Annotated in this window: 55 protein-coding genes and 1 pseudogene (2 of these 56 only partly in view); 30 read left to right on the forward strand and 26 right to left on the reverse strand. The window is 72.2% G+C overall.

The annotated features are described in order from the left end of the window. The 5 genes and pseudogenes from ACIRG9_RS27220 to ACIRG9_RS27240 form a co-directional block, all read right to left on the reverse strand. Positions 1-371, reverse strand: the start of a protein-coding gene (locus ACIRG9_RS27220; RefSeq protein ID WP_402862105.1) for a transketolase. Its footprint begins 1,492 nt before the window's first position; the window shows 371 of its 1,863 coding nt (coding positions 1-371); the start codon lies at positions 369-371; its stop codon lies off the left edge, out of view. A 203-nt stretch (positions 372-574) separates the two neighbouring features. Then, complete coding sequence (locus ACIRG9_RS27225; RefSeq protein WP_402861747.1) at positions 575-1,846, reverse strand: MFS transporter; 1,272 nt, start codon at positions 1,844-1,846, stop codon at positions 575-577. A 186-nt stretch (positions 1,847-2,032) separates the two neighbouring features. Beyond that, positions 2,033-3,184, reverse strand: coding sequence for a DUF3103 family protein (locus ACIRG9_RS27230; RefSeq protein WP_402861749.1), 1,152 nt, complete (start codon positions 3,182-3,184; stop codon positions 2,033-2,035). 162 nt (positions 3,185-3,346) lie between these two features. Beyond that, the gene (locus tag ACIRG9_RS27235; RefSeq protein WP_402861752.1) at positions 3,347-3,853 is read right to left on the reverse strand and encodes a hypothetical protein; all 507 of its coding nucleotides are present in this window, start codon (positions 3,851-3,853) and stop codon (positions 3,347-3,349) included. A gap of 55 nt (positions 3,854-3,908) precedes the next feature. Beyond that, positions 3,909-4,190: pseudogene (locus ACIRG9_RS27240) on the reverse strand (ATP-binding cassette domain-containing protein); the annotation flags it as partial. A 176-nt stretch (positions 4,191-4,366) separates the two neighbouring features. On the opposite strand from ACIRG9_RS27240, the gene shbA reads away from it, so the two are divergent. Both shbA and ACIRG9_RS27250 read left to right on the forward strand, forming a co-directional pair. Continuing rightward, positions 4,367-4,945 carry an RNA polymerase sigma factor ShbA gene (gene shbA, locus ACIRG9_RS27245; RefSeq protein ID WP_402861755.1) on the forward strand — a complete coding sequence of 193 codons (579 nt, stop codon included), beginning with the start codon at positions 4,367-4,369 and terminating at the stop codon, positions 4,943-4,945. 76 nt (positions 4,946-5,021) lie between these two features. Then, positions 5,022-5,843: an anti-sigma-D factor RsdA gene (locus tag ACIRG9_RS27250; RefSeq protein ID WP_402861758.1), complete on the forward strand. Its 822-nt coding sequence runs from the start codon at positions 5,022-5,024 to the stop codon at positions 5,841-5,843. A gap of 48 nt (positions 5,844-5,891) precedes the next feature. On the opposite strand, the gene ACIRG9_RS27255 is transcribed toward ACIRG9_RS27250, so the two are convergent. The 4 genes from ACIRG9_RS27255 to ACIRG9_RS27270 form a co-directional block, all read right to left on the reverse strand. Further along, the gene (locus ACIRG9_RS27255) at positions 5,892-6,776 is read right to left on the reverse strand and encodes an SPFH domain-containing protein (protein ID WP_402861761.1); all 885 of its coding nucleotides are present in this window, start codon (positions 6,774-6,776) and stop codon (positions 5,892-5,894) included. 163 nt (positions 6,777-6,939) lie between these two features. After that, positions 6,940-7,596: an ABC transporter ATP-binding protein gene (locus ACIRG9_RS27260; RefSeq protein ID WP_402861764.1), complete on the reverse strand. Its 657-nt coding sequence runs from the start codon at positions 7,594-7,596 to the stop codon at positions 6,940-6,942. 19 nt (positions 7,597-7,615) lie between these two features. Further along, entirely contained in the window at positions 7,616-8,467 is an 852-nt protein-coding gene (locus ACIRG9_RS27265) for an ABC transporter ATP-binding protein (protein ID WP_402861767.1), read from the reverse strand. After that, positions 8,460-11,327 (reverse strand): hypothetical protein, encoded by a 2,868-nt coding sequence (locus ACIRG9_RS27270; RefSeq protein WP_402861770.1) that lies wholly within the window; start codon positions 11,325-11,327, stop codon positions 8,460-8,462. Before ACIRG9_RS27270 ends, ACIRG9_RS27265 begins: the two co-directional genes overlap by 8 nt. A gap of 206 nt (positions 11,328-11,533) precedes the next feature. Between ACIRG9_RS27270 and ACIRG9_RS27275 the strand changes: the two genes are divergently transcribed. From ACIRG9_RS27275 to ACIRG9_RS27305, 7 genes are all read left to right on the forward strand, one after another. Then, positions 11,534-12,106 carry an anthrone oxygenase family protein gene (locus tag ACIRG9_RS27275; protein WP_402861773.1) on the forward strand — a complete coding sequence of 191 codons (573 nt, stop codon included), beginning with the start codon at positions 11,534-11,536 and terminating at the stop codon, positions 12,104-12,106. 395 nt (positions 12,107-12,501) lie between these two features. Then, positions 12,502-13,632 carry a peptidoglycan-binding protein gene (locus ACIRG9_RS27280; RefSeq protein WP_402861776.1) on the forward strand — a complete coding sequence of 377 codons (1,131 nt, stop codon included), beginning with the start codon at positions 12,502-12,504 and terminating at the stop codon, positions 13,630-13,632. A gap of 139 nt (positions 13,633-13,771) precedes the next feature. After that, entirely contained in the window at positions 13,772-14,182 is a 411-nt protein-coding gene (locus ACIRG9_RS27285; RefSeq protein WP_402861779.1) for a VOC family protein, read from the forward strand. 85 nt (positions 14,183-14,267) lie between these two features. After that, complete coding sequence (locus ACIRG9_RS27290) at positions 14,268-14,846, forward strand: hypothetical protein (RefSeq protein ID WP_402861782.1); 579 nt, start codon at positions 14,268-14,270, stop codon at positions 14,844-14,846. A 110-nt stretch (positions 14,847-14,956) separates the two neighbouring features. Further along, a complete protein-coding gene (locus tag ACIRG9_RS27295) occupies positions 14,957-15,703 on the forward strand; it encodes an ABC transporter permease (RefSeq protein WP_402861785.1) in 747 nt (248 codons plus the stop codon). Positions 15,704-15,747: 44 nt separating this feature from the next. Beyond that, positions 15,748-17,895, forward strand: coding sequence for a glycogen debranching N-terminal domain-containing protein (locus tag ACIRG9_RS27300; protein WP_402861788.1), 2,148 nt, complete (start codon positions 15,748-15,750; stop codon positions 17,893-17,895). 71 nt (positions 17,896-17,966) lie between these two features. Next, a complete protein-coding gene (locus ACIRG9_RS27305) occupies positions 17,967-18,473 on the forward strand; it encodes a DUF2231 domain-containing protein (RefSeq protein ID WP_402861791.1) in 507 nt (168 codons plus the stop codon). Here the strand turns inward: ACIRG9_RS27305 and ACIRG9_RS27310 are convergent. Further along, on the reverse strand, positions 18,432-18,698 hold the full coding sequence (locus tag ACIRG9_RS27310; RefSeq protein ID WP_402861794.1) for a hypothetical protein: 267 nt from the start codon (positions 18,696-18,698) through the stop codon (positions 18,432-18,434). The two genes, ACIRG9_RS27305 and ACIRG9_RS27310, sit on opposite strands and share 42 nt — an antisense overlap. A gap of 295 nt (positions 18,699-18,993) precedes the next feature. Between ACIRG9_RS27310 and ACIRG9_RS27315 the strand changes: the two genes are divergently transcribed. Beyond that, positions 18,994-19,356: a MerR family transcriptional regulator gene (locus ACIRG9_RS27315; RefSeq protein WP_402861796.1), complete on the forward strand. Its 363-nt coding sequence runs from the start codon at positions 18,994-18,996 to the stop codon at positions 19,354-19,356. Positions 19,357-19,379: 23 nt separating this feature from the next. Here the strand turns inward: ACIRG9_RS27315 and ACIRG9_RS27320 are convergent, their stop codons facing one another. From ACIRG9_RS27320 to ACIRG9_RS27330, 3 genes are read right to left on the reverse strand one after another with little or no spacing between them, the layout of a single operon-like run. Next, on the reverse strand, positions 19,380-21,515 hold the full coding sequence (locus ACIRG9_RS27320; RefSeq protein ID WP_402861799.1) for a xanthine dehydrogenase family protein molybdopterin-binding subunit: 2,136 nt from the start codon (positions 21,513-21,515) through the stop codon (positions 19,380-19,382). Beyond that, on the reverse strand, positions 21,512-22,501 hold the full coding sequence (locus tag ACIRG9_RS27325; RefSeq protein ID WP_402861802.1) for an FAD binding domain-containing protein: 990 nt from the start codon (positions 22,499-22,501) through the stop codon (positions 21,512-21,514). The genes ACIRG9_RS27320 and ACIRG9_RS27325 overlap by 4 nt, the downstream gene beginning before the upstream one ends. Further along, a complete protein-coding gene (locus ACIRG9_RS27330; protein ID WP_402861805.1) occupies positions 22,498-23,025 on the reverse strand; it encodes a 2Fe-2S iron-sulfur cluster-binding protein in 528 nt (175 codons plus the stop codon). Before ACIRG9_RS27330 ends, ACIRG9_RS27325 begins: the two co-directional genes overlap by 4 nt. Before the next feature lie 173 nt (positions 23,026-23,198). On the opposite strand from ACIRG9_RS27330, the gene dinB reads away from it, so the two are divergent. Together dinB and ACIRG9_RS27340 are read left to right on the forward strand one after the other, a co-directional pair. Beyond that, positions 23,199-24,386, forward strand: coding sequence for a DNA polymerase IV (gene dinB, locus ACIRG9_RS27335; protein ID WP_402861808.1), 1,188 nt, complete (start codon positions 23,199-23,201; stop codon positions 24,384-24,386). A 21-nt stretch (positions 24,387-24,407) separates the two neighbouring features. Next, positions 24,408-24,803, forward strand: a complete 396-nt coding sequence (locus ACIRG9_RS27340) for a VOC family protein (RefSeq protein ID WP_402861811.1) — start codon at positions 24,408-24,410, stop codon at positions 24,801-24,803. Positions 24,804-24,918: 115 nt separating this feature from the next. Here ACIRG9_RS27340 and ACIRG9_RS27345 read toward each other — a convergent pair whose 3' ends face one another. Genes ACIRG9_RS27345 through ACIRG9_RS27355 form a run of 3 tightly spaced genes read right to left on the reverse strand, consistent with a single transcriptional unit; the run spans position 24,919 to position 27,222 of the window. Beyond that, positions 24,919-25,908, reverse strand: coding sequence for a transporter (locus tag ACIRG9_RS27345; protein ID WP_402861814.1), 990 nt, complete (start codon positions 25,906-25,908; stop codon positions 24,919-24,921). Then, positions 25,905-26,795: an ABC transporter ATP-binding protein gene (locus ACIRG9_RS27350; protein ID WP_402861817.1), complete on the reverse strand. Its 891-nt coding sequence runs from the start codon at positions 26,793-26,795 to the stop codon at positions 25,905-25,907. The genes ACIRG9_RS27345 and ACIRG9_RS27350 overlap by 4 nt, the downstream gene beginning before the upstream one ends. A gap of 19 nt (positions 26,796-26,814) precedes the next feature. Next, a complete protein-coding gene (locus ACIRG9_RS27355) occupies positions 26,815-27,222 on the reverse strand; it encodes a GntR family transcriptional regulator (RefSeq protein ID WP_402861819.1) in 408 nt (135 codons plus the stop codon). A 166-nt stretch (positions 27,223-27,388) separates the two neighbouring features. Between ACIRG9_RS27355 and ACIRG9_RS27360 the strand changes: the two genes are divergently transcribed. The 5 genes from ACIRG9_RS27360 to ACIRG9_RS27380 all read left to right on the forward strand — a co-directional run bounded on the left by ACIRG9_RS27360 (position 27,389) and on the right by ACIRG9_RS27380 (position 31,488). Next, complete coding sequence (locus tag ACIRG9_RS27360; RefSeq protein ID WP_402861822.1) at positions 27,389-28,489, forward strand: DNA glycosylase AlkZ-like family protein; 1,101 nt, start codon at positions 27,389-27,391, stop codon at positions 28,487-28,489. 169 nt (positions 28,490-28,658) lie between these two features. After that, positions 28,659-29,069: a hypothetical protein gene (locus ACIRG9_RS27365; protein WP_402861825.1), complete on the forward strand. Its 411-nt coding sequence runs from the start codon at positions 28,659-28,661 to the stop codon at positions 29,067-29,069. A 15-nt stretch (positions 29,070-29,084) separates the two neighbouring features. After that, the gene (locus ACIRG9_RS27370) at positions 29,085-29,681 is read left to right on the forward strand and encodes a cell wall protein (RefSeq protein WP_402861828.1); all 597 of its coding nucleotides are present in this window, start codon (positions 29,085-29,087) and stop codon (positions 29,679-29,681) included. Between the two features lie 72 nt (positions 29,682-29,753). Next, a complete protein-coding gene (locus ACIRG9_RS27375) occupies positions 29,754-30,617 on the forward strand; it encodes a MauE/DoxX family redox-associated membrane protein (RefSeq protein ID WP_402861831.1) in 864 nt (287 codons plus the stop codon). Between the two features lie 181 nt (positions 30,618-30,798). Beyond that, entirely contained in the window at positions 30,799-31,488 is a 690-nt protein-coding gene (locus ACIRG9_RS27380; RefSeq protein ID WP_402861834.1) for a hypothetical protein, read from the forward strand. Positions 31,489-31,630: 142 nt separating this feature from the next. Here the strand turns inward: ACIRG9_RS27380 and ACIRG9_RS27385 are convergent, their stop codons facing one another. After that, positions 31,631-32,383 (reverse strand): dienelactone hydrolase family protein, encoded by a 753-nt coding sequence (locus ACIRG9_RS27385; RefSeq protein ID WP_402861837.1) that lies wholly within the window; start codon positions 32,381-32,383, stop codon positions 31,631-31,633. Positions 32,384-32,594: 211 nt separating this feature from the next. Here ACIRG9_RS27385 and ACIRG9_RS27390 point away from each other — a divergent pair, with 211 nt between their 5' ends. The 3 genes from ACIRG9_RS27390 (at position 32,595) to ACIRG9_RS27400 (ending at position 34,209) form a co-directional block, all read left to right on the forward strand. Further along, entirely contained in the window at positions 32,595-33,344 is a 750-nt protein-coding gene (locus ACIRG9_RS27390) for a L,D-transpeptidase family protein (RefSeq protein ID WP_402861840.1), read from the forward strand. A 165-nt stretch (positions 33,345-33,509) separates the two neighbouring features. Next, complete coding sequence (locus ACIRG9_RS27395; protein ID WP_402861843.1) at positions 33,510-33,908, forward strand: DUF2267 domain-containing protein; 399 nt, start codon at positions 33,510-33,512, stop codon at positions 33,906-33,908. A gap of 22 nt (positions 33,909-33,930) precedes the next feature. Then, positions 33,931-34,209: a hypothetical protein gene (locus ACIRG9_RS27400; protein ID WP_402861846.1), complete on the forward strand. Its 279-nt coding sequence runs from the start codon at positions 33,931-33,933 to the stop codon at positions 34,207-34,209. A gap of 135 nt (positions 34,210-34,344) precedes the next feature. Here the strand turns inward: ACIRG9_RS27400 and ACIRG9_RS27405 are convergent, their stop codons facing one another. Further along, the gene (locus ACIRG9_RS27405) at positions 34,345-35,628 is read right to left on the reverse strand and encodes a multidrug effflux MFS transporter (protein WP_402861848.1); all 1,284 of its coding nucleotides are present in this window, start codon (positions 35,626-35,628) and stop codon (positions 34,345-34,347) included. A 179-nt stretch (positions 35,629-35,807) separates the two neighbouring features. Here ACIRG9_RS27405 and ACIRG9_RS27410 point away from each other — a divergent pair, with 179 nt between their 5' ends. From ACIRG9_RS27410 to ACIRG9_RS27420, 3 genes are all read left to right on the forward strand, one after another. Beyond that, entirely contained in the window at positions 35,808-36,572 is a 765-nt protein-coding gene (locus ACIRG9_RS27410; RefSeq protein ID WP_402861851.1) for a DUF427 domain-containing protein, read from the forward strand. Positions 36,573-36,711: 139 nt separating this feature from the next. Next, positions 36,712-37,245, forward strand: coding sequence for a SigE family RNA polymerase sigma factor (locus tag ACIRG9_RS27415; RefSeq protein WP_402862108.1), 534 nt, complete (start codon positions 36,712-36,714; stop codon positions 37,243-37,245). Then, complete coding sequence (locus ACIRG9_RS27420) at positions 37,238-38,119, forward strand: hypothetical protein (RefSeq protein WP_402861854.1); 882 nt, start codon at positions 37,238-37,240, stop codon at positions 38,117-38,119. Before ACIRG9_RS27415 ends, ACIRG9_RS27420 begins: the two co-directional genes overlap by 8 nt. Before the next feature lie 84 nt (positions 38,120-38,203). Here the strand turns inward: ACIRG9_RS27420 and ACIRG9_RS27425 are convergent, their stop codons facing one another. Continuing rightward, positions 38,204-38,950, reverse strand: a complete 747-nt coding sequence (locus tag ACIRG9_RS27425; protein ID WP_402861857.1) for a hypothetical protein — start codon at positions 38,948-38,950, stop codon at positions 38,204-38,206. Between the two features lie 386 nt (positions 38,951-39,336). On the opposite strand from ACIRG9_RS27425, the gene ACIRG9_RS27430 reads away from it, so the two are divergent. After that, positions 39,337-39,843, forward strand: coding sequence for a winged helix-turn-helix domain-containing protein (locus tag ACIRG9_RS27430; RefSeq protein ID WP_402861860.1), 507 nt, complete (start codon positions 39,337-39,339; stop codon positions 39,841-39,843). Positions 39,844-39,953: 110 nt separating this feature from the next. Here ACIRG9_RS27430 and ACIRG9_RS27435 read toward each other — a convergent pair whose 3' ends face one another. Continuing rightward, a complete protein-coding gene (locus ACIRG9_RS27435) occupies positions 39,954-44,315 on the reverse strand; it encodes a S8 family serine peptidase (RefSeq protein ID WP_402861862.1) in 4,362 nt (1,453 codons plus the stop codon). 329 nt (positions 44,316-44,644) lie between these two features. Here ACIRG9_RS27435 and ACIRG9_RS27440 point away from each other — a divergent pair, with 329 nt between their 5' ends. Next, positions 44,645-45,202 (forward strand): winged helix-turn-helix domain-containing protein, encoded by a 558-nt coding sequence (locus ACIRG9_RS27440; protein ID WP_402861865.1) that lies wholly within the window; start codon positions 44,645-44,647, stop codon positions 45,200-45,202. A gap of 20 nt (positions 45,203-45,222) precedes the next feature. Here the strand turns inward: ACIRG9_RS27440 and ACIRG9_RS27445 are convergent, their stop codons facing one another. Then, positions 45,223-45,735, reverse strand: coding sequence for a hypothetical protein (locus ACIRG9_RS27445; RefSeq protein WP_402861868.1), 513 nt, complete (start codon positions 45,733-45,735; stop codon positions 45,223-45,225). Next, positions 45,725-47,536 (reverse strand): RyR domain-containing protein, encoded by a 1,812-nt coding sequence (locus tag ACIRG9_RS27450; RefSeq protein WP_402861871.1) that lies wholly within the window; start codon positions 47,534-47,536, stop codon positions 45,725-45,727. The genes ACIRG9_RS27445 and ACIRG9_RS27450 overlap by 11 nt, the downstream gene beginning before the upstream one ends. Before the next feature lie 411 nt (positions 47,537-47,947). Between ACIRG9_RS27450 and ACIRG9_RS27455 the strand changes: the two genes are divergently transcribed. The 4 genes from ACIRG9_RS27455 to ACIRG9_RS27470 all read left to right on the forward strand — a co-directional run bounded on the left by ACIRG9_RS27455 (position 47,948) and on the right by ACIRG9_RS27470 (position 52,270). Further along, positions 47,948-48,664 carry a tryptophan 2,3-dioxygenase family protein gene (locus tag ACIRG9_RS27455; RefSeq protein WP_402861874.1) on the forward strand — a complete coding sequence of 239 codons (717 nt, stop codon included), beginning with the start codon at positions 47,948-47,950 and terminating at the stop codon, positions 48,662-48,664. Between the two features lie 74 nt (positions 48,665-48,738). Continuing rightward, positions 48,739-50,067, forward strand: a complete 1,329-nt coding sequence (locus ACIRG9_RS27460; RefSeq protein WP_402861876.1) for a tryptophan 2,3-dioxygenase family protein — start codon at positions 48,739-48,741, stop codon at positions 50,065-50,067. Beyond that, complete coding sequence (locus tag ACIRG9_RS27465; protein ID WP_402861879.1) at positions 50,064-51,242, forward strand: aminotransferase class V-fold PLP-dependent enzyme; 1,179 nt, start codon at positions 50,064-50,066, stop codon at positions 51,240-51,242. Before ACIRG9_RS27460 ends, ACIRG9_RS27465 begins: the two co-directional genes overlap by 4 nt. Beyond that, complete coding sequence (locus tag ACIRG9_RS27470) at positions 51,239-52,270, forward strand: methyltransferase (RefSeq protein ID WP_402861882.1); 1,032 nt, start codon at positions 51,239-51,241, stop codon at positions 52,268-52,270. The genes ACIRG9_RS27465 and ACIRG9_RS27470 overlap by 4 nt, the downstream gene beginning before the upstream one ends. Before the next feature lie 71 nt (positions 52,271-52,341). Here the strand turns inward: ACIRG9_RS27470 and ACIRG9_RS27475 are convergent, their stop codons facing one another. Beyond that, entirely contained in the window at positions 52,342-52,812 is a 471-nt protein-coding gene (locus tag ACIRG9_RS27475; RefSeq protein ID WP_402861885.1) for a UPF0158 family protein, read from the reverse strand. A gap of 284 nt (positions 52,813-53,096) precedes the next feature. On the opposite strand from ACIRG9_RS27475, the gene ACIRG9_RS27480 reads away from it, so the two are divergent. Then, positions 53,097-53,660, forward strand: a complete 564-nt coding sequence (locus ACIRG9_RS27480) for a hypothetical protein (protein ID WP_402861888.1) — start codon at positions 53,097-53,099, stop codon at positions 53,658-53,660. A gap of 31 nt (positions 53,661-53,691) precedes the next feature. Here the strand turns inward: ACIRG9_RS27480 and ACIRG9_RS27485 are convergent, their stop codons facing one another. The 3 genes from ACIRG9_RS27485 to ACIRG9_RS27495 form a co-directional block, all read right to left on the reverse strand. After that, a complete protein-coding gene (locus tag ACIRG9_RS27485; protein WP_402861890.1) occupies positions 53,692-54,396 on the reverse strand; it encodes a hypothetical protein in 705 nt (234 codons plus the stop codon). A 102-nt stretch (positions 54,397-54,498) separates the two neighbouring features. Next, positions 54,499-54,960 carry an NUDIX domain-containing protein gene (locus ACIRG9_RS27490; RefSeq protein ID WP_402861893.1) on the reverse strand — a complete coding sequence of 154 codons (462 nt, stop codon included), beginning with the start codon at positions 54,958-54,960 and terminating at the stop codon, positions 54,499-54,501. A gap of 31 nt (positions 54,961-54,991) precedes the next feature. Next, positions 54,992-55,145 carry the 3' end of a protein phosphatase 2C domain-containing protein gene (locus ACIRG9_RS27495; RefSeq protein WP_402861896.1) on the reverse strand. It continues 644 nt past the right edge of the window, so the window shows 154 of its 798 coding nt (coding positions 645-798); the start codon falls outside the window, past its right edge; its stop codon occupies positions 54,992-54,994.

Genomic DNA, 55,145 nt, shown 5'->3' on the forward strand with positions numbered 1-55,145 from the left:
CCGGTGGCGACGTCGACCCAGGGCAGGGCCGGGGTGGGGTGCCCCTGCAGGCGCGACCCGAGCTGGCGGTAGGTCTCCATCAGCTCCTGCTCGCTGATCGCGCCGACCGCCCGCAGGATCGCGTACAGCAGCGGCGAGGCGTGCCCCTTGGAGAAAATCAGATGGTCGTTGGCCCGGTTCGGCGGGTTCACCCAGTCGTAGTGCAGGTGCCGGGCGATCAGCACCGCCATCAGGTCGGCGGCCGACAGGCTCGAGGTCGGGTGCCCGGACCCGGCCTTGGTGCTGCAGCGGATCGCGTCCACCCGTAGCTGCGCGGCGAGTTCACCCAGCCGGGTGACCTCCTCGTCGCCGAGGGTGCGCTCTGCTTCCATCGTCACCGGTATCGCCTCCCGCGATCGGCCCGTTCCCGGCCGGGCCACCGCGCCCACGGCCGGTCCGGCCGCTTCGCCAGGCCCTCTCGCCCACACGGTAGCCAGGAGAGCCCCGAATTGTCCGATAACCGTCGGGTTGTCAGCACAGCAGGTGAGGCCGGCGGCACCCGCGGTCGACCTGTGGGTGCGGTCGACCGGCCCCGTCATGGCACGCCGACCCGACGACCGGCCGGCGGCACCGTTCGTGCCCGCCGGCCCCGGGAGCTGACCAGCCAGGCGGCCACCGCCAGGTAGGGCAGTGCGGACAGCGCGAAGGCGACGCGGTTGCCGGTCACGCCGGCAACGAGGCCATAGCCGGCGTAGAACACGACGATCGTCAGGTCGGTGGCCATCCCGGCCACCGACGTCACGGTCGCCCGGGCCGGCCCGGTGATCCGGGCCTGCAACCGCACGTCGGCGAGCACGGTGGCGAGTTGGAACGCGGCGAACGCCACCGCGAGCAGCACGAAGCCCGCCGGACGGCCGGCCAGCGCGCCCGCCGCCAGCGCCGACGCGGCGAGCACCAGCAGTCCCGCATACCCGCCGTTGGTCAGCCGCTCCCCAACCGGGGCAAGCAGCCCGCCCACGGTCAACCCGGCCCAGAGCAACAGGAGCAGCAGCGGCACCGTCGCCTCGGCGACGCCGGTGTCCCGGGCCAGCAGGCCGGTGTACTCGTCGAGGCCGCCCCAGATCGCGGTGACCGCCGGGACGAGCAGCAGGGCCGCGCGTACCGTGCGGTCGGCGCGGGCCTCGGTCAGGCCGGCGCGCAGGCTCGCCAGCCAGCCGGCCTCGTCGCTCCGGCCCGCGACGCCCGGCTCGCCCTCCGCCGGCGCGGCGGCCACCACGGGCGCGGCCGGCCGGTGTTCGGGGAACCGGGTCGCGACGGCAGCGGCGAGCAGCGCCGCGAGGACGCTGGCCGCGCCGACCGCCCGATAGCCGCCGGCGGCGAAGACCGGCCCGGCCAGCGCACCGGAACCCGCCGCGGCCAACACCTCTGCGGTGCGCGCCCGGCCCAGCAACCGGGCGTACCGGTCGGCGGCGCCGACCCGGTCGAGCTCGCTGAAGACCAACGCCTCCAGGGTGCCGGAGCGCAGTGCCCCGCCCGCGCCCCAGAGCACGAACCCGACGGCGAACACCGGGTACGACGGGACGAGCACCCAGAGGGCGAAGGCCACGGCGGGCAGCAGCGGGGCCAGGGTGAGCAGCAGCCGCCGGGACAGCGCGTCGGCCCAGGCGCCGGAGGGCACCTCCAGCACGACGCCGGACGCCGACCAGAGCACGAAGAGCGAGGAGATCTGCCCGACCGACAGCCCGGTGTCGGCGAAGAGCAGCACGTACAGCGGGTAGAGCAGGACGAAGTCGGTGAGGAACGCGTAGCCGTAGAGCGTGGCGGCCAGCCGGCCGGTCGCGGGCACGCGCGCAGGGGTGACGATCATGAGGCCTTCCCACGGGGACGCAACGGATACCGGACGTGCGGCATCCGCGGCGGCCCGCGGCCTCTAGGGAAGGATCAACATCGCCAGGTCATGCGCCCGATGCTATCGGGCCCCGGCCGCTCGCGTGTCCCCAGCGAGGGGTTGCCGCCTCCCCCGCAATCGAGCGCGAGGGAGGCGGCAACCTGCTCACAACTGCTGGACCCAGTACGGGGCGACATCCATCCAGCCGTTGGCAGCGGCACCGTTGAGGCGACCCGAGCTGCCGGTGCTCAGGGTGTACCAGGAGTCGACGTAGTCCGGGTCGTCGGTCCACCAGCTGGCCGGCATCGCGTCGATGATCGCGCTGACCAGCGGCGTGTAGGCGCCGTAGTCGACGACCGTCAGCAGGGCGGTGATCAGGGCCTTGGCGAGGTCGCGGTAGTTGGTGTCGCCGTCGTCCTCCCACATCACCACGTCGGCCAGGTTGTACTTGTAGTTGTTGAAGTGGACCAGCAGTTGGTTGGGGTAGTAAATAGTGCCGTCGTTGTCGAGGTACGGCATCTCCACGATGTTGACCGTGGCCTTGCCGTCGAGCCCGAATCCGCCGACGACGTTGAAGATCTCGGCAGCGCCCTTGATCCACGGCTCCTTGTCGTCGTTCAGCCGGATGGCGTTGACCTTGGTGGCCCAGTAGCCGGCCTGCGCCGTCACCGTGGACCCGCCGCCAGCCGGGCCTGCCGCGTCGCGCCTGACCGGCGCCAAGCCCCGCGCGGCCAACTCGTGCCGGACCTGTGCCAGGCCCCGCTCCATCGACTTCCGGACGTCGACCTCGACCACCAGCACCGGACGGGTGGGCACCCGGACCGGGTCGAGGAGGACGCGTCCGCCGGCGGGGTCGTAGGCGGCCACGCCGGTCATCGCGTCGTCGGTCGACGCCGCCGCCACGAGCGGGCGCTCGGACCGGGTCAGCAGGGCGGCCATGCTGTCGTGCCCGAGCCGCAGTCGCAGCACGGAGCCGGTGTTCTCCGGCAACCCCTTCGCCGCCAGCACCGCCTGGTTCACGGACCGCGCGGTGCGGTCGGCCCGCGCGTTGAGTCCGGCCGTCAGGAGATCCACCGGCCCGGCGGTGACGGCGGACACGACGCGGTCACGGGTGGCGGGGTCGGCGAGCGCGTCGGCCACCTCGCGGGCGACCCGGTCGGTGCCGGCGGAGACCGGCCCGACGCCGGTCGCAGCGGCGTCGGTGCCGCGCGGCGCGCGGGCCGGGTCGGCCTGTGCGGGTGTCGCCGCCGAGGCGATCAGGGTGGCTGCCGCCATGCCCAGGGCGAACACGGCAAGACGGCGGGAACGTGGATGCATGGGGACTCCTCTGCGGTCGCGGGCGCCGGCTGGCGGCCGGCACAGCCGGCTACGCCCATGATCGCATCAATGCATCGAGGTTCGTCAATGCCATCTCTCGACCGGGGCGCCTTCGGCGAACTGGACATCGGGCGCCCGGTCGGTGTCGCGCCGTTACTCCGGTCAGATCGCGGTGGCCTTGACCACCTTCCACTCCCCGTCGACCGGGACCATGGTGAGGACGACCCGGTTCTGGTCGACCTTCTCCCCCGCCGTGGTCACGTTGCGCCGGTACTGGTTGAGGTAGAGCAGCAGTTCGACCCGGTCGGGGTCGGCGCTGACCACGCCGGTGGCGGAGACCTCGGCGAGCACGACCGCCTGCTGCTTGGCGGCGGTTTGCTTGAGCGCGGCGGTGGTCTGCGCGTACTCGTCGGCGAACGCCCCACTGGCGAAGGTGCGGCCGTTGGCGACGCTGTCGTCGAAGGTGCGGTAGTCGTAGGAGAAGAGCGCCCTGGCGGCGGCGGGCGCGGTGGCCAGTGCCTGGCGTACGGCCTGGTCGCGCTGGTCGGCGCGGCGGTCGCCGTACCAGCCGGCGAGGGCCACGGCCGCCGCGAGGACGGTAGCCACGACGAGGGTGGGCACGAGTCGGATCCGCGCCGGGCGTCGACGCAGGACGGTCGGGATACGCATGGCTCTCCTCCTCCGGGTCAACCGGAAACGCCACGTTGTCATAGATGTTCATGGAGCCGAACAGTGCGCCGTCCTGGAACAGCACACGGAACAGCTTGCGCACCTCGTACAGCGCCCGTTCCGACAGGCTGGGCAGGTTCCGCCCCTCGATCAAGATGTCGCCGCGGTCCGGGCGCAGCAGGCCGACCAGGGTCTTGAGGAACACCGACTTGCCCGTGCCGGACGGTCCCAGCAGGACGGATATCTCGCCCGCCGGCAGGGTCAGGGTGACGTCCGACCAGACGGGCTGGCCACCGAAGGACTTCGTCAGTCCCCGCACGGCCACCTCGACGCCCATCGACCCCTCCCGTCACCTGTTCTGCCTTGGACATCGCCGGGATCGGTCGAATCGCAACAGTTCTGGATCCACTCCTTTTCGGCGTCGCCCCGCTACAGAACGTGAGAGGTGCGAAAACCAGCCTGCTTCAGTACGGTGCGGTTAATTCGTCGGTGTTGAAGGTGTCTCGCAGCCCCATGAACCGAGCAATCGACCCAGAGCTGGTCCGTCGGGCCGTCCACGGTGACCGGGCCGCGATGGCGGAGCTGCTCACCGGCGTACGCCCAGGCCTGGTCCGCTACTGCCGCGGCCGGCTCGGCCGGGTCGGCGGGGCATACACCACGGCCGACGATGTCGCCCAGGAGGTCTGCCTGGCGATGCTGCGGGCCCTGCCCAGATACCAGGAACAGGGCGTCCCCTTCGCCGCGTTCGTCTACGGCATCGCCGCACACAAGGTGGCCGACGCCCAGCGTGCCGCCATCCGCGACTCCGCCGTCACCCCCATGGACACGCCCCTGGAGAAGCCCGACGGCGCTCCCGGGCCGGAGGCGCAGGCGGTCGCGACCGACCTCGCGCGCCGGCTGTCGGCGCTGTTGGACCGGCTGCCCGACGTGCAGCGGGAGATCGTCCTGCTACGGGTCGCGGTGGGGCTGTCGGCCGAAGAGGTGGGGGCGATCGTCGGGATGTCCGCGGCGGCCGTGCGGATGGCCCAGTCCCGCGCTCTGGCCCGGCTTCGTAGCCTTGCCGGGGACGCGTTGGACGAGGTGGCGGCATGAGCGAGCGCAGGCGAGCGAATCATCAGCACGGCGCTGGTGAGCCTCATGACGGCGTCGAGCAAAGCGAGACGGCGGCATGAGCGAGCGTCAGCTGGGCAGTGGCGAGGAGGCGGTGGACCTGGAGGTCCTCGCCCGCGACGACATGCTGCTCGACGCCCTCGGCCGGGGCGAGCCAGCACCGGCCGGCGACGAGCTGGCCGGGCTGCTCGCCGCCTGGCGGGACGACCTCGCCGACGGCACCCCCGACCTGGCGAACCTCCGCCCGCCGACCCCGGACGGGGACGCACCGGCGGTTCCGCTGCACCCGGCCGGCCGGTACCGCCGGCCCCGGCCCTGGACGCTGCGCCTTGCCGCGGCCGGGATCGCGCTGCTCGCCCTGGTCTCCGGGCTGGGCATCGGCAGCCGCAGCGCGGAACCGGGCAGCCCGCTGTGGTCGTTGACGAAGCTGCTGTACCCGCAGCAGGCCGAGGTGCGGGTCGTCGAAGGGACCATCGCCGAGGCCCGGGCCGCGCTGGCCGCCCGACGGTTCGACCGCGCCCGGCAGCTGGTCGACCGAGCCCGCAACGAGTTGACCGCGGTCACCGACCCGTCGGCCGCAGACCGGCTGCGCGGCGAACTCGACGCCCTGTCAGCGCAGCTGACCGCCACCCCGACCACCGTTGCGCCGACGGCCGCCACGCCCTCCCCCGCACCGACCGTGCAGCCGACCGGCTCCACCCCTCGGCCGGGCACCGCCACGTCGGCCCCCGAGCCGGCACCGTCCCAACCGGATACGCCGAGCGGCTCGCCGAGCGGGACCCGGAGTCCACTGCTGCAGCTGCCCCTGCCACTGCCCTCTTCGCCGTTGCTCCCGTCGCTGCCGGGCCTGCCCCTGCCCACCGGCGACCTGCTCCGTTAGACAGCGGACGAGAACATACCGGGCACATCGGGTATATGTGTGGTCCCGTCACCGCTGTGGTCGGTGCCCGTCCCCCTCGGCGGCCGCGGCCACGCGCTCGCTGGTCGGGCCGAGCCCCGGGGCCTGCTCCGCCGCCCCCGGCCCGCCGGGTGCCGCCTGCTCGCGGGCCCGCCGCCCGTACTCCTGGAAGAACTGCAGCAGCTCCACCGGGAACGGCATGACCAGGGTGCTGTTCTTCTCCGCCGCCACGTCCACCACCGTCTGCAACAGCCGCAGCTGGTACGCCCCCGGTGTGTTCGCCATCGCCCGGGAGGCGTCGGCGAGCCGCCGGGACGCCTGGAACTCACCGTCGGCGGCGATCACCCGCGCCCGCCGCTCCCGCTCCGCCTCCGCCTGGCGGGACATCGACCGCTTCATCTCCTCGGGCAACGACACGTCCTTGACCTCGACCCGCTCGATGAGCAGCCCCCACGGCTTCTCGGTGGGCGCGTCGATCACCGCCTTCAACTCGGCGTTGATCCGGTCCCGGTCGCGCAGCAGGGTGTCCAGGTCGGCCTTGCCGATCACCGACCGCAGCGCGGTCTGCGCCACCTGGAGCACCGCGGCCGGATAGTCCCGCACGTTGACCAGGGCCTTCACCGGGTCGACCACCCGGTAGTAGACGACCGCGTCGACGGTGAGCGTGACGTTGTCGCGGGTGATGACGCCCTGCGCGGGTACTCCGATCACCGTGGTCTGCATGCTGACCCGCACCATCCGGTCGGCGACCGGGATGATCAGTTGGAGGCCGGGCTGCCGGATCCGCTCCAGCACCCGGCCGAAGCGGAACACCACGCCGCGCTGGTACTGCTGCACCAGCCGGACGCTCAGCGACAGCCCGAGCAGCACGATCGCGACGACGACGACCAACGCGACTACGGCGGCGACTGCCATGTCCCCCTCGATCCCGGAGGCATCCGCCTCCCGGCGCCGCGCCTACCCGTTCCGCCGCCGTCCATTCGTGCGCGGGCCGTACGCCAGCCAACCCTGCCGCGGTGGGTGGCGTTGGCGGTGAACTCCCGCGGAATCGGCGGGACGCGGGGCGACCGCCCCGGCGTCACTCGGGGGGCCGGCTGGCGCCCCGCGCCACGGCGTCCGGCACGATCCGCCCGGAGTGCAGGTTCAGCACGGTGTCGGCCACCTCGATCAGCCGGACGTCGTGCGTGGCCACCAGGACGGTCGTCCCCCGGCGGACCGACTCCCGCAGTGCCGCGACGACCTGCTCGACGTGCCCGTCGTCCTGGTGAGCGGTCGGCTCGTCCAGCACCGCCAGCTGTGGGGTGAGGACGAGCGCCCGGGCCAGGGCCGTCCGCTGTTGCTCGCCCAGCGACGTCTCCCCGGCCGGACGCCGCGCGATGTGCTCGAGGTCCATCCGGGCCAGCAGGTCCGGGTCGACCGGCGTTCCCCGCAGCAGGGCCGGCAGGTGGACGTTCTCGGCGACGGTCAGCTCGCCGACCAGCGCCAGCCGCTGGGGCGCCAGCGCGACACCGGCCCAGTCGCGCACCGCGGTCGCCGGTTCGCCCTTGATGCGTACCCGGCCGGCCGTCGGAGCCATCACACCGGCCACCAGATGGCAGAGGGTGGACTTGCCCGACCCGGAGCGCCCGGCGAGGGCCACCAGCACTCCAGGGCCGATCCGCACCGTGACCTCGTGCAGCACGGTGACGGCCGCCGCGCCGCGCCCGTGGGTGTGGGTGACCGACTGGACGTCCACAAGCGACGGAGACGGGCCGCTACCCATCCGCTCCCCCCTCCCGGCCGCCCCGATCCGGCGCCAGCAGGCGCACGTGGTCGGCGTGCACCTCGACCAGCGCCCGGCCGCCCGGGAACAGGGCCAACGCCTGCTCCGGAAGCTGCACGCGCCCGAACCCGTCGATCGCGGCGGTCCGTCCCGCCGTACCGTGCTGCTCGGCCGACAGCACACCGTGCCGCAGGTGCAGCAGCACGTCCGCGACGGCCACCGCCCGGGCGTCGTGCGTGGCGAGCACCACCGCCGCGCCCTGCTCCGCGCACCGGCGCAGCCGGGCCAGAACGAGGTCGGCGGTGGCATCGTCGAGCTCGGCGGTCGGCTCGTCGGCGATCACCAGATCCGGTGGCCCGACGCACGCCGCGGCCACGGCGAGCCGCTGTTGTTCCCCGCCCGACAGCGCGCCGGGGGGCGCGTCCGCCCGGTCGGCGAGCGCCACGTCGTCGAGCACCGCCACCGGGTCGACGGATACACCGCGCAGCCACGCCGTCTGCTTGACCTGTGCCCGGGCGGACAGTTGCGGGAACAGCCCGTGCGCCGGCCGCTGGGCGATGTACCCGATGTGACGCCGGCGCAGCCGCTGCAGCTGGCGCCGGCTCAGCGCGGCGACCGGGACGCCGCGATGGCGCAGCGATCCACCGGCCGGCCGCTCCCGCAGCGCGAGGATCGCCAGGAGGGTGGACTTCCCGCTGCCGGACGGTCCGGTGATCGCGGTCAGCGTACCGGGGCGGACGCGCACGTCGACGCCGCGCAGCGCCTGGGTCGGACCGGTGGGCGTCGGATAGAGCTGGAGCAGCTCGGCGCCGTCGAGCAGCGGCCGGGTGACGTCGTCAGGCATCGGTGCGGTACGCCTCCTCCTCGCCGCGGCCGGAGCGCTGCCCGCTCACGGCCGTGGCCGCCCCGGCCGCCAGCAGCGCCGCCAGGGCCGCCGCCCCGAGCGCCGCCGGCGTGACGACCAGCCGGAACGCCGGCGCCTCGTCAGGAGCGACGTCGAGCAGCCGCCCGGCCAGCGGGGTGAGCAGCAGCAACCCCGCCACGGCGCAGAGCAACGCGACGGCCGCGAGGGCGGCCTGTTCGACCGCCCGCGACAGCAGGACGCGGGACCGACCGAAGCCGAGCCGCGCGAGCATGAGGTCGGTGGGCCGGTCGGCGGCCGCGCGACGCTGGGCGTGCACGCAGAGCGCCAGCACCGCGAGCAGGGCCAGGTAGCCGGCGACGGCCACCTGGTAGCCGCCCGCCTGTTCGGCGGCGACGAAGATGTCCCGGCGCCGTAGCTGGGTCGCGGTGTCGAGCTGCCGCGGCTGCACGCCGTGGGCGCTCAGCACGGCGTCCACGGTCACGTCCGACGCACCCCACAGCTCGGTGCGGGCGAAGACGCCGGTTGCCAGGTTGTCGCGTGGCTTGAGCCGGGGGTCCGCCGGGCCGAACGCCGGGAACGCCGCGCCGGCGGACACCACGTACATCGGTTCGCCGGCGTAACGGGGAAACACGTCGACGGCGTCCACGACCCGGAGGCGTTCCCGCCAGGGCCCGGCCTCGACCTGGACGAGGTCGTCCACCTCGCTCCCCGCCACCCCGACGGCGATCGCCGGCAGGCCGGCCTTCGGGGCGTCCGGGTCGGCGGCGGCGAGCCGGCTCAGCGCGCGACGGGCTCGGGCGAGTTCCGGCCCGTGTCCCCAGGACGCGACATCGACGAGCGCGGCCGGGTCGGCGACGAGGAGCTGGTGCGTACCGAAGGTCGCCGCGTTCGTGACGTCGATCCGCCAGACGAGCGTGGTGCGGGCGGGCAGCGGCGGGGTGTGCGCCTCGGGCGCCGGTGCGTCGGCCGGCGGCTCCCCGTGCTTCGGACGCGGCGGCGCCAGCACCGGATCGTCGTCGAGCTGCCAGGCCGCCTCGATGGTGGCCACCGTATCGGCACCGGACCGCACGGCGACCCGGTCGTCGATCGTCGTCCGGGTGGCGGCCACGCCCGAGAGGGCGAACAGCACCATGCCGAGCCCGGCGGTGACCGCGGCGGCGACGGGGGCACGGCCGGGCGCTGCCGAGGCGAGTCGACGGCGGGCGAGCCACACCGGGGTCGGGCGCGTCACCCTGGGCGGTCTCCCCGGCCGGCGCCAGCCGGCCCGGATCAGCCAGGGCAACAGCCGCGTGCCGAGGGCACCGGCCGCGACGAAGACGAGCAGCGGCACGAGCAGGTCCGTGCTCCGGGCGTCGCCGTCGGTGCGGTCCGCGGCCGCCAGGCCCGCCGTCGCGGTGACCGCTGCGGCGACCAGCAGGATCAGCCACGGTACGCGACGACGGTGGGTGTTCGGGGCGGCCGGGCGGACCCGTCGGGCCGCGACGGCGCCGGCGAACACGCCGACCAGGATGACGCCCACCGCCATCGACGCCGCCGCGAGCCGCAGCCCCGGCCCGACGGACAGGGCGGTCACGGCACCGGGGGGACCGACCTGCCCGACGACCGCCCACGCACAGAGCCAGCCCAGTACGCCGCCCAGCGCGGCCGGCAGCAGGTGTTCGAGCGACCAGAGCAGGGCGACGAGGGCGGTGGGTGTGCCGGCGCCGACCGCGTGGCGCAGCTCGATGTCACGGCGACGCAGCGCGGCGGCCACCACCGCGACCAGGGAGGTCAGCGCGACCAGCACGGCGGCCCATTCCAGCGGCAGGGTTCGTCGCCGCGCGCCCGCCGCCACCTCGCCGGCCTGTTCGCTCAGGGTGCCGATACCGCTGGCCACCCGGCGGGCGAGGATCTCGCCGTCGGATCGGCCCTGGACGTACCGCTTGCGCAGCAGGTCGATCCGGTCCGCCACCACCCGCCCCTCGGCGAGCGTCAGACCGGGGGCGAGTGCGGCGTCCACCGACCAGAGCATCTGGTCGCCGACCCCGTCCGCCAGTGCCTCGACGGTCGCGACGTCGCCGATGACGAGGTACGCCGGCAGGGTCTCCAGCGCGCTGTCGGGTGGCAGCTCACTTCGGCGGAGGGACCAGTCCCGGCGGCCCGGCGGGTCCAGCGGCCGGCGGCCGTCCTCGGCGACCTGGTAGCTCCCGGCCACGGTGGTGTCGACGTGCCGCTCGTCGCCGTTGCGGGTACGGGCGGAGAACGTCACCGGGTCGCCCGCCTTGACGCCGAGTTCCCGAGCCAGCGGCACGGGCAGCCAGACCCCTCCGCCGGCCCGCCCGACGGGCCCGTCCGGCGCTGCTACGAGCTGCTCGGCCGGGTCGGGTAGGGCGAAGAGACGGGCGCGCTCGCCGCGGCCCCCGTGCGCGAGAACCGACTCCCACAGGGCCGACTTGTTGAGTTCGACGCCCACCGACTTCCCGTTGAGGGTGGGCGCGGACAGTCCGGGAATGGAGCGGATCTCGTCGAGAACGGCGAGTTGGTCGGCACTGGACGGCGACGCCGACGCGGTCAGCCGGATGACGTCCGCGTCGCTCTGGCGGGCGCCGGCGGGCACGGCGGCACGGGCGCTGTCGAACGCCGCGTTCTCCGACGCCTCGGCGAACATCGGCGGTGCCGCGCTGGCCGTGCCGAGCACGGTGAACACGAGCAGCACCAGCAGCGACCACGGCCCCTGGCGCACCCCCCACCACGGCGCCGACCACGGCAGCGGAGTACCGCCTCGCCGGGCGCGGCGGGACGGGGCGCGGCCGGCCGAGGGGACGTCGTTCGCGCCCGTCTCGTCGAGCCGATGCGCCATCCGGATCCCTCCGTCGTGTGCGGATTCACCGATCCTGCCCGCTCACCCGCCGGAAGGAAGGCCGCACCGACACAACCGGACAAACCACGTCCCGACCGCGCCACGGGCGATGCCCGGCGAACTGTTCTCAGACACTGTTGTCAAGGATACCCGGGGCACCTAACCTTGACATCGGAGTCAGAGCTAGACGCGACTGGAGGAGCGCCGTGAGTGCCCAGACAGGACCCACCCCGGGCCGCGACCTGGCCGGACATCAGCGGTCGCCGGCGCGCGAGACGGCATTCGGCAACGACCGGATTGACCCGCGCGGCCGGCGACGGCGGATCGTCGAGTCGATCGCCCTGCTCAGCAGCGGGCTGCTGGCCGGCGCGTTCGGCTACGGGGCGGTCAATGTCGTGCAGACGTTCAAGGCGGTGCCGCTCGACGTCCGACTGACGTTCCACACGGCACTCATGAAGATGAACGGGCCGGTGATGCAGAGCACGATGGGCCTGGCCGTGCTCAGCAGCGTCGTTCTCGCGGTGCTCAGCCGCGGGGCGGCCCGCCGACTGGCCGCGACCGCCGGCGCCCTGGTCGCGACCTCGTTCCTGGTGACCCGGTTCGGCAACGTGCCGATCAACGCGAAGATCAAGGTATGGGCGGTCACCACCGCGCCGCCGGACCACGAGGCGATCCTGCGCCGCTGGGAGATCTTCAACGACGTACGCACCGGCGCCGCCCTGGTCGCGTTCGTCCTCCTGCTGGTCCTCGCCTCCACTCGCCTCGGGGACCGGTCGTGAGGCTCGCGGTGTTCGGCGCCGGCGGGGGGGCACCGGCCGGCTGCTCACCGCGCAGGCCGCCGCCGCGCGGGTCACCAGGTGGTCACCGTGGTTCGGGATCCCGCGCCGCGGCACCCAGAGCATCGTGACGGCGATGCGGAAGGCGGGCGTCGGCCGGTTGGTCGTGGTGACCGCCGCCGGCCACACCACTGACGGGGACGGCCCGCTGACGCGCGCCGACGTCGTACGTGGACCGATCACATCGAACACGATTCACCCCTAGCGCTCCGGTCGACCTTGGCAATATCCTCCACAGCACGCGAGGCAGTTGGAGTTCCTTTTCATGCCCCGGACGGGCCGCCGCCCGTCGCCGCGTGCCGTCACGGGCGGTTCTGGCCGGCCACAGAGGAGATGACATGTTCGACCACCCTGAGTTGGACCGCCGTACCCTGCTGCGCGCCGGCCTCGGCGCCGCCGCGGTCGCGGTCGTCGGGAACGAACTCGCGTTCCCCGCCGCCGCGCAGGCCGCCACCGGCGCGGACCTCGACTGGATCATCAGCTGCGACGGGTGGGGCGCCCGCCCGCCGGCCGACCCGCTGTCGATCAGCGCCACCCCCACGAACAAGATCATCGTGCACCACATGGCGTTCCCGAACAGCACCGACTACTCGGAGGAACACGCCAAGCAGCTCGCCCGCGACTGCCAGGACCTGCACATCGACGGCAACGGCTGGTCGGACACCGGCCAGCACTTCACGGTCAGCCGGGGCGGCCACATCCTGGAGGGCCGCCACGGCAGCCTGGAGCGCCTACGGGCCGGCGACCGGCAGATGATCTCGGCGCACTGCCCCGGCGAGAACGGCCGGGCCATCGGCATCGAGAACGAGGGCACCTACGTCACCGACACCCCGCCGCGGGAGCTGCTCGACTCCCTGGTCAAGCTCTGCACCACCATCTGCCAGCGGTACGGGCTGCACGCGCACGACATCTTCGGCCACTGGGACTTCCGGGCCACGCTGTGCCCGGGGGCGATGTTCTACCGGGAGTTCCCCGCGCTGCGGCGCCGAGTCTTCGCCGAGCTCGGCACCCACCTGTCCGAGGTGCCGGCCCGCCGCTGGCCGGACATCTGGCGCTTCGTCGGCGGCCCCGTCGTCCAGGTCGCGCAGCAGCTGCTCACGTTCCGCGGCTACACCGTCCCGGTCAACGGCGTCTTCGACGCCGCCACCGTCGCCGCTGTGCAGGACTGGCAGGCCCGCAACGGCATCCCGGTCGACATCGACGCCACCCTCACCGCACCGACCTGGGAGACCCTGGCGCCGGAGCTGGACAAGGACGCCGTCGGCATCCCGGTCGGCGCGGTGCAGTTCATGCTGAACTCCAAGGGCTACGCCGACGTCACGGTCACCGGCACGTACGACCACCCGACCAAGAAGGCCCTCAAGGACCTGCAGCACCTGCACGGTCTGGAGCCGACCGGCAAGGTCAGCACCACTACCTGGTGCGCCCTGGTGGGGGGCGTGGTGCGTCAGTCGTTCCAGAAGAACTGACCGACGTACCTGCGGGGAAGGCGGTGGAGGTGTCAACGGCGCCACCTCCACCGCATCCGCCGGCCATCATCTCGTCGCGCCTCGTTGGTCCCGGCTCGTCACTCTGCGACGATGCCCAGATCACCATCGAGGAGGCGAAATGATCAAATTCAACCCGTACCTCAGCTTCCGGGACACCGCACGCCCGGCGATGGAGTACTACCAGCAGGTGTTCGGCGGCAGCCTGACGTTGAGCACCTTCGGCGAGTTCGGCAACCCGGAGCCCGGGCTCGCCGACCTGGTCATGCACTCGCAGCTCGAGACGGATCGCGGCTTCACGCTGATGGCCTCCGACACCCCACCGGAGATGGGACCGCCCACGGTCGGCAACAACATCGCGGTGAGTCTGAGCGGCGACGACGCGGACGTGCTCCGGGACTACTGGAACAAGCTCTCCGACGGCGGCGCCGTGTCCGTCCCGCTGGAGAAGCAGATGTGGGGCGACGAGTTCGGCATGTGCGTGGACCGGTTCGGCATCGGGTGGCTGGTGAACATCAGCCAGCCGTCCTGACCGGGGGGCGAGACGCCGGCGGTCGCGCAGAACGACGGCTGCCTGAGTGCGGTGGACCGGGCCCCACCGCCTAGGGTGGCCAGCCATGGAGAAGACACGGCAGTCGCGCCGCGACGGCGGCATCACCGCGCTGGTGGAGGGATTCTTCGGTGCGGCCTGGTTCGGCTGGGGGCACGCCGCCCCACCCGGCTGGCTTGATCCGTGGCTGACCGTCGGCAGCGTGGCCGCCCTGCTCGTCGCGGTCGCCGGGGCGGTGGTCGGCTTCTCCAGCCCGGCATCGACCGCCGCGATCAACAATCGCGCGGCCGGCCGACGGTACGGGATCATCGTGGGCGTCGAGTTCGGGCTTGCCGGTGTCGGTGCCGCCCTGTTGGGCGGGTTCGGACAGCCGGACTACATCCCCGTGTGGATCTGCGCCGTGGTGGGCGTCCACTTCCTGCCGCTGGCACCGGTCCTCCGCGACCGGAACCTCGTTCCGCTGGGCGTCCTGGTCACGGCCACCGCGGTCGCGGCGTTGGTGGTCGGTCTGACCACCGGCGTGGCGCCGAGCACGATCACCGGCGTCGGCGCGGGGCTGTCGCTGTCGTTGTTCGGTGTGCTCGCGCTCGTCGGGGCACTGCGCCAGCCGCGCTCCGCCCCCCGGGGTGACGCCGCGCGCCTGTAGCCGCTCGGCGGCGGACCGACCGCCGTGAGAACCGGCCACCGGACGCCCGCATACGATCGTCCGGTGGCCGGCCTCGACGACACCACCCGCGACGAGGATCGGGCGCGCCAATGAGCGCCGGAACGGTGCCGATCGGGCCGACGCTGGTCGCCGCCCTGGTCGGGCTGACGGTGGCGGCCGCCGCCGTGCTGTGGCTGAGCGGGATCGGCCGGGGCCGGGCCGTGCTGACCGCGGCCGCCCGGGCCACCGTCCAGCTCGGCGTGGTGTCGCTGGTCATCGTCGCCGTGCTGCGCGCCTGGTGGAGCACGGGCACGTTCATCCTCATCATGTACGTGGTCGCCGGTGTCACCGCCCGCCGCCGGATCGGGCCGGCCTGCCCCCGCCGGGTCGCCCCGATCGCGATCGCGGCCGGGGTGGCGCCGAGCCTGGTGGTGCTGCTGGCCAGCCGGGCGCTGCCGGCGACGCCGTTGGTGGTGCTGCCGACGGCGGGCATCCTGATCGGCGGGGCGATGACCGCGACCAGCCTCGCCGGCCGGCGGACCCTGGACGAGCTGCGCACCCGGCACGGCGAGTACGAGGCAGGGTTGGCCCTGGGCCTGCTCCCCCGCGACGCGGCGCTGGAGATCTGCCGGCCGGCCGCCGGGCAGGCCCTCATTCCCGCGCTGGACCAGACGCGCACGGTCGGACTGGTCACCCTGCCGGGCGCGTTCGTCGGTGTGCTGCTCGGCGGGGCCGGGCCGCTGGAGGCCGGCGCGACCCAGCTGCTCATCCTGCTCACCCTGCTGGCGGTCGAGGCGGTGGCCATCGCGCTGGCCCTGGAACTGCTCGTCCGCGACCGGGCCCGCACCGCGCCCTGAGCCGCCAGGAGTGTACCCGGACCGTGAGGGGGTACCTGCGGCCGGTGACCAGGGTACGCAGCCTGCGCGTCCGACCCGACCTGCTCTACGTGGCGAGCGGGTGGAGCAGCCTCGTCACCGACGTGCGCGGCCGGATCAGCGGCACCGATCCCCAGGGCTTCTTCGCCCGCAACACCCGGGTGCTCAGCCGGGAACGGATCGCCGTCGACGGCCGGGAGCCGGTCCCGTTCGCCACCGGGAACGTGCGGGGACACGCCCAGCTCTCGTACGCGGAGCTGGGCAACGGGGAGGAGCTGCCGTCGCGGGCGGCATACCTGATGACCGAGCGGTTCGTCGGAGCGGGGCTGCGGACCCGGTTCACCGTGGTCAGCTACGCCGCCCGGCCACTGGAGTTCGCGCTGCAGATTCGGGTCTCGGCGGACTTCGCCGACACCAGCGAGGCGGAGACGGGTCGACGGTTGCAGGTCGGCGAGGTCGGCACCCGGTGGGATCCGGCGGCGGGGGAACTTCGCCTGACCTACCTGTGCGACGGCCTCGACCGGGCGGTCGCGATCGTGGTCCGGGCCGACAGCCCGGTGGTGTACGACGACGGCGCGTTCCGCGTCGGGGTGGCGGTGCCACCGCGTGGCAGCGCCCGGGTTGAGCTGTTGGTCGAGCCGGTCTTCGACGGGGAGCGGCTGGCCGCTCCCCCGGCGACGTTCACCGAGCCGGACGATTCCGCCGCCCGGGCCCGGTCCCGGTTGATCGGCGAGCTGACCGATTTGAGCAGCAGCAACTTCGACGTGACGGCCGCGTGGCGGTGCGCCACGCACGACCTGGCGGTGCTGCCGCTCGGCGAACCGGCCGGGCCGGCGGCGCCGATCGCGGGGTTGCCCATCTACCAGGAGATCTTCGGCCGGGACACGATGACGGCGTCGTGGCAGGCGTTGCTGGCGGGTCCGACGATGCTGGGCGACAGCCTGCGGCTCATCGCCGGGCACGTGGGCGAGCGGCTGGACGACTGGCGCGACGAGGAACCGGGCAAGCTGCTGCACGAGGCGCGCCAGGGGCCGGTCTCCGCGCTCGGGCTGAACCCGTTCACCAGCTACTACGGCGACTGGTCGACCGCGCCGGACTTCCTGGTCTTCCTCGGGCAGTTCCTCGCCTGGACCGGTGACCTGGACACCGTACGGGAGTTGTTGCCGACGGCCCAGCGTGCGCTGGGCTGGATCGAGCGGTACGGCGACCCCGACGGCGACGGCTTCCTGGACTACCACCGCCGCTCCCGGGCGGGGTTGAAGAACCAGGGCTGGAAGGACTCGGACACCGCGATCGTCGACGAGTACGGGCAGGTGGTGGCCGATCCGATCGCGACCAGTGAGCTGCAGGCCTACTGGTACGCCGCCCTGCGGCACGCCGCCGTGGTGTTCACGGTGACCGGCCATCCGGCCCGGGGCGCCGCCCTGCTGGCCCGGGCCCGGGCGCTGCGCCGCCGTTTCCACCGCGCGTACTGGCTGCCGGAGCGGGGCTGCTACGCGATGGCGCTCGGGCCGGACAAGCGGCCGGTGCGTTCCACCAACTCCAACGACGGGCACCTGCTGACCAGCGGCATCGTGCCGCCCCGGGTCGCCGCGCTGGTGGCCGACCGGCTGTTCGCGCCGGACATGTTCAGCGGCTGGGGGGTGCGGACGCTGTCGGCCGACCACCCCGCCTACAACCCGTTCAGCTACCACCGGGGCAGCGTCTGGCCGGTGGAGGCGGGCACGATCGGCCTCGGCCTGGCCCGGTACGGCTGCTGGCCGCACCTGCACCGGCTGGCCGAGGGGATGTTCGCCGCGGCGGCGCTGTTCGAGGAACATCGGCTGCCCGAGGCGCTCAGCGGACTGCCCCGCGGCCCGGCCCACCCGCACCCCGGCGTCTACCCCAACTCCTGCTCCCCGCAGGCCTGGTCGGCCAGCGCGATCATCGCCCTGGTCCAGGCGATGTTGGCGCTGCGACCGGCCGCGCCGTTGCGGACGATCTTCGTGGATCCGCATCTGCCGGAGTGGCTGCCGGACCTGCGGTTGGAGGGCGTACGGGTCGGGCACGCCACGGTCGACCTGACCGTACGGCGCCGCCGGGGCGGGCGGACGTCGGTGACCACGCGCGGCGACCGGCTGGCGGTGGTCCGCCGCGCCCCCCGTCAGGCGATCTCCGCCCGCCGGCACCGGTGACGGCGCGGGGTGTAGCCGGAACCCGGTGGGGAATGTGGTGCGGAACTGGGGCCGAGACGAAAGGGACCGGCATGGAGAGTCGCGCCAAGGCGATGGGCCACGGGGTCCATCCCATCCTGATCGTGTTCCCGCTGGGGCTGCTCGCCACCGCGGTGATCTTCGACATCCTCTACCTGGCGACCGACCGGACGGGATTCCAGATCTCGGCCGCGTACACGATGGGCATCGGCATCCTCGGTGGCCTCCTCGCCGGGTTGTTCGGTTTCATCGACTGGCGTGGCATCCCCGCCGGTACCCGCGCGAAGCGGGTCGGCGCCGTGCACGGCCTCGGCAACGTGCTGGTGCTGGCGCTGTTCGCGGCGAGTTGGTTCCAGCGGCTGGCCGCCACCAACTGGGATCCGCACGCCCCGGCCCTGATCTGCAGCTTCGTGGGCATCGCCCTCGCCGGCGTGACCGGCTGGCTCGGCGGTGAACTGGTCGAGCGGCTCGGCGTCGGCGTGAGCGACGAGGCCGGGGTGAACGCCCCGAGTTCGCTGTCACGCCGCTCCGCCGGCGGAGCCCGGGCCCGCGGCGCCTGAGTGGGCATCCCTCGTCTCGGCCCGGCTCCACCAGGGCATCAACTGGGCGATGCCGAACGCTACCTCGACGGCGAGGAACAGCCACAGGAGCCGGGTGGCACCGTGGGTCAGCGCGTACGCCTGCCACATCGTGAACAGCGTGCGCGCGGCCCCGTCGAGCAGTCCGTGGACCGGCAGTGGCCGGACGATGCGCACCAGGGCCCAGAGCGCCACGAGCGAGCCCATCAGGTTCGCGTACAGGGTCTGCAGCGGGTCGAGGGCGGGCAGGACGCCCAGCCCGAGCGCGCCACCCAGCGAGGAGAGCGCACCGTGCAGTAGCGCGTAGGTCCACGGCGTCGCGAAATCCCGCCGTGACGACGAGGTCGTACCAGGCGCTGGCGCATACGACGCGAAGGTAGGTCCGGCGTGCGGGGGCGATCAGATGTCTCACAACGAGGCTCCACCGGTCTTGTGGCAGTGACGCCTCACGCTAAACACTGGAGTAGACTCCAAGGTCAAGTCCACGGTCCGGCGGAGGATCATGCGTATCGGGGAGCTGGCCGCGCAGACGGGCATGACCAGGGACACCATTCGCTTCTACGAGAAGGCTGGCCTCGTCACAGGTCGGCGGCTGCCCAACGGCTACCGCGACTTCCCACCCGAGACGGTGGTCTGGTTGCAGTATGTCCGCACCGCGCAGACGCTCGGATTCTCGCTGGCCGAGATTGCCCGGCACGGCGCGGAACTACGCGACGCGCCTGACTCCGCGCAGGCGTTGTCCGCGCTGTTCGAGGAGAAGATCCGAATTGTCGACGTACGGATGGCGGAACTCGCGGCGCTGCGGGCCGAGCTCACCGCACGCGTCGGCATCGGATGCCCGTTGCAGGCCGATCGAGCCAGCTGATCACGGGCCGTCGGCTGCGCCGGTCAACCCTGGTCCGGACTGGCGGGCTGATCGCCGGGGAGGAGCTTGTCCAGGGTGATCGGCAGGTCGCGGATCCGGACGCCGGTGGCGTGGTGGACGGCGTTGGCGATCGCCGCTGCCACGCCGACGATGCCGATCTCACCGACGCCCTTGGTGCCCATCGGGTTGACGTACGGGTCGTCCTCCTCGATCAGGTGCACCTCGATCGCGCCGACGTCGGCGTTGCTGCTGATGTGGTACTGGGCGAGGTCGTGGTTCACCACGTGACCGAAGCGGAGATCGAGCACGCCCTGCTCGTGCAGCGCCATGGACAGACCCCAGGTCATTCCGCCGAGCAGTTGCGAGCGGGCGGTCTTCGGGTTGACGATCCGGCCACACGCGAACACCCCCAGTTGCCGGGGCACCCGTACCTCGCCGGTCTCCTCGTGCACCCGCACTTCGGCGAACTGCGCGCCGAAGCTGTGCATCGCGTACCGCTTGAGGTAGGGGTTCTCCGGCATGTCCGCGGTGACCTCCAGCCCGTGGGCCGGCACGGTACCGCCGTGCTCGGCGGCCAACCGCTGGCGCAACTGGTCGGCGGCCGCGCAGATCGCCGAGCCCCAGCTGGTGATCCCCGCCGATCCGCCCTCCTCGGTGGCCGGAGGGTACGCGGTGTCACCGAGTCGCAGGTCGACCTGCTCGACGTCGACCTGCAACGCGTCGGCGGCGACCTGGGTCAGCGCGGTCCGGGTGCCGGTACCGATGTCCGCGGCCGCGATCAGCACGACGTACCGGCCGTCCGGGCCGATCCGGATGGTCGCCTTCGAGCCGGGCAGCCGGAGCACCGGGTACGTCGCGGCGGCCACCCCGGTGCCCACCAGCCAGCTGCCCTCGCGGCGCGCCCGTGGGGTGGCGTCGCGCTGCTCCCAGCCGAACCGGCGGGCCCCCTCGCGTAGACAGGCGACCAGGTTGCGGCTGGAGAAGGGCAGGCCGAAATGGGGGTGCACGTCCGGCTCGTTGCGGATCCGCAGTTCTATCGGGTCCAGGCCACAGGCGACAGCCAGCTCGTCCATTGCCGACTCGAGCGCGAACATGCCGGAGGCCTCCCCGGGCGCCCGCATGATCGTCGGCGTCGGGACGTCCAGGTCGGCCAGCAGCTGGCGGGTACGGCGGTTCGGTGCGGCGTACATGCCTGGGGTGGCTCTGGTGCTGTGCTCGGCGAACTCCCTGACTTTCGAGGTCTGCTCGATCGAGTCGTGGTCGATCGCGACCAGCCGACCGTCGCTGCCGGCACCAAGCCGGACCCGCTGAATCGTCGGCGGCCGGTAGCCGGTCTGCGAGAACGTCTGCTGCCGGGTGAGCGCGAACTTCACCGGTCGCCCCGGAACGAGCCGAGCGGCCATGGCGGCGAGCACGACGTCGGCCCACGGATAGACCTTCGACCCGAACGCCCCGCCGACGTGCGGCGATATCACCCGTACCCGGTCGGGGTCGAGCCGGAACGCACCGGCCACCACGGCCTGGATCCGGTTCACCCCCTGGGTCGACAGGTGCAGGGTGAACCGGCCGTCCGCCCAGCAGGCGATCGTCGTGTGCGGCTCCAGCGCGTTGTGGGTGTTCCAGGAGGTGCTGTAGGCCTGGTCCACCCGCACCGCCGCCGAGGCCAGCGCGGCGTCGACGTCGCCGTCGGCGGTGCCCATCGGGAAGATCGGCATCACCTCGTTCGGCACCCGCAGCTTCTCCCGGTGGGCCCGTACTTCGCCGCGTAGGTCGACGTTGTGGGGCCGCGCCTCGTAGTCCACGCGGACCAGGCCGGCGGCGTGCCGGGCGATCTCCGAGGTCTCCGCGATCACCCCGCCGACGATCTGGCCCCGGAAGGCGACCTCGTCGGACTGCAGGATGCGCAGGTCACCGTTGTCCGTGGCGACTCGAGGCGCGTTCTGGTAGGTCAGCACGGCCAGTACGCCCGGCTGGGCACTCGCCTGGCTGCAGTCGATTCCGGTGATCCGGCCGACGGCCACGGTGCTCTGCACCGGGAACAGGTACGCCGGGTGCTCGGCCGGCTGCTCGAAGGCGTACCGGGCCAGGCCGCGCACCTTCTCCGCGCCCTCGAACCGGTCCAGCGCCCGGCCCATCGCCCGGGGCGTGATCGTGGTCATCGCGGCGCGCCCGTCAGATCCAGCAGCGCGCGCACCATGGTGTTGCGGGCCAACGGGACCTTGAACGCGTTTCCCGGCAGTGGTCGGGCGTCGGCGAGTTCGGCCTCGGCGGCCTGGCGGAACCGTTCCTGCGCGGCCGGGCCGCCGCGCAACAGCTCCTCGGCCCTGACCGCCCGCCACGGCTTGTGCGCCACCCCGCCGAGCGCCAGCCGTACGTCACGCACCACGCCATCCGCCACGTCGATCGCAGCGGCCACCGCGACCAGCGCGAACGCGTACGACGCCCGGTCGCGGATCTTGCGGTAGCACGAGCGGGCCGCGAACGGCAGCGGCGGCAGGTCGATCGCGGTGATCAGCTCGCCATGCTGAAGCACGGTGTCCCGCTGTGGTTGCGGTCCGGGCAGTCGATGCAGCTCGGTCATCGGGATCGCCCGCTCCCCGTCCGGCCCCTCGGTACGCACCACGGCGTCCAGCGCGGCCAGCGCGACGGCAAGGTCCGACGGATGGGCCGCGACGCACTCCGGCGAGGTGCCGAGGACGGCGAGGTCGCGATGGTACCCCTCGATGGCGGAGCAGCCGGTCCCTGGCTCGCGTTTGTTGCACGGGGTGGTGACGTTCTGGAAGTACGGGCAGCGGGTGCGCTGCAGCAGGTTCCCAGCGGTGGTGGCGAGATTGCGCAGTTGGCCGGAGGCGCCGGAGAGCAGGGCCTGGGAGAGCACCGGGTACCGTCGCCGGATCAGCGGATCGGCGGCGAGTTCGCTGTTGGGAGTAGCGGCGCCGATCCGTACCCCGCCGTCCGGCAACTCGTCGACCTGGTCGGAGGTCAGCCGCCGTACGTCGACCAGCAGGTCCGGCCGGGCTACGTCGAGCTTCATCAGGTCCACCAGGTTGGTCCCCCCGCCGAGGAAGGCCCCGTGCGGCGCCTCGGCGAGCAGCGCGACAGCCCCGGACACACTGCCGGCACGCTCGTAGCGGAATGTCCTCATCGCCGCGCCGCTTCCTGGATCGCCGGCACGATGTTGGCGTACGCGGCGCAGCGGCACAGGTTGCCGCTCATCCGCTCGCGGACCTCGTCGTCGGTCAACATCGCCACGGCCGGACCGTCACCCCCGCCGGCAGGCTGGCCCGCGGTCACCGCGCTCGGCCAACCGGCCTCGGCCTCCCGCAGCATGCCGACGGCCGAGACGATCTGGCCCGGCGTGCAGTAGCCGCACTGGAAGGCATCGTGGCGGATGAAGGCATGTTGCATCGGATGCAGCTCACCGTCCGGTGCCAGCCCGGCGGCCGTCACGATCTCCGCACCGTCGTGCGCCACGGCGAGCGCGAGGCAGCTGTTGGCCCGCCGGCCGTCGAGCAGCACCGTGCAGGCACCGCACTGCCCGTGATCACACCCCTTCTTGGCACTGGTGTGGCCCAGCCGCTCGCGCAGGGCGTCGAGCAGCGTGGTGCGGACATCCACGGTCAGTCGGTGCGGGGTCCCGTCCACCCGGATGTTGACTTCGACTTCCATCTCGCCGCCCCCGGTCCCGTCCAGCCAACCTGACGGGGCCGAGAGTAGCCAAGGCAATCCGATATGTCGCAGAAACAGATGGATTGCCGTATTGCCGCCTGGGCCGCGTGACCCAGCAATGCGAAACGCCAGGTCGACACCTCGCCTTCGAACACTTGTGCGAACATGGGTACGTGTCGAGTGAGGCCACCATCCTGCACGCCGACCTGGACGCGTTCTACGCGTCGGTCGAGCAGCGCGACAATCCCCGGCTACGCGGCCGCCCCGTGATCGTCGGCGGCGGAGTGGTGCTGGCGTGCAGCTACGAGGCGAAGGCGCGCGGGGTGCGCAGCGCGATGGGCGGGCGGCAGGCCCGGCGGCTCTGCCCGGAGGCGATCGTGGTGCCGCCGCGGATGGCCGCGTACACGGCGGCGAGCCGGGCGGTCTTCGAGATCTTCCGGCGAACCACCCCACTGGTCGAGGGGCTCTCCATCGACGAGGCGTTCCTGGACGTGGGTGGGCTGCGCCGCCTGGTCGGCCCGCCCGCCGACATCGCGGCGCGGCTACGCCAGGAGGTACGCGAACGCGTCGGCCTGCCGATCACGGTGGGGGTGGCCCGGACGAAGTTCCTGGCCAAGGTGGCCAGCGGGGTGGCCAAGCCGGACGGGCTGCTGGTCGTCGCGCCGGAGCGCGAGTTGGCGTTCCTGCACCCGCTGCCGGTGGAGCGGCTGTGGGGCGTCGGGCCGGTGACCGCCCAGCGGCTGCGCGACCGGGGCATCCGTACGGTGGGACAGGTGGCCCGGCTCGACGAGCCGGCCCTGGTGTCGCTGCTCGGCCCGGGCGCCGGCCGCCACCTGCACGCCCTCGCCCACAACCGCGACCCGCGCGCGGTGCAGGCCGGACGGCGACGGTCCTCGATGGGGGCCCAGCACGCACTCAGCCGAGCCCCGCACTCCCCCGCCGAGTTGGATGCCGTCCTGGCCGGACTGGTCGACCGGGTGACCGGGCGGATGCGCTCGGCCCGGCGCACCGGGCGCACGGTGACCCTGCGGCTGCGCTTCGCCGATTACACCCGGGCGACCCGCTCCTGCACCCTCGACAAGGCGACCGCGCAGACCCGGCCGCTGCGCGAGGCGGCGCAGACGCTGCTACGCGCGGCGCTGCCGGAGATCGAGACCCGGGGCGTGACGCTGCTCGGGGTCTCCGTCGGCAACCTCGGCGACGGCCACGTGCAGTTGACGTTGCCGTTCACCCGCGACCCGGGCGCCGAGTTGGACACGGCGGTGGACGCGGTCCGGGACCGGTTCGGTTCGGCCGCGCTGACCCGGGCGGTGCTGCTCGGGCGCGACCCGGGCCTGGAGATGCCCCGGCTGCCGGACTGACCGCGGAGGTATGGTGCGCGGATGTCGATGTTCCGGACGCCGCAGGTGATCCTGTTCAGCGAGGACGTCACCCGGGCCGCCGCCTTCTACGCCGGGCTCGGGTTCACCGAGACGTTCCGGGTGCCCGCCGAGGGCGAGCCGATCCATGTGGACCTGGCCCTCGACGGCTACAAGATCGGGATCGCGTCGGTCGCGTCCAGCCGGGCCGACCACGGTCTCGACCCGGTGCCGTCGGGTCAGTGCGCGACGGTCGTCCTGTGGACCGACGACACCGCCGCCGCGTACGCGGCGGTCACCGCCGACGGCGCGCCCGCCCTGGCCGCCCCGCACGTCTGGCTCGACCGGCTGCTGATCGCCTGGACGGCCGACCCGGACGGCAACCCGATCCAGATCGTCCAGCACCTGCCGGCTGGATAGCCGGTCGTCGCGGCGCCGGCCGCTGCCGCACAATCCAGTGATCACGCGGCATCTGCCGCCCGGTACGCGTGATCGCCGGCCCCGGGGACGGGACCGGCGATCACCGCTGGTGCGACTACGCGATGCGGCGGATCCGGCGGATGGCGACATAGACCAGGAGCAGGGCGAGCACGACGAAGATGCCGGTCTCGATGCCCTGGAAGAGCCAGAACCGGCTCCCCGGTTGGTAGAGCTGCCAGTTGTAGGCGCCCGGCCCGAGGCCCAGCTCGGCACCGCAGGCCTGGCCGTCCGGCCCTTTACCCCCCGGCGGGCAGGCGATATGGGTGTCGGCCGCCACCATTCGGCCGTCGGCGTTGCGGACCCCGCTGGAGAGAACCCAGTCGCCCCGGGACATGAGCGGCTGGTCCGTCCCCTCGATGGGAGAGGTGAGGGTGCGGGCGGGTTGATAGTGCGGCCTGGCCAGGATCGCCACCGCTGCCCGTACGCTGACGAATCCGACGAGAGTGACGCCCATGGCGGGCAGCATGCGACGCCAGACGGTGCCGGCGAAGATGCCGAGCGCCACGGCGAAGAGGGTGTAGCCGATCGGAACGACGCCCTGCAGGTCGAAGACGATGACGCCCATCCGGCCCTCGTGTGCGGCCTGGGTCAGCGGGCTGACCCACCAGGACATGCCCAGCCCGTAGCAGACCGCGAGGGCGAGCGCCGCCGCACCGACGAGCCCGAACTTCACCAGCGCCCAGTGTGTGCGGCCGACGCCCTGGGTCCAGACGAAGCGGTGCGTGCCGTGTTCCACCTCCCGGGCGACCAGCGGGGCGCCCCAGAACAGGCCGACCAGGATCGGCAGGACGAGCAGCAGGACGGCCACGAGATTCAGGCTGCCGTACCGGGTCGTGAACTGCCGGAACGCCCCGTCGCAGCTGCCCACGGTCTCCGGGGCCACGTTGGCGTCGGCGAGCTGGCGCACGCAGTCGGGCAGGCCGAGGTCGGCGAACGTGTGCCGCATCGACAGGCCGATCGGGATCATCAGCGCGGCGAGCGCCGCGAACGCGACGAGGGTGAACAGCGCTTGTTTGCGGTGTTGCCGCCAGGTCAGCCAGATCATGCGGGCACTCCCCACTCGGCGTGACTGGTCGTCGTGTCGCCGTCGGCCAGGTAGGCCAGGACGATGTCCTCCAGGCCGACCTCGCGCTCGGTCCAGGCGGGATCGTTGATCGCGCCGCTGGTGCGGACCAGCAGCGTGGACTGCCGGTCGGTGTGGCTGGCCCGGACCACCGCCGCGACCCCGCCGAGCGGGCCGCCGTCGTGTCGGGGGCCGACCAGCTGCCGGTGCTCGGCGACGAGTTCGTCGACCGGGCCGGTGAGTCGCACCTGGGCGGATTGCAGCACGATCAGGTAGTCGCAGACCCGCTCCAGGTCCGCCAGCAGGTGCGACGAGAGCAGCACCGTGGTGCCGGCGTCGGCCACGCTGCCCATCAGCGACTGCAGGAATTCCCGCCGGGCCAGCGGGTCCAGGCTGGCGACCGGCTCGTCGAGCAGCAGCAGCCGTGGCCGTTTGGCCAGCGCCAGCGCGAGCGCCACCTGTGCCCGCTGCCCGCCGGACAGTTTGCCGACCGGCCGGTTGGGCGGAATGCCGAGCTGGGCCAACCGGTTGCGGGCCAGGTCGGCGTCCCACCGCCGGTTCAGCTTCGCGCCGGCGGTTACCAGTTCGGCGGCGCTGAAGTCCCGGTACAGCGGGGTGTCCTGGGCGACGAAGCCGAGGTCCGCCAGGGTTCCGGTGTTGTTGTAGGGCGATTCGCCGAACACCCGCACGGCCCCTGCGTCGGGCCGGAGCAGGCCCACGGCCAGGTGCAGCAGGGTGCTCTTGCCCGCGCCGTTCGGCCCGACCAGGGCGGTGACCCGCCCGGCCGGCAGGTGCAGCGAGCAGTCCCGCAGCGCCCAGGTGTTGCCGTACCGCTTGCCTAGCTGGTCGGCCTCCAGGACTATTTCCATCCTCTGTCCTCTCCTCCGCTCACGCGGGCTCCTTCTGCGGTGTTTCGTCGGCGAGTGCGGCACGCATGGTGGTCTCCACCAGGGCGACGACGTCCTCGGGGGTGAGGCCCGCGGCGCGTGCCCGGTGCAGCCAGGCCACCAGGTCGTCACGCAGCTCGGCCTGGTTGGGCAGGGAGGCGCCCGCCAGGGTCCGTTCGACGAACGTGCCGACCCCGGGTCGGCCGCCGACCAGGCCCTCGATCTCCAGTTCGCGGTACGCCTTGAGCACCGTGTTCGGGTTGATCGCCAACGACTGTGCGACGTCACGAACCTTCGGCAGCTGGTCGCCCGGCGCCAACAGGCCGACTCGTAGCGCCTGCTTCACCTGCTGCACCAGCTGCATGTAGGTGTTCACCTTCGACCGGCTGTCCAGCACAAACTCGATCACCCAGGACGATCCTCTCTATTGTCCTACGGCAGTAGGACTATAGGACAGGGTTGTCGCGATCGGTGACGCTGTCAAGGCCCCGCCATGGCGCGTCGCCCGACGTGGTGACGTCCGACCCCGGCGGGCCTGGCCGGTTCTGTCGGTGGTCGGCCGTACCCTGGCCTCCGTGGTGGGTTCGATCGACCGCGTCCAGGTGCTCGGCTTCCGGGCGCGGGCCCAGCAGTTGGACCGCGCGGACGGCACGTTGGCCGACACCGCCGTGCTCGACATCGGCGTGCAGGACACCGGGCCGGACGGCGGCCGGTGGGCGCTACGCAACCGCGGCGTCGACGGCCCGGCGCTCGCCGAACCCGATCTGGCCACGCTCTGGACCGTGCGCGGCGCTCCGCACCTGTACCGCCGCGAGGACCTGCCGCAGGTCGCCGCAGCCGTGGCGCCGTTCTCCGAGGCCGATGCCGGCAAGCGCATCTACGATGCGGCCAGGCCGTTGAAGGCGGCCGGCATCGGCAACCTGGCCGCGCTGGACGCGGTCGCCACCGCCATGCGGTCGGTGGTGACCGAGCCACTGGTCAAGGGCGCGGCGTCCGCCCGGGTGGCCGCCCTGATGTCCGAGCCCTACCTGCGGTTCTGCCGGCCGTGCGACGCCACCCACCTCTACGAGATGCCGTTCCGGCTCGCGGCGGTGCGCGCCGGGCTGGAGTTGCGGGCCGGCACGTCCCCGCCGGTGCTGCAACCAATCGTCGGTTTCCGGCCGGCGGACCGCGTGCCGGAGCGCTTCGACCTGATCCGCGCCTATCTGCGGTTGCTCGGCCCGGCCACCCCCAAGCACGTCGCCGACTACCTCGACGCACCGGTCAAGGACGTCAAGATCCGCTGGCCGGCCGACGTGGTCGAGGTGTCCGTCGCCGGCGAGGCCCGCTGGGTGCTGTCCGCCGACGCCGACCGGTTCGACGCGCCACGCCCGCAGGTGGTCCGGCTGCTCGGCCCGTTCGACCTGTTCCTGCAGGCAAAGGACCGCCCGCTGCTGGTCGACGACCCGGCCCGGGCCAAGGTCCTCTGGCCGGTGCTCGGCCGGCCCGGCGCGGTGCTCGCCGACGGTGAGGTCGCCGGCACCTGGCGGCCCCGCCAGTCCGGCGGGAAGCTGACCGTGCAGGTGGCGCTGTGGTCGGCGGCGACCTCCCGCCTTCGGGCCGCCATCACCGAGCAGGCCGAGCGGCTGGCCGCCCACCGGCAGGTCCGACTGGTCAAGGCGGACTTCGCCGACTGACACCGTGGGCACCGCGACGCGGACCCGCGACGGCCGTGGAGACGGCTCCAAATCCCGCCTGTAGGAAATCTTCCCCCGATGGCGTTGACTTCGTCGATTTCCAACACAACAATCCCCATCTATATCGATGCCTGTCGTTATCGATGGGCGACTATGGGAGGAGGTATCCATGGCAGCTCTGCAAGGCGAGATGTCCTGGTTCTGCTGCGGCAGCGCCTGGGGTCCCTGCGGCACCGCCGGCGGAGGCGCCTGCGGCACCTGCAAGTCGGGCAACTACCAGCACGCCTGGCCCAACGCCTCGGACGCATGCTTCGCCATCACCCACCCGGACAAGTGCGGCATCAGCATGAGCCGCCGCACCTGCGGCTTCACGCATTACACCACCAACCCCTGCAGCGGCAAGCGGATCGGCACCACGATCGCCGATTGCGGCCCGCAGACCGACCTGTGGTGCGGCGAGCGCACGTGCTGCGGCGCGTCCTGCGGCACCAACCGCATCATCGACCTGACGCCTGCGGCGTACAGCGCCATCGCCAGTCTTTCCACCGGGCTGCGGCCCTGCTCGGTCGACGTCGTCTGAACGGGAGACGCCACCATGAACCAGACCCTGAATCGCCGGCGGCTGCTCGCCACCGCCGCGCTCGGTGGCGTGGTCGGCGCCACCGGGCTCGGCTCACTCGCCCCCGAAGCGGCCTTCGCCGCCGAGCCCGTCACCGTCGAACCGGGCGCGCCGGACCCGAACTTCGCCGAGGGCCGGATCAGCAAAATCTCCGGCAGCATGCTGCTGGTCACCGGCTCGGACCTGGTCCTGCACTCGATCCGGATCACCGACGGCACCAGCATCTGGAAGCTGAACCCGACCACCTTCGACCAGGTGGCGGTCGGGGACGGCCTCTACGCCCGCGGCCTCCGCCTGCCCGACGGAACGCTCGCCGCGGACTCCATCTGGGTCAACATCGTCAACCTGCACGCGCACATCGCGTCGGTCGGCCGCAACATGCTGCACCTCGACCATCAGGGCCGCCGGATCGTCGCGCACGTCGTGCCGGGACGCTCCGCCGCGGTCTACAACAACACCCCGGCGATCAGCGACATGTCGCTGCTGCGGGTCGGCCGGCACGTCCAGGTTCTCGGCGCCTGGCATCCGGACACCAACGAGATCAGCATCGCCACCGTCTACGCAGCCGCCTGATCGGCGAGGCCCGGGCGGGGCGGCCGCGCACCGCCCGGGCACCCGCCGGCCGGACCACCCGATTGGAGAAGAATGATCGAGCTGATCGCGGCGCTGCAACCGCTGGTCGTCGGTGCGGTGCTGATCTGGTCCTCGCGCGTCAAGCTGTTCAGCCGGCACGCCGCCGCGGCCGCCAACCGGTCGGCACTCGTCCGGCTGCTCGGCCAGCGGCGGGCGCTGCCCGCGTACCGGCTGCTCGGCGGCGTCGAGCTGACCCTCGGCGCGCTGCTCCTGCTGCCGCCCGTACTGCGGCTGGAGGCGATCGCGGCGACCGTGCTGGCCGTCGGTTTCCTCGGCTATCTGGCGTACGCCCGCCAGGCCGCGCCCACCTCCTCGTGCGGCTGTTTGAGCGCCCGTTCGGCACCGGTCTCCGGCCGCAGCCTGGGCCGGGCCGCGCTGCTGGTGGCGGCGGGCGCACTTGCCGCCGTGGCCCCCGCCGGCTGGCCGGGCGCGCTGTCCGAGCGACCGCTGGCCGGGACCGCGATGCTGGTCGCCGAACTGGCGGCGGTGGTGGCGCTCTCGCCCGAGCTGGACGCCGCCTGGCTGCTGCCGCTACGCCGGCTGCGGGCCCGGTTGACCCACCCGCTGCGCGGCGGGTCCGGCGTACCGCTGCTCGCCACGGTGCAACAGCTCCAGCTCAGCGACGTCTACCGGCGGATCGCGCCGCTGCTCCGTTCGGACGTCCGGGAGCACTGGGACGACGGCGACTGGCGCTTCGTCGGGCACGCCGCCCGCTACCAGGGCCGCCCGGTGACCGCGGTGTTCGCCGTGCCACTGGCCGACCGGGAGCCCGACGCGGTACGGGTCGCCGTGGTCGACGACGCCAGCGGGCAGACCGTGCTGAGCCTCGCCGGCGCGCCGCCCGCCGGGCCCCGACTCGCCGTCGCACCCGCCTGAAGGCGGCGGGACGACTCGGTGCCGGCGGGATCGGCACCCGGGCCGGGCGGGACCACCGGGTCCCGTCCGGCCCGAACGGCGCCCACCGGCTCCGCGCCGCGGTCAGGTGTGCGCTGCGGCCGGGTGCGCGCCGCGTGCCGAGATCCGTGCCCGCGGCCGGCGGCGGCGGTACGGTCCCGGAGTGACCACCGAGACCCCGATGCTGCGCACGGACACCGCCGCGCTCGACTACTACCTGCTGCACGGCGGGACGGGTGACGGCCATGCGGCAGGGCTCGTGGTCGAGGAGTTCGTCCTGGCCGACGACCTTTCCGCGCCCCTGCTCCGCAGCGCTGGCTGGACGCCGGCCGCCGGCGGCTGGTGGAGCTCCGCCGCGTTCGCCCGGTCGGTCCGCGCGGACCGGCGACTCCGCGCCCGCCTGACGGCCGTCGACCGCGCCACCGCGGCGGCGACCTACCACCGGCTCGGCGGCGGCACACTGCCCGCCGAAGAGGCGCTGCGCGACCAGTTCCACGACGACCTGCCGCTGTCGTCCGGGGCACCGCTGCGGCTGGGAACCGGCCCGGATGTGCACCGGGTGCTGTTCGCCGGCGAGCTGGACGATGGCCGGTTGGCCGGCCTGAGTGCGGCGCTGCGGCTGGCCGAGGGCCCAAGCACGACCGGGGCGCGACCGGGGGTGGTCGGCACCGGGCGGCTGCGGGTCGACGACACGAACCTTCGCTGGGACCTACGACGCGTCGGCGGCGCCTGGTGTATCGACGTGATGTCGGAGCCGGCGGCGGGAGACGCCTTGCGACGGATGCTGCGCCGGCTCACCGGCCTGGCGCGCGGCCAGGGGCTGGTCCCCGCCACCGTCGATCGCCTCTCCTGAGCGGGCTGGCGCGACGGTAGCCCGGCCGGGAGGACCGGGACAGGGGCCAGTTTCCGGTCGGTGGTCTGCCACCGAACCTGCGCCAGGGCCGTGTCGGGACCCGGACCGGGCGGCCGGCCACGCCCGCCCGGCGAACGGGAGGTCAGCCGCGGAACGTCCGGTCGAGCAGGGCGAACAGGGCGGACCAGTGCCGCTCGGTGGCCGGCTCGTCGTACATCGGGGTGTCGGACTGGGTGTAGCCGTGCGGAGCCCCGGTGTAGACCTCCGAGCGGTAGCTGACGTCGGCCGCGTGCAGGGTCTTCTCCAGCGTGGCGATCTGCGCGGCGGTCATCGACGGGTCCTGGTCGGCGTGGCCGAAGTACAGCTCGCCGGTGACCGAGCCGAGGGCCAGGTGCGGGCTGTCCGGGGCGTCGGTGACCACCCGCCCCGCGTGGAAGGCGGCCGCCGCGGAGATCCGGTCCGGGTACGCCGCGACGGCCCGCAGCGCGTTCGTACCGCCCATGCAGTAACCGACGATCGCCGCCGAACCGGGGGCGACGCCCGGCTGCCCGGCAAGGAAGTCCAGGTAGGCGCCGGTATCCCGGGCCACCACCTCCGGGGTCAGCGCCTGCATCATCGGGCGGAGCTGCTCGATCAGCTCCCCGCGCCGGTTCGCGTCTCCGAGCAGGGCCAGGTCGATCAGCGGCGCGCGGCCGGACCGGTAGAAGAGATTCGGCACCAGCACGACGTAGCCGCGCGCGGCGATCTTCTCGGCCATCCGCGCGACGGCCGGGCGCAACCCGAACGCGTCGGTGAAGGTCAGGACGGCCGGGAAGGGGCCGTCCCCGTCCGGCCGGACAAGGTACGCGTCGGCCACGCCGTCGTCGGTCGGCACGTCCACGGTCGTCGTCTGCACTGCGGGACCTCCTAGCGCTGATCGTTCCGCCGTGCACGGTACTCGCGCCACCGGACCCCGGCCCGTCGAACCAGTGGCTTCGGCGCGCGTCAATCGTGACCTCTCCCCCCTGTCGCCCGATCCGGCGATACATCCACAATTGACTCTGGACGGGACACTGCTCCCGTCTCCACGCACCACCGTCAACGCAGGAGTACGAAAGGGAGGAACAGTGTTTCCCCTCACCCCACCCAGCACGATCCGCCATCCCGCCTCGCGGGCCGCCCTCGGGACGGCCCTCCTGGTGGCCGCCGGCCTGGCCGTCCCCGTCGGCCCGGCGTCGGCGGCGGGGGCGGCCACCAGCGCACCTGTCGCCACCAGCGCCGCCCTCGTGACGGTTGCCGCCACCAGCAGCCGGCCGGTCCTGCGCCAGGGCACCAAGGGCGCGGCGGTGACCACCCTGCAGCGCCGCCTCACCGCGTTGCACTACGACGTGGGAACCGTCGACGGCGCCTTCGGACCGTCGACGTTCCACGCGGTCGTCGCCTTCCAGAAGGTGAACGGTCTCGCCCGCGACGGCATCGTGGGGCCGCGCACCTGGTCGGCGCTCGACCGTCCGGTCGTCCCCAAGCCGAAGTACACCCACTCCGGCTATTCGCTGGAGGCCAACCTGAGCAAGCAGGTGCTGTACCTGGCCCGCGGCGGTTCGGTGGTGCGCATCCTGGACGCGTCCAGCGGCAAGGCCAGCACGCCGACCCCGACCGGCAACTACACGATGCAGCGACGCATCGACGGCTGGCGGCAGAGCAACCTCGGCCTGCTGTGGCGGCCGTACTACTTCTACAACGGCTACGCGGTGCACGGCGCCAACTCGGTGCCGGCGTATCCGGCCAGCCACGGGTGCGTGCGGGTGCCCGTGCCGGCGATGAACCGGCTCTGGTCGACCCTCAAGGTCGGCACCCCGGTGCACATCTACCGCTGACGATCGTCCGGCCGGCGGCCCCCGGGGGTGATCCCGGGGGCCGCCGTCGTCCGTGGCTCCACCGGGATGTCGATCCGGCCCGATGGTCGCGCCGCGCCGGCCGTGCCGTTTGAGGCGGTGCTGGCGGGGAAAGCGGGGCATCCAGCCGAGAGAAGGGCCTTGCAGATGGACGACAATCAGTTCATCGGCCTGGTGGCGAAGCGGACGGGGACGTCGTCGGAGCAGGCGACCGCCCTCGTCCGCGCCACGCTGACCACCCTGGCAGAGCGGATCGACGGCGGCGAGGCACGGGACCTGGCCGGCCAACTCCCGCGGGGTCTGCGGCCGTACGCTTTCGCCTCCGGTGAGACCGCCGAGCGGTTCGGACTCGACGTGTTCGTCGAGCGGGTCAGCGGGCGGGCCGACGTCGACGTGACGCAGGCGAAGGACGCGGTGACCGCGGTGTTCGACGTCCTCCGCGAGGCCCTGCCGCCGGACGCGTACGACGATGTCGTCGCGCAGCTCCCGGCGGAGTACGGTGACGTCGCCGACCTGACCGCCCCCTTCGTGGAACGTACGCGCTGAGCGCGGCCGTCGGGAGATCATGGTGAGCACCGATCGGGGCGAGCAGGCCGATCCGCTGCGTCAACCGCCGGAGGCCGACGCGCAGGAGCAGCGGCAGGACGAGACGGTGGTCGGCCCGCCGGACCGGGTCTCGGACGCGGTGCCGGAGGCGTCGGAGGCCGACCTGGCGGAGCAGGGCGTCCTGGTGCCGCCGAGCGACCAGGCCGACCTGGCCAGCTCGGTACGCGGCGACGTCACCGACGCCGACGCGCAGGAGCAGAACCAGGAGATACCTGTGCCGGACGAGGATCGCCGGGGCTGAGCGGGCCCGGAGGGTCGGGCGGTCGGCGGACACCGCGCGGCGAAGCGGGTACGCGTCCAGGCCGACCCGGCCGGCTGTCTCGCCGCCGACGGCCCGCCGCCCGAGATGGTGGACGGCGGGCCGGTGCGGCCCGGATCAGTGTGTGGCCACGGCGACCGCGTCCGGCTCGATCGCGGCGAGTCGCGCGGGCCGGACGACGGCCAGCAGGACGGCGGTCGCCGTGATCATGCCGCCGGCGATCACCGCGGCCATCGCCACGCTTCCGGTGCCGAGCGCACCGACCAGCGGCGCGGACAGGGCCCCGATGCCGAACTGCACCGCCCCGAGCAGCGCCGCCGCGGTGCCCGCCGCCTCGCCGTGCCGGGACAGCGCCAGGGCGGGTGCGTTCGGCATGGCCAGCCCGGCCGCGGCGAGCACCACCCACAGCGGGGCCAGGATGGCGGGGAGTCCACCGAACCCGGTGGCGGCGACGACGACCAGCACCAGTCCGGCCGCGGTGCCCATGGCAAGCGCGGCGACGAGGATCCGCTGCGGCGTGTACCGGCGCAGCAGCCGCACGTTGAGCTGGGTGGCGGTGATCAGCCCGACGGCGCCGGCGCCGAAGGCGATCCCGAACTGCTGCTCGTCGAGCCCGTACTGCTGCTGGAAGACGAACGACGACCCGGCGACGTACGCGAAGAGCGCCGCCATGGCGAGCCCGGTGACCAGCACCAGGCCGACGAAGGTCCGGTCGCGCAGCAGGGTGGCGTAGTCCCGCCCGGTGGCGGCCACACCGCCGCGGCGGCGCTGCTGGGGCGGCAGGGTTTCCGGAAGCCCGACGGTGGCGACGACGGCGAGCAGGACGCCGAAGACGGCGAGGGCGACGAAGACGCCCCGCCAGTCCGACCAGCGCAGCAGCCCGCTGCCGAGAGTGGGGGCCAGGATCGGGGCCACACCCATCACCAGCATCAGCCGGGAGAAGAGCTTCGCGAAGGCGGAGCCGCTGAACAGGTCGCGGACGACCGCCGTCGCCACCACGGAGGTGGCCGCGACACCGAGTCCCTGCAGTACGCGCAGGGCACCGACCGCCCCGATGTTCGGCGCGAGCGCGCAGAGCACGGAGGCGACGATGTGCAGGCCGATGCCGGCGAGCAGCGGCTTGCGTCGGCCCACCGCGTCGGACAGCGGCCCGATCAGCAACTGCCCGATGGCCAGGCCGGCGAGGGTGCCGGTCAGGGTCAGCTGGACGGACGCCGAGGTGGTGTGCAGGTCGGTGGTGATGGCCGGGAGGGCCGGCAGGTACATGTCGATGGTCAGCGGCCCGATGGCGATCAGCGAGCCGAGGACGAGGACGAGGCGCAGCCGTTGCCGGGTGCTCATCAGGTCACCGGCGAGCGGGGCCGGAGTGGATTGCTCGATCGTGTCGACGGTCGCGGTCATGGGGCGTCCGCCCGGAGCCGGACGGAGAAGTGTGCGGCAGTCACACCAGCCACCAAATCATCGGATGACCGTTCTCATTCCCGCTCGGAAGGATGGTGCCTCAGGTCACATCCTGCGCGAACGCTCAAGTGCGCCGATCGTGGAATCGGTAGCGACGCGAGCCAGCAGTGGAGGACCTGGTGCCGGATTATCCGAAGGCGATCACCCCCGTCGACCACGTCGAGCCGGTGCCCCGCCGGGTCCGCGCGTTCCTCGCCGCCGAGCCGGTGCTGGACACCATGCGGGCCCGGTACGTGTGGGAATGGCCGTACTACCCGCAGTACTACGTCCCGAGCGCGGACGTGGATCGTGCCCTGCTGCTCGACGAGCAGCGTACGGAGCCGTCGCAGCGCGGCACCGCCCGGCTGCACGGGCTGCGGGTCGGCGACACCACCCGTGCCGGCTGCGCGCGGTGGTACGGAGACGACGCGCTGCCCGGGCTGGCGGACACGATCCGGTTCGACTGGGCCGCGCTGGACGGCTGGTTCGAGGAGGACGAGGAGGTGTTCGTCCATCCCCGGAACCCGTACGCCCGGGTGGACGCGCTGCGGTCCTCGCGCGGGGTCCGGGTGGAGCTGCACGGGACGGTGCTGGCCGAGTCGACGTCGCCGGTGCTGGTCTTCGAGACCGGCCTGCCGACCCGCTACTACCTCGACCGCACCGACCTGGAGCTCCGGCACCTGGTGCCGTCGGACACCAGGAGCGCCTGCCCGTACAAGGGCCGGACCAGCAACTACTGGTCGGTACGCGTCGACGGCCCGGTGCACCCGGACCTGGCCTGGTCGTACAGCTTCCCCACCGCGGCACTGCTGCCGATCGCCGGGCTGGTCGCCTTCTACAACGAGAAGGTCGACCTGATCGTGGACGGGGAACGGCTGGATCGGCCGCGTACCCACTTCTCCTGAGCGGACGCGGCCGGTCGGGCCGGCGTCGCGGTGGCGCAGGGAGGCCCGGCCGAACGGCCCCAACCGGACATCTTCTAGCATGTCAGGCCGGACGTGGCCGCCAGTTCGGCTCGACGAGATGCCACCGGGGGTTGCCAACATGCCGTACGCCGACGTCGCCTCGCCCTCAGCGGGCAACGACGAGGCGACGTCCTTCGACGCCTTCTACCGGGCCACCCGGCAGCGGCTCTTCGAGTTCCTCCACGCCCTGACCGGTGATCCCGCCGAGGCGCAGGACGTGCTGCACGAGGCCTACGCCCGGGCGTGGCAGCGGTGGTCGACGGTGACCACGTACGAGGCGCCCGAGGCGTGGGTACGTACCGTGGCCCGGCGGATCGCGGTGAGCCGGTGGCGGCGGGCCCGCAACCGGCTGATCGCCCACCGCCGGTCCGGCCCGCCAGGAGAAATACCCGGTCCCGACGCGAACCGTGTCGCGCTCCTCACCGCGCTCGCCCGCCTGCCGGTCGAGCAACGGACCGCCATCGTGCTGCATCACCTCTGCGACCTGCCGGTGGCCGAGGTCGCCCGGGAGACGGGCACGCCCGAGGGCACGGTCAAGGCCCGGCTGGCACGCGGTCGGCGCGCGCTCGCCGGCCTGCTCGGCGTAGACCTGGAGGAGACGAGCCATGTCTGACGAGCTCGACGCGCTGTTCACCACGTTGCGTGGGACACCCCCGCCGGCCACCTTCGCGCCGGCCGACCAGGTCCGCCGGCGCGGCCGGCAACGGAGCCACCGCCAGGTTCTCGCGGCGGGCGCCGGCGTGCTCACCGTCGCGGCGGTCGCCGGAATGCTGGGCGCGGGCCTGGCCGGGCAACGACCCGGCCTCCTCTCCGCCCCGGACGGATCGGCGGGGTCGACCGTTCCGACGACGTCGACCGTTCCGACCACGTCGACCGTCCCGACCGCGTCGGCCGCGGCCACCGCCATGTCCTCGGCACCGGCCGGCCCGTCCGCGTCGGCGTCCGCCGACCCGCTGCTCCAGACACAGGACCTCGGTCCCGGCGACTGGCGGCGCTTCGAGGCGGAACAGATGGAGAACCCGGACCGCTGGTACTGGGGATTCTGGGATGGTCTGTGCCCGGCGTACCGGTCCCGTTCGTTCACCTCGCTGGCACGACAGGAAGCCCTGGAGACGGTCGCCTACCGAACGGGCGGCGCATCCGGTGGCGGCACCAGCGTGTCGCAGATCGTCGAGCGGTACACCGCCGGCTGGGGCCATGACAACCTGACCGATGTCCGCGCCGTCATCGACCGGTGCGGGCAGGCGAAGCCCACCTCGGCGACGCCGACCGTGGAGCGGTTCGCCGTCGTGGACACCGGCTTCGCCGGCGACGAGTCCCTGCTCGTCCAGCAGGACGTGGTGCAGCTACGGCCGAGTTCGGCCGAGCACGTCGGCTACATCGCCGTGGTGCGGGTCGGGGACGTGGTGACCACGGTCCGGGCGTATCCGCCGGAGCCCGACCGGGTGCGCGGCCTGGCCGAACTGGCGGCGGCCCGGCTGGGGTGAGCCACGTCGGGACGGGCCACGGCCACGGCCGGGGGCGGTGCTCGCGGCGGTGGGACGGGGGCGGTGCGGGTGCGCCGCGGGCGGTCAGGCCCATTCACCGGTGAACAGCGGGGCGACCGGGCGCTCCCGGCGCCCGATCCGCAGGTCCCCGAAGACCGTGCTCCGCGCCGCCCGCTCCACCTCCGAGTCCAGGTCGATTCCCAACTCCGCCGAGGCGTCGTGGGCCGCTCCGATCAGCACCAGCTCGGTTCCCGGCTGGTCGAGGAAGTCGGGTGGGTCGAGCGGGGCGAACCGGCGCCCGTGGAACGCCGCCTGCAGCGCGGCGGGCAGCCGGACCTTCCGGGGCCCGCGTAGGCCGACGCCGGGCGGAGAGGGCGCCTGCGGGTTCTTCACCGTGACGATGTAGCTCGCCTCCGACTCGATGCTGAGGTCGTGCTGCGCCGCGCCGAGACGCGGCGGGAGTTCGAGCTCGTACGCGAGGTGGGTGTGGTCGTCGTGGCGCGCGATCACGTACGCGCCCTCCGCCGCGGGCCGGGCCGGCGGCTGCTCGCGTCTGTCGCGGGTCCTCGTCCGGTAGCTGCGCGCCCGCAGGGCCTCGTGCAGTTGCTGGGGCCGGTCCACCACCTCGTCGACGAATGCCCAGAAGCGGTCGTGTTCCTCGATGCCGGGCAACCGTTTGCGTCCGACCACCAGCAGCCGTAGGTGCCGCCCGTGCCGCGGGTGCATCACGACCAGCAGCCGCTGAACCTCCGCCAGCGAGTCGACGTGCTCCTCCTCGACCCGTGGGCGGTAGAGGAAGTAGATGTCCCCGTCCTCGAGCAGCTCGGCCATTCGCCCCGGGTACCCGGTACGGCCGGTGGCCAACGCTGTCCACGACAAACGGACGAAAACACGGCCTATTCGGGCTTGTAACGACCAAATCTTGATCTGCCCATTACATCGATGTATAATACTATACCAATTAAAGAAGCGGTCGGGTGACCACCGGAAGAAATGCCTCACAACGACTTGAACCGGCGACTCCACCAAAGGCCGCACGTCCGAACAATCCGAGTAGACGGGAAATTCGGTTTCAGGCTGGTCCGCACCGGACCAGCCACATGCTGGCCATTCACAGCCGCCTGCCCCAGCTTCGACCTGACCAGCGCCAGTTGGCCAGGTGCTCGACGCCGCGGTGAAATGCCCCTGGAACAGGCGGAACCGGAAGAGGGCGGAGAATGAGCGGAATTCCGACCGCATCCCTGATCATCGGCATCGCATCCTCGCCGGACGAACGCAAACGACTCGCACAACTGCTCGCCGGAACAGCGGCCTTCCTGATCGTGTCGAGCGTCGACCAGGCCCGGGAGTTCCTCGGCGTGCCCGGGGCGCCCCGCGCCACCGCGGCACCACCCGTCGAGGCCGCGATCCCCGCGGCCGTGGCGGGCGCCGGCACACCGCCCGGACTGAGCGTCGACTCCGACCGTCGAATGCTGCGCTGGCTGGACCGTGAGATCGAACTGACCCCGTTGGAGCACGACTTCCTGCGCTGCCTGGTCGGCACGCCCGGCCAGGTGTGGACCTACGAGGAGCTGCACCTGACGGTGTGGGGCAACCGACACCTGGGCCGCGGCTCCGACATGCACTCGGTAGTGCGCCGGGTACGGCGCAAGCTCGCCCGGCTGGACGCCACGCCGACCATCCACGCGGTCCGTGGGGTCGGCTTCCGCCTGGCCACCGCCTGACCGTCAACGCCGCCGACACACTCCCACCCGGCCGATCCGCCCCACCACGCGGTCCGGCCCGCCTGGTCGATGACCAGGCGGGCCGGATCTGTCAGCTGACGATCAGATCGTCAGCACTTGATCGGGGAGAGCGCGAAGTCCTCCACCACCGGCGTGCCGTTGACGAGCTTCGTCTGACGGGTCTGGGGCTTCCAGCCGTCCTTGGCGACGATGAGCGTCAGCGGGTTGTTCCGACGGTCCATCCAGTAGGCGTACTTGCCGTCCGCGTCGGCGACGAACGTGTACGAACTCGCCCACGAGTCGACCTGGACGATGGCGCCGACCACGGGAGCCTTCGCACCCTGGCAGCTCGTCCCGGTGACCGTGCCCATCAGCTTGCTCCAGGTGTTCGGCGGGTTCGCCGTCATCGTCACCGCCACCGGCTGCACCGTGTACGGCGTGTTCTGCTTGATCGCGACCGAAGCGTTGAACGTACCCGGCTGGTCGACGTTCGCCGTCATCGCGACGGTGACCGTGACCTTCTGACCCGGCGCCAGCGTGGCCGACGTCTTGTCGATCGTCATCCAGCTGACGTCCGCCGAGGCCTCGGCGCACCCCTCGAACCCGGGCAGCGCCTCGCTCTCGGCCGCGGCGTCGAAGTTGCCCGACGAGCCGCCGACCTTGTAGAAGCCGCACGCCGCGCCGCCACGATAGCGAGCGATGTTGGCGTTCGGCAGGTTGGACCACGAGTTGCTGGCCGGGTCGTACGCGAAGCCGGCGTTGGTGATGGCGCCACCCTGCACGCCGGCGACCACCATGAGCTTGCCGCTCGCGACCGCGAACGAGCTGGCCCAGTTGTCGGCCGGCGCGTCGGCGATGGCCTTCCAGGCGTTGGCCGCCGGGTCGAAGGCGTAGCTGGCCTTCTGCGCCACGGACCCGTCGTTACCGCCGGTGCAGTAGACGGCACCGTCGATCCCGCCGCAGGACAGGAACGCCACCGACTTCGGGTAGTTGGGCAGCGTCTCCCAGGTGTCGCTGCCCGGGTCGTACCGGACCACGGAGTTCGACATCGGCGTGCAGGACGACGTCGTGCAGCCGCCGACGGCGTACAGCTTGTTGTCCGCGACCGCCTGGCCTGCCGCGGCGCGCGCCGCCGGGTTGGTGGCCTTCTTCGTCCAGCTGTTGGCCGCCGGGTCGTACGTCCAGGTGGTGCCGTCGGGCCCGGACGCGCCCCAGCCACCGGTCACGATGATCTTCCCGTCCGCGACGCCCACCGTCACGGCGTTACGCGCGCCCGGAAGATCGGCGATCGGCGCCCAGTTCTGGGCGACCGGGTCGTAGACGTAGTTCTTCGCGGAGGAGGCCGTCCCGTCGCCACCGGCGATCGAGTAGACCTTGCCGTCGAGGTTCACCACCCGGTTGTCCATCACCTTCGCCGGGTAGTTGGCGATGTTCGTCCAGGGCGCGGCGTGCGGGCCGACCGCGGCGGGGGTCGTGGACGACTTGTCGGACGCCTGGGCGGCGAACGACGTCGGGACGTTGAGCCGCTGCTCCGGTGCGCCGCTGGCGGCGAGCAGCTGCTGCTTGCTCAGCTGGGAACCGTCGGCCCGCTGGAGCACGAAGCCGCCGTCCCGCTCACTGAACTCCACGTCGACCGGAGCCCCGCCGGTGTTGGTCACCGTGAAGCTCTTGCTGACCTTGCCGTCGGGCATCTTCGCGGTGCCGACGACCTCGGCCGGCTTGATCGACAGCTGGCCGGCCGCGAGCTGGAAGCTCGTGCCGGTCACCCAGTCGGTCGCGACGTTGACCTGCTTGCTCTGGCCGACGTACTTGCCGGCGTTCGCGGTGAACTTGTGCGAGCCGGTCAGCGACGAGAACATCCAGAAGAAGCCGTCGGGCAGCTTGGTGTCGTCCGGGGTGGCCACCGTGGTGGCCTTCTCCGCCGGCCGATCGTCGCTGGTGACGGTCGCACCGTTGACGTAGCTGTTGTCGTTCTTGTCCTGGACGTGGCCGAGCACCAGGCCACCGTCGACCGGCTGGCAGGTGACCTGGCTGCCGATCAGCACGTTGTCGACCTGCCACCACCATGCCCAGGCGGCGTCGTAGTAACGGAACCGCACCCGGGTCTGCGCGTTGCCGGCCGCCTGCGGGATCTTGACCTCGGTGGCCAGTGGCCCGCGGGCACTGGTCGACTGCAGGAGGACGTTGGACCAGGTGGCACCGCCGTCGAGGCTGAGGTCGACCGCACCGCGGTTGGCGCTCAGCTGCCGGAAGTCCTGGTTGAACCGGATCACCGGCGCCGCGACGTTGGTCAGGTCGACGACCGGGCTGACGAGGGAGGTGTCCTGCCGCTGGCCGCTGCCGTACTTGTCACTGTCGACGATGGCGAAGTTGCCGGTGCCACCGGTCAGGTTGCCCCGGTTGCCCGGGTCGTTGAACTGCCAGACCTGGCCGTTGCCAAGCCCGTCCACCACGGACCAGCCGGACGGCACGGTGGTGCCGTCGAAGGTCTCGTACACCCCGTCGGAGCCCCACCGGTATCCGGGCGCCGCGGTGCAGGAGTTGGCGACCACCGGAACGGCCACGTTGTGGGTGACGTTGCCCGAGCCGACCACGACGTCCTTGGTCACCGTCTGGTAGCCCGGGTACTGCGGCTCGACCTTGACGCTGTACGTCGCCCCGGCCGGGAGCTTGAAGCTGTAGCGGCCGTCGGCGGGCGTGGTGTAGTCGGACACACCGGCCGGACCCTCGACGCTCACCTTCGCGTAGAGCGGCCAACCGTGTCCGGAGCCGTCGGTGACCGAACCACTGACGGTGACGCTCGGCACCGCCGCCAGCGCGACGTTGATCGTGGTCGTCGCGTTCGTGGTGACCGTCGCCGGCACCGTCTTGCTCTGGTAGGCGAATGCAGAGACGGCGACCTGGTAGTCACCGGCCGGCAGGAGGGACGAGTACTTGCCGTCGCTCCCGGTGGTCAGCTGGCGGTCGGCCCCACCGGTCAGGGCCACGGTGGCACCCGCGATCGGGGCGCCGGTGGCCGCGTCGGTGACCGTGCCGGCCAGGGTGCCGGTGTCGCCGATCGGGGCCGCGTCGAGCAGCGCGAGAACGTCCAGCCGGCCCTCGCCGTAGACGTTGTTGTTCGCCGCGGTGCCGCCGCACTGGCTGTCGGCCTTGTCGACCGCCGTGGTGTTCAGCAGCGCGCGGGTCGCGTTGACGTCACCGACCAGCGCCGGTGCCGCCGACCACAGCAGCGCGACCGCCCCCGCCAGGTGCGGGGTGGCCATCGAGGTGCCGTTGTAGCTGGCGTAGCTGCTGCCCGGAATGCTCGACCGGACGTTCACGCCGGGTGCGGAGATGTTCGGCTTGATCGTGCCGTTCTGCCCGGCGCCGCGGGAGGAGAAGCTGGCGATGTTGTTGTTGATGTCGTACGCGCCGGCGGAGTAGTTGCTGGTCAGGCTGCCCGGCGAGCCGCTGGTCTGGCAGCCGGAGCCGTTGTTGCCGTTGGCCCAGGCTCCGAAGATGCCCGACGCGGCCCACGCGTTGGTCACGTCCTCCATGAACGGTTCGTTGGAGGGCAGCGTGGTTCCCCACGAGTTGTTGATGATGTTCGGCCGCTTGCTGGCGTCCGGGTTCTGGCCGTTGAGGTCCCGCGGCTGCAGCATCCACTGGCCGGAGGAGATCAGCGCGTCGTCGGTGGGGCAGCAGCCGTTCGCCGCGATCCACTTGACCTCGGGCGCGACGCCGATCTGGTTCGCTCCGTCGGAGCCGGCCATCGTGCCCATGGTGTGGGTGCCGTGGCCGTTGGTGTCACAGGGGGCGGCGGCGCAGGTCCCGGCGGCGTTGTACCAGTTGTAGTTGTGGTCGAACGTGCCGTCGCCGTTGTTGCCGCGGTAGGAGTTCACCAGCGCCGGGTGGTTGAACTGGACGCCGGTGTCGATGTTCGCCACCGTGATGCCGGCGCCCTTGACACCGTACTGGGACCAGACCTGGTCAGCCTTGATGTTCGCGATGCCCCACTCGAGGGCGTTCACCGTCTTCTCGTTGGTGCCCTCGGTGACCTCGGGCACCTTGTACTCGATCGGGGCGTACAGGCCGTCGACCTCGGCGTGGGTGGCGAAGTTCTGCACCATCGTGGACGAGCCGCCGCTGACCCGGATGGCGTTGGTCGCCCAGAAGGTCTGGTACTTCACGCCCGCCTTGTCGAGCTCGGCCCGGATCTTGCTCTGGCTTCCCGCGGCGGTCTTCTGCAACTCCTCGGCGACCGCGGTGCCTCGCTTGTTCCAGTCCTTGGTGGCGCTGGCCTTGGCGAGGTTCGCCTTGTCCTTGAAGTGGATCCAGAAGTCGCCCTCGCCCTTGGCCTGCAGCTGCTTCGTCAGATCCGGGCGGATCTTGTCCGAGGTGGACGCCGCGCCGGTGCCCGTTTCGGCCTGTGCGCCGGTGCTCATGGTGACCAGAGCTGTCGTGGCGAGGGCCAGAGCCGCGCCTGCGCTCACCAGAGATCTGGCTATGCGCCTCGTGTGTGGACGTCTCAGCATCGCTGCTGCCTCCTCCAGAACGACCCGCAGTTGACCGAGTCATGGCGAAGGGTGCAGGAGATCCTCTGGATCACGCTGGAACGAACGAACCCCCCATGCCCCCGGGCCGCCGTGCGGGTCACGCCGGCTGCCCGATTGGACACTATGATCTAGAAGAAAGGACGATCAAGAACGGGATGTGAGCAACTTGTCACTAACCGTTGCCTGGTTCGCGGCAAGATTGACAATTATCGTCACGGTCATGAGAAAGTTAGGCAGAAATTGCCCATCGTTTCGGGGTGGGAGCTGTGGCCGAGGACGACGAAAGTAACCTGCCGGACGAATCGGCTCCGGCCGAGAAGCTCTTTCCACTGTTGATCGCGGTGACGCCGTCGCCGGCCGAACGGATCCGGCTCGCGGAACTCCTCGACGGCGTCGCGCCACTGCTGCTGGTGGCCGACCTCGATGAGCTGCGCAAACTGATCGCGGCGCCGCGGCAACCCGCGACAGCGCCGGCCGCGCCACGGCCCGCCCCACCACCGGCGGCGGCACCTGACGACGTCCTGCTGATCGACTCTGCTCGATCAACCGCCCGCTGCGGCGACCGGGAGGTCGATCTCACCCGACTCGAGCACGACCTGCTGACCTGCCTGACCGCCGAGCCGGTCCGGGTCTGGAGCTACCCCGAGCTGCACCGCTCGGTCTGGCGGGACGAGCGGCGGCAACGCAAGGCGGACGTACAGTCCCTGGTGAAGCGACTGCGGCGCAAGCTCGCCCAGCTGGGCACCGGCGTCACCATCGACGCCGTACGTGGTGTCGGGTTCCGGCTGGCCGACCATCAGCGTCCGAGGATCGGGGCCGCGTGACACTCGGCGGCACCGGGTGGTCAATCCGGGGTGGAGGCTCGCCGCGCACCGGTGGGCCAGAGGATCGTGGTCGGAATGCCGAGCTGCCGTGCCCCGTCGACGGTGCGGTCCGTCCCCGCGGCATGGCAACCGGGTTCGCCGTCCCAGACCGCGACGAGTCGCTGAATCCGGCGGAGCAGTTCCTGGTTGGCGGCCACGTAGGCGGCGGTGCCGGAGCGGCGGTGTCCGGTGTGGATGATCCGGGTGGCCCGCTGGAGCAGTTCGTCGAAGGCGGCCCGGCTGTTCGGTCCGATCGCCATCGAACGGTAGTCCGGGGCCGGCAGGATCACCTCGTACGTCCCCCCGGCGGCCAGGACCGCGCGCGCGAAGATCTGGTCGGCGCCGGCCGCCAGGCAGGTCACGCCGTGCACCGGCCGGTCGCTGATCCGGCGCAGCTCGACGCGGAGCGCGTCGGCGACGAGCCGCTCGGTGGCGGGGGTCAGGTGGATGTGCCCGGTGATGCCGACGCGCAGCGGCGCGGGGTCAGGCCCCATCGGCCGGTCCTCTCCGCTGGGCCGGCACGGTGCGGGCCAGCCGGATCAGCTCGAACCCGCTGTCGGAGAGCACGTCGGGCAGCGCCCGGATTTCCTCGCGGTTCTGCTCCTGGACGTCGGGGGTCAGCTCGTGCCAGGGCCGCAGGGCGGGATGCCGCCGCCGGACGTCGTCGCGCGGCTTGCCGTACGTCCAGCCCTCCCCCTGCCGTTCCTGACACCACCGCTCGTGCTCGAGTCGGGCGAGCTCGTCGATCCGGTCGTCGATGGCCTGCCCGGCGGCCGAGGCGTCGCCGGTGCCGCCGTGTCGGGGTGCCACGACGCAGCCGAGATTCAACAGCTTGGCGGCGATGTCCTGGACGTGCGCCCGGTTGGCCCGCCGCAGTGACTCGGGCAGGCTCGACCAGTCCACCATGGCGGGCGCGTCACCGGGGCGCACCCCGGCCCGCCGCTGGGCGCGCAGATATCGGTCGTGGATCTGCTGGGCCAACCGTTCCGTGAGGTCCTCGGCGATCAGTGTGGCGTCGCAGGCGTGGGTGAGCACCGGATAGAGGCACAGCTTGCCGTGCACCTCGTCGAGCAGGTCGTGGCGGGAGTCGCCGTGGAAGGCGGCGGCGAGCGCCGCCTGCCGGTAGACCGGCACGAAGACGGCGCTCTCCGCTCCGCGCCAGAGCGCGGGTGTGTCCAGTACGAACTGCAGTCCCCTGCGCTCGTCCGGGGCGCAGAGATAGATGCGGTCGTAGCCGCCGGCGGCCAGTTGCGGCAGACCGGTGAGCTCGTCGAGATCGTGATCGTACGCGGAGAGTCGGCAGACGGTGGTCAGGAACGGGTAGCGGGCGGCGGCCAGGGCCAGTTCGGTGCCGGCGTCGGGGGCCACGAGGTCCACGTGCAGGAGTGGGTCCGGCTCGCCGGCGCCCGGGTCGGCCCGGCACCCGCGCCAGTGCCGGGCGGTCTCCACCAGCAGGGCGCGCCGGAAGGCGCCGGTGCCGGCGATGAGGACCTTCAGCGGTCGGCCGGGCGCGGGACGGCGCAGCGGGTGGTGCCGGTGCAGCGCGCGGGCGGCGATGTCGTCGACGTGGAAGTAGTCCAGCCGCAGCCGGCTGGATCCGGCGGCACCGAGCCGCCGTGCCTGCAGGGACAGGCACATCTCGGGGTCGTGGACCTGGACGTAGACCCGGGGTGGCTGCCCTCGGTCCTGGATCAGCCGGCTGGCGGTGTTGGCGATGGCGTGATTCCGGTCGTCGTTGCCGGTGCAGGCGTAGACGATGCGGGCCATCGGCAGGCCGGCGCCGCGCAGCACCTCGGCGCTGGTCGGGTCGCCGACGACGCCGAGGTAGCGGCGCTGGCGGTACTCCAGTGGTCCGAACGGTTCGGAGCGCACCACGACGACGCGTTCACCGTCGGCGAAGAGCCGGTCGGCGAGCATCTGGGCGAACTGCGAGTCGCCGCAGACCAGGGCGTGGTCGCGGGCCCGTCGGGCGCGCAGGCGGCGAATCTCGGCGGCCAGCAGCAGCCGGCCTGCCTCGACCACGGCGAGCAGGGTGAACAGCGGGGCGGTGAAGCGGGCGATCTGCAACTGCCACGGGTAGGGGCCCGCCTCCTGGAACGGTTCGGCGCCGAGGACGAAGAGTTGGAGGTCGTAGTAGAGCACGTCGTACCGGTCGTGGAGGCTTTCCGGTCGGGCCTGCATCAGACGTTCGAAGCCGAGGTAGCCGAGCACCAGGGACAACAGGCCGATGACCCCGAACACGATCCCCAGCCAGCGGGTGGGCGGGCGGGAGAGGCCGGCGAGGGGTTGCGTCATCGAGCGGCTCTCGGGTCGGCGGGGTCACGGTGGCACGAGCCGACCGCGCCGGGGCGCCGGGATCGGCGCCGCAGCCACCAGGTTGCGACCATGGGCCTCATGGTATTGGACGTAGTCGATCGTGACGGCGCTCGGCGCACCTGGCCGATCGGCTCTTTTCACAGGTGAACCCGGGCCGACAGCCGGCGACGATCCGGCGCGGCGACAGGTCGTGCCACCCGATTTAGCCCCTATGTCTGCACGACGGTCAGTTCATTGTGGAAAGTCAGTAAATCTTCCTGCATTCAGCCTCGACCGAATCTCCAGGAGGGGGTGACATATTGCCGTTCGTCGTTGGATAATTCCGCAGTCACGCGCCGCGAGCACCCCCTTTTTGTTGCTGCGCCGACGCATATCGAAGGAGTCGATTCGGTGAAGCGGGACCACTCCCCCGTGCTGCCGGGAAACGGTGCCACGGACTACGCGCGCTACATGCGCACGGAGACACTGCTCGACCTGCAACGACGTCCGGAGGAGATGATCCACCGCGACGAACTCCTCTTTCAGGTGGCGCACCAGTCCGCCGAGCTGTGGCTGAAGCTGGCACAGGCCGAACTGGCCGAGGCGGTGACTCTGGTCGATGCCGGAGATCCGGCGACGGCCGAGGCGCTGCTGACCCGGGCAACCCTCGCGGTACGGCTGATCACCGAGCAGCTCGAGATGTTCCGGCATCTGGCGCCGGCCGTCTTCCAGGAGATGCAGCCGGCGCTGGGCAACGGTTCCGGCGCCGAATCACCTGGCTGGCGGCAGGTCCAGGCCGCGAGCCGGCAGCTCGGCCGGGCCTTCGGCGAGCATCTCGTCGCACGGGGGACGACCCCGGCGAAGTTGCGGGGAACGGCACCGAGCGACCCGGTCCACCGGCTGGCCGAGGCGATGCTCGACTGGGACGAGCAGGTGTCGCTGTGGCGGGTCCGGCACTACCAGGTCGCGCTGCGGATCGGGGGCCACGCCCCCGCGGGCACCCCGGGCAGCCCCGTGACCATGCTCGCCAAGCTCACCGCGCACCGCTTCTTCCCCGAACTGTGGCAGGCCCGGGTGAATCCCACGACAGAGGCGGACAGTGACAATTATCACCCCTCCTGCCCCTGACATCCGCCCCCGCCCCGTAATTGTCAAGCCCCCCGCCGTCGCAATTTACCGGAAGGAAATGACGAGGTGCGTTCGTGCGCGAGCTGACGAGTTGGCTGTCCGGCACGTCAGACCCCGATCGTTTCCCGTACGCCGCCGTGCTGGAAAGGTTTCACCGGGTCGGTAAACACTTTGTCGAAAAGGACCTCCTCGCCCTGCTCGACGAGACCCGGGCACGGCTGACCCCGACCGGGGCCGACAGCACGACCGGCCGCGGCTCCGGCACCCGGCTGCTGGCCGACTTCCTCGACGTCACGCTCGACAAGTGGGACGGCCGCTACGACTACCGGACCTACCTGGCACTGCGCCTGCTCGGGCTGCCCGACTGGCCGGACGACACGCCGCCCGGCCAGGACTCCCGACCGCCCTGGGAGGGCGAAACCCCCGGGTGGACAGTGGACCCGGCCGGTGCGCGACGGGGACGCGACCGGCTCCTCGTCGGCCTGGTCGCCGACGCGCTCGCGTTCGAGCTGACCGCCTCGGCACACGCCACCGACCTGCTGCCCGAACAGCGCCCGGCACCGGAACTGGTGCTCAAACGCTGCCGGCTCGGGATCCGCGCGGTCTCCCCCGCACTGGCCCGCCTCGGCCTGACCGAACCGCCCGCCGATCGCGAACCGCTGGCCGCGGCGGCCGCGCTGCACGCCCGCGCCGCCCCCGTCCACGGCACCGCACAGGAGCTGGCCCTGCGCCTGAGCATGCTGCCGGTCTACGTGTCGCACGACGAGTACCTGTTCATCCGGGTGCTCCAGGCGTACGAATGTCTCTTCGCGGGCCTCGTCGACGAGCTGCGCGCCACGATCGCCGCCCTCTCCGCCGGCCACGCGCGAGCGGCGGCCGACCGGCTTTCGTACGCCCGGGACCAGCTCACCACCGCGAGCCCGCTCTTCTCGCTGCTGGCCACCATGCAACCGGAGTCGTTCCGGACCTTCCGCCAGTACACCGAAGGGGCCAGCGCCATCCAGTCCCGTTCCTACAAGCTCATGGAGTCGCTCTGCCGCAGCCCGGAGGCGACGCGGCTGGACTCGGCCGCGTACCGGTCGGTGCCGGAGGTCCGCGACCGGGTGCGGGCCGGGCGGCCGTCCGTGGACGACGCCTACCGGGCGGCGGCGCGCGAGGGCCGGCTCGACGGCCCGGACCGCGACCTGGTGCAGCGGCGGATGCGGGAATTCGCCGAGGCCGTGCTCCAGTGGCGGCGTACGCACCACCGGCTGGCGACCCGGATGCTCGGCCCCCGCCCCGGCACCGGCTACACCGAGGGCACCCCCTATCTGGCCGCAACCCGCTCCATTCCGGTCTTCACCGCCGTACCCGACGGTCCCCGCCCGTCCCCGACCGACCCGACTGGAGGCTCCCCCGAGTGAGCGAACCCGACCCGGCCCCCGACCGCCACCGGCCGCAGTGCCTGGACGGCGCCGCGCACGCCGCCCTCCGCGCCGAGTTCCCGCTGCTGGCCGACCGCGTCTACCTGAACAACAACTCCACCGGCACGGTGCCGAGGGGCGTCGAACAGGTGCTCGGTGGCTACTGGGAGACGCTGCGCACCTGGCGCGACGACGTCTGGCAGGGCTGGCACGTCGGCCTCGACCGGTACGCCGACTCGGTGGCGGCCCTCCTCGGCGCGCCCCCGGGCAGCGTGGTCACCGACGCGAACCTCAGCACCCTGCTCGCCCGGATCGCGTCCTGCTTCGACTACCGCCCGCCGCGCGACCGGATCGTCACCACCGACCTCGAATACCCGACCGTGCCGTTCATCTGGAACGCCTTCCGCCGCTACGGCGCCCGCCTCGACGTCGTCGGCACCGGCGGGCCACGGTTCGACGAGGACACCCTGGCGGCCCGCGTCGACGAGCGGACGCTGCTGGTGTGCGTGTCGCACGCCAGCTTCACCTCCGGCGCCACCATCGACCTGCCGCGGCTGGTCGCCCGCGCCCACGAGGTCGGCGCCCTGGTGGTCGTGGACGCCTTCCAGACCGTCGGGGTGGTCCCCCTGGACGTGACCGCGCTCGGCGTCGACGTCGTCCTCGGCGGCGCGCACAAGTGGCTCTGTGGCGTCGGCACCGCCTTCCTCTACGTACGGCCGGACCTGGTGGCACAGCTGGAACCGGCGGCGACCGGCTGGCAGGCCGGCGACCGGGCGCTGACCTTCCTGCCGTCCACCGGGTGGGCCCCCGGCGCGCAACGGTTCGCCGGCGGGACGCCGTACCCGCTCACCTCGCTGATCTCCCAGGTCGGCCTGGACCTGCTGGCGGGGGTGGGCATCGACGCCATCCGACGGCACTCGCTGGCCCTGACGCAGCGCGTCCTGGACCGCGCCGCGGCGGCCGGCATCGACGTGGTCAGCCCCACCGAACCGCACCGACGCGGCGGCGTGGTGTGCCTCGACGTCGCCGACGGGGAAGCGGTCAAGCGGCGACTGGTCGAACGGAACATGATCTGCAGCTGGCGGGGCTACCTGCGGGTCGGCCCGCACGTCTACAACACCCTCGACGAGGTCGACGCGTTCATGGACGCGCTGGATAAGGAGCTGGGCAGATGAGCGTCACCCTGTCGCCGCGGGCACTGATGAGCCTGCTCGCCAACGGCCCCAAGGCCATGGACGTGCTGGAGACCGCGCTCGCCATGGGGCTGCTCGACGCGCTGGAACCCGGGCCGGCCCGCCTCGACGCGCTGGCCGCCCGGTTCGAGGTACGGCCACTGCGGCTGTACAAGTTCCTCGACTGCCTGGAGAGCCTCGGCTTCCTCACCCGCAGCGAATCCGGCGACGACATCGGCACCGTCAGCTACCGGGCCCTACCCGGACTACGCGACGCGGTCGTGGCGGTGGTCGGCCCGGACGCGCAGGAACGGGACCGGGACCGCTACCCGTGGCGACACCTGCACGGCCGGCTGGCCGAGAGTCTGCGCGGCGAGGTCAGCATGAGCGACGACGACTTCGCGTGGCCGCCGCAGAGCGACGAGCAGACCGCCGACTTCGAACGCAGCATGGCCGTCGGGCTCGGCCCGGTGATCGAAACGACCCGGCGGCACGCCGACCGGCTGTGGTCGGACCGGCGGCGACTGCTGGACGTGGGCGGCGGCGACGGCACGCTCGCCGCGCACCTGCTCGACAGCGCCCCGGGGCTGCGGGCCGACGTCTACAACCTGCCGGCGGTGGAACCGCTGGTGCGGGCCACCCAGGTCGACCGGGGCCACCCGGACCGGCTGGGCTTCGTCGGCGGCGACTTCCTCGCCGAGCCGCTGCCGGCGGGGTACGACGCCATGTCGTTCGTCCGGGTGCTGCACGACTGGCCCAACGCGGTGGCCCGCCGCCTGGTCGAGAAGGCGTACGCGGCGTTGCAGCCGGGTGGGCTGCTGCTGATCGGCGAGGAGTTCCGCACCCCGGACCGGCTGGCCATGCAGTTCTTCTGGAGCTACTTCCTGATCGGCGTGGACAGCTGCGTGAGCCGGCTGCGGGAGGTCGAGTTCTACACCGGGCTACTCAAGGAGGTCGGCTTCGACCGGGTGGCGGTGCTGTCCGGCGCCTGGGAGCTGATCGTTGCGTACAAGCCGGAGACCTCGCGCTGACCAATCCGCCGACGGCGAAACCCCGCCGTCGGCGGTCGGCGGCTCGATCGGTCAACGGCGGAGGCGGCGGCTCAGGGCACCGCCGGGTCCAGATGCTTGGCTCGGACGCGGTCCGCCGCGTCCTTGGCGATGAGCTCGTTGTCCGCCAGGAAGTCGATCGCCCGCCGGACCGCCCGGGCGTCGTGGAACCCCTGCCAGACCGAGACCAGGCGCGGATACTCCTCGTACAGCTCGGAGCGGAAGCGACGGAAGGCGCCCCTGCCGTCGATCGCTCGTCGCAGCCTGCGGCCGGCCCGCTCGTCGCTGAGCAGATCCGCGAAGTCGGCCATGTCCCGGTACCAGACCCAGGACGGTGCCGGATCGATGAGCACGAGGTCGAGCTCCTCGAGGTCCACCGGCGTCTTGCCGTCGATGCCGCCGTCGGCCGTCCAGAGCAGCACCTCGCCCGATGCCGGATCGATCAGCCACCGGTGGTCGTACGCGCTCTGGTCCTCCAGCGCGGCCGCGATCTCCTCAAGATCGAATTCGTCTGGATCACGCATCCGTCCCGCCCTCGTCAAGTCGTGGACGCTCCCAAGCCACCGAGGATACGCGGTTAGGATACCCAGGCCCTCGGACGATCAGCCGAGTGAGAAGCGCTCGTCGCTCACGCCGGACACGGCCGGCGTTCGACGCGGTGACCTGCCTCGACAGCCCGGTCGAACAGCGTCAAACCGTGCGGGTGACCCCTTTCCGGTTCCGACAGTGCATCGGCAACTGCCCGGTCAGGCGATGACGATCCGCCACCGGAGCCGCACCATCTGGAGTGACCCGAGGGAGCGCCCGGATGCAGCCAGATTCAGGTCCACTGTCGCCGATCGACGCGTTGGTCCCGTTCGACGCGGTGTCCGGGATCCCGGTGTTCAGCCTCATGAAAGGCGTGCTGGGCGCGATGGAGGCGGCAAACGCGGCAGCGGAGACGGCCGATTTCCGGCGCGCCGTGCTGCGGCAGATGTCCGTCTCGAACGCGCTCGGGATGGTCGGCGCGGCGATCGGCGTGGTCGGGCTCGGCGTCGCCATCTACGACCTCGCCACCGAACGCCGGCGGCGGGAGCACGCTGTCCGGCTGCAGATGTGGTTGCAAGCATGGCAGCACGCGTTCCAGTTGGAGCAGCAGCGCGACGCCGAACGGCTGCGCCAGCAGACGTTGGAGTTGGAGGCGTACAGCAAGGTCCGGCCCTTCCGGGAGCTCGGCCCGCTCGGTTCGCTGCGGGCCGACATCGGGCTCAAGGGGGGTACGGGAGACGCCGACGCTGCTGATCCCGGCCCCGCCGTACGGCTGGCGTCGATCACCCTGCGGTACGGCGGCAAGCCCTTCGGCGTGGATACTCCTTCAGAGCCCGAAACCTGACGGGCTGCTTCAGGGCGCCGCGCAGGATCGGTCATCCGACCCCGAGTGCCGATGAGATCTCCAGCAGGTCGGCAGGTGGATGCCCAGCGGGCCCGTCGGGGTTTCGCCGACTGTAGGGGCCGGCACTGACAAGCGCGCCGTCGGCCTGCCGGCGCCACTGTGGCCATTCCTCCGGCTCGTCCAGCAGGCATTCGGCGAGCTCACCGGCCCGCAACCCGGCGCCGCACTTCGTCAGTGCGGTCGTCAACGTGTCCGTCGCATCCGCAGGCAGATCGGAGTCCCCGAGCGCGGGGAGCAGCAGTAACAGCCGGGCGTCTGGCTCCACCACCCCGAATGGCGCACCCGGCCAGGCCGCGGTGGCCCCCAACTCGGGCCAGCTCAGCCCTGGGCCAAGCTCGTGGCCCCCCACGACCGCCAACTCCAGCGGGTGCTCCCCGCCGCGCCGGGACAGGACGAACTCCGTGTTCCCCGCCCCGGGAACATTCCGACTGATCACGTCGATCTCGTGCTGCCCATCGCGCAGCGCGAGCCGATACACCGGCCACGCCTCCGGATCCGTCAGCCGACGGTAATAGTTCAAGCAGTCTTCCTCGTCGACCTCGAACACCGCGGTGACCAGCGAGGTGTCGTGGTAAAACGTGTCGCACAAGTAGGTCGGCCAGAAGAGCGGGTCAGCCAGGAACCGCCCGCCGTCGATCAGCGGAAGGTCCTCGTACCCAGCAATCGTCACGTCCACGTGGTGAGCCATTCATCCTCGGGCTTGCGCCTCATCCGCATCCAAATGGCTGGATCAGCTGCCCTACCGTGTGGATGCTCCTTCAGAGCCTGGAGTCTGACGTTACGTCGAGCTGGCGTGGGTCGAGGCCGGGTTGCGTGCGCGCCACCGGGCTATGGTCGCCTTGTACGGCTCCGGCATATGCAGACCTGGCACCTCGTCGTAGGCGAACACCCCGAGTTCCTTGTGCTCGGCGGAGTACGTGAGTTCCTCAGCCCCCAGGTACACAGCGCCGTAGCTGACGATGAAGACGTGCCGGACGGGGGTGATCTCATAGACCCAGCTGTCGATGATGTCGACCCCGGTGACGCTCAACCCGAGTTCCTCTGCGACCTCCCGGCACACGCCCTCCTCGGGTGTCTCCCCCACCTCAAGCTTGCCGCCCGGCAGCTCCCACTCGTCGCGTTCGTTCCTGAGCAGCGGGACCCGGCCGTGGTAGTCGACAACCAGCTTGACGGAGATCGGCAGTTGATACTCGAAATACCCTGGATTGCGCTCGACGAGGTACGGGGGTCGGTCGATCATCGGGAGCCCTTCCATCAGCGTACGGAGTCAACTACGAGGTGAGCAGCACGGCGGCGACATCGTCGGCTCGTTTGAACCGCCGGCCGCCACCCGACGTCCCGGCCTCAGTTTTCCGGATCAGAGCTTCCAGGTACGGCAGCCCGCGCCCGACGGCGTCGGTGATCACGTCTGCCCACTGTTGGTAG

The sequence above is a fragment of the Micromonospora sp. NPDC093277 genome (assembly GCF_044765245.1).
Taxonomy (GTDB): domain Bacteria; phylum Actinomycetota; class Actinomycetes; order Mycobacteriales; family Micromonosporaceae; genus Micromonospora.

Excerpts from the sequence above, each read along its gene's own strand:
- ACIRG9_RS27320 (WP_402861799.1), bottom strand. The coding sequence starts at position 21,515 with ATGACCACGATCACGCCCCGGGCGATGGGCCGGGCGCTGGACCGGTTC.
- ACIRG9_RS27310 (WP_402861794.1), bottom strand. The coding sequence starts at position 18,698 with ATGGGCTCGCTCGTGGCGCTCTGGGCCCTGGTGCGCATCGTCCGGCCA.
- ACIRG9_RS27250 (WP_402861758.1), top strand. The coding sequence starts at position 5,022 with ATGAGCGAGCGTCAGCTGGGCAGTGGCGAGGAGGCGGTGGACCTGGAG.
- ACIRG9_RS27340 (WP_402861811.1), top strand. The coding sequence starts at position 24,408 with ATGTCGATGTTCCGGACGCCGCAGGTGATCCTGTTCAGCGAGGACGTC.
- ACIRG9_RS27280 (WP_402861776.1), top strand. The coding sequence starts at position 12,502 with ATGTTCGACCACCCTGAGTTGGACCGCCGTACCCTGCTGCGCGCCGGC.
- ACIRG9_RS27330 (WP_402861805.1), bottom strand. The coding sequence starts at position 23,025 with ATGGAAGTCGAAGTCAACATCCGGGTGGACGGGACCCCGCACCGACTG.
- ACIRG9_RS27470 (WP_402861882.1), top strand. The coding sequence starts at position 51,239 with ATGAGCGTCACCCTGTCGCCGCGGGCACTGATGAGCCTGCTCGCCAAC.
- ACIRG9_RS27235 (WP_402861752.1), bottom strand. The coding sequence starts at position 3,853 with ATGCGTATCCCGACCGTCCTGCGTCGACGCCCGGCGCGGATCCGACTC.
- ACIRG9_RS27405 (WP_402861848.1), bottom strand. The coding sequence starts at position 35,628 with ATGACCGCGACCGTCGACACGATCGAGCAATCCACTCCGGCCCCGCTC.
- ACIRG9_RS27265 (WP_402861767.1), bottom strand. The coding sequence starts at position 8,467 with ATGCCTGACGACGTCACCCGGCCGCTGCTCGACGGCGCCGAGCTGCTC.
- ACIRG9_RS27325 (WP_402861802.1), bottom strand. The coding sequence starts at position 22,501 with ATGAGGACATTCCGCTACGAGCGTGCCGGCAGTGTGTCCGGGGCTGTC.
- ACIRG9_RS27490 (WP_402861893.1), bottom strand. The coding sequence starts at position 54,960 with ATGATCGACCGACCCCCGTACCTCGTCGAGCGCAATCCAGGGTATTTC.
- ACIRG9_RS27370 (WP_402861828.1), top strand. The coding sequence starts at position 29,085 with ATGAACCAGACCCTGAATCGCCGGCGGCTGCTCGCCACCGCCGCGCTC.
- ACIRG9_RS27475 (WP_402861885.1), bottom strand. The coding sequence starts at position 52,812 with ATGCGTGATCCAGACGAATTCGATCTTGAGGAGATCGCGGCCGCGCTG.
- ACIRG9_RS27255 (WP_402861761.1), bottom strand. The coding sequence starts at position 6,776 with ATGGCAGTCGCCGCCGTAGTCGCGTTGGTCGTCGTCGTCGCGATCGTG.
- shbA (WP_402861755.1), top strand. The coding sequence starts at position 4,367 with ATGAACCGAGCAATCGACCCAGAGCTGGTCCGTCGGGCCGTCCACGGT.
- ACIRG9_RS27430 (WP_402861860.1), top strand. The coding sequence starts at position 39,337 with ATGAGCGGAATTCCGACCGCATCCCTGATCATCGGCATCGCATCCTCG.
- ACIRG9_RS27445 (WP_402861868.1), bottom strand. The coding sequence starts at position 45,735 with ATGGGGCCTGACCCCGCGCCGCTGCGCGTCGGCATCACCGGGCACATC.
- ACIRG9_RS27425 (WP_402861857.1), bottom strand. The coding sequence starts at position 38,950 with ATGGCCGAGCTGCTCGAGGACGGGGACATCTACTTCCTCTACCGCCCA.
- ACIRG9_RS27450 (WP_402861871.1), bottom strand. The coding sequence starts at position 47,536 with ATGACGCAACCCCTCGCCGGCCTCTCCCGCCCGCCCACCCGCTGGCTG.
- ACIRG9_RS27365 (WP_402861825.1), top strand. The coding sequence starts at position 28,659 with ATGGCAGCTCTGCAAGGCGAGATGTCCTGGTTCTGCTGCGGCAGCGCC.
- ACIRG9_RS27230 (WP_402861749.1), bottom strand. The coding sequence starts at position 3,184 with ATGCATCCACGTTCCCGCCGTCTTGCCGTGTTCGCCCTGGGCATGGCG.
- ACIRG9_RS27305 (WP_402861791.1), top strand. The coding sequence starts at position 17,967 with ATGGAGAGTCGCGCCAAGGCGATGGGCCACGGGGTCCATCCCATCCTG.
- ACIRG9_RS27295 (WP_402861785.1), top strand. The coding sequence starts at position 14,957 with ATGAGCGCCGGAACGGTGCCGATCGGGCCGACGCTGGTCGCCGCCCTG.
- ACIRG9_RS27285 (WP_402861779.1), top strand. The coding sequence starts at position 13,772 with ATGATCAAATTCAACCCGTACCTCAGCTTCCGGGACACCGCACGCCCG.
- ACIRG9_RS27480 (WP_402861888.1), top strand. The coding sequence starts at position 53,097 with ATGCAGCCAGATTCAGGTCCACTGTCGCCGATCGACGCGTTGGTCCCG.
- ACIRG9_RS27225 (WP_402861747.1), bottom strand. The coding sequence starts at position 1,846 with ATGATCGTCACCCCTGCGCGCGTGCCCGCGACCGGCCGGCTGGCCGCC.
- ACIRG9_RS27375 (WP_402861831.1), top strand. The coding sequence starts at position 29,754 with ATGATCGAGCTGATCGCGGCGCTGCAACCGCTGGTCGTCGGTGCGGTG.
- ACIRG9_RS27345 (WP_402861814.1), bottom strand. The coding sequence starts at position 25,908 with ATGATCTGGCTGACCTGGCGGCAACACCGCAAACAAGCGCTGTTCACC.
- ACIRG9_RS27395 (WP_402861843.1), top strand. The coding sequence starts at position 33,510 with ATGGACGACAATCAGTTCATCGGCCTGGTGGCGAAGCGGACGGGGACG.
- ACIRG9_RS27350 (WP_402861817.1), bottom strand. The coding sequence starts at position 26,795 with ATGGAAATAGTCCTGGAGGCCGACCAGCTAGGCAAGCGGTACGGCAAC.
- ACIRG9_RS27270 (WP_402861770.1), bottom strand. The coding sequence starts at position 11,327 with ATGGCGCATCGGCTCGACGAGACGGGCGCGAACGACGTCCCCTCGGCC.
- ACIRG9_RS27290 (WP_402861782.1), top strand. The coding sequence starts at position 14,268 with ATGGAGAAGACACGGCAGTCGCGCCGCGACGGCGGCATCACCGCGCTG.
- ACIRG9_RS27315 (WP_402861796.1), top strand. The coding sequence starts at position 18,994 with ATGCGTATCGGGGAGCTGGCCGCGCAGACGGGCATGACCAGGGACACC.
- ACIRG9_RS27415 (WP_402862108.1), top strand. The coding sequence starts at position 36,712 with ATGCCGTACGCCGACGTCGCCTCGCCCTCAGCGGGCAACGACGAGGCG.
- ACIRG9_RS27420 (WP_402861854.1), top strand. The coding sequence starts at position 37,238 with ATGTCTGACGAGCTCGACGCGCTGTTCACCACGTTGCGTGGGACACCC.